The sequence below is a fragment of the Streptomyces flavofungini genome (assembly GCF_014650815.1).
Classification (GTDB): Bacteria; Actinomycetota; Actinomycetes; order Streptomycetales; family Streptomycetaceae; genus Streptomyces; species Streptomyces flavofungini.
Window position 1 is genome coordinate 57,672 of sequence record NZ_BMVR01000007.1, and the last position, 57,671, is coordinate 115,342.

Here is a 57,671-nt window from a genome sequence, read left to right on the forward strand (position 1 = left end):
GAGCCGTCGGCGTAATAGCCGTCCGTGACCCCGTGGTCGAGGTGGTAGGGGTCGATGGTGGCGAACACCGTGAGCTGGTCGGTGAGGGCCTTGCGGACGCGGGCCGTGTCGTCGAGGAGCGCGCCCTGCAGGACGCGGTTGGTGGTGATGTCCGCGAGGTTCGCGCCGGTGTGGAAGCGCGAGTCGAGGTTCACGTCGCCGTTCGTGCCGTTGCGCAGATAGGCGTCCATGGAGGCGACGTAGGTGCGCACGAGGTCGGGGCGCTGGGCGAGCACCTCGTCGTACAGCAGGACCAGGGTCTTGCTGACCTGCTGGGAGATGCCGATCTCCCAGTTGAACCAGTTGCCGTAGTAGCCCTTCGACTGATCGCCGTAGTACCGCTCGTGGAGCCACACCAGGCCGTCGACGACGCGCCGCCGCACGGTGGCGTCCCCGTACAGGCCACCGCCGTGGACGCGGGTGGCGAGGGCGATCTCGTACAGCCACCGGTAGGCGGTGTACAGGTTCGCGTCGTCGGTGCCGAGCGCCAGACCGGCGAACAGCTCGCCCGCGCCCGCGTCGTCCATCGCCTTGAGGTTCGTGCGCGCCGCCCTGTCGACGGCGGCGAGCTTCCCGGCGGTCTCCGGCCGGGCGTTGGACTCCGGTGTCCCGGCGAACACCGCCACCGTGTTGGCGCGCAGCCGCGCCACGCCCGCCGCGGCGGCGGCAGCGCTCACCGGCCCCACGGGGACCACGGACAGGAACCCGGCCGCCGAGAGGGCGGCGAGCAGACGTCTGCGGGTGATGTCCATCAGGCTTCCTCCGCCCGTGAGGTGGCGCTCCGGCGGGCGGAGTCAAGCAGATGCCCCGACCGGCAACAAGAGGGCTCGCTACGTCGCTCCGCCCTGCTGGGGTGGACGCCACCGATGCGCGGCGAACCGGGGGCCAGGGTGCTCCATTCGTGTCAGGCTGACCTCTCAGACCGTGGAACGCATGCTCGGGGGGATTTGTTGACGCCGCGTAGGTTGCTGTCGTTCGGGGACGCGCTGAAGCTCCTGGGCGGGGACCCGCCCGCTGTGGCGGCGCTCGACCGCGCCCTTGGCGGCGCGCTGAACCTGGCGACCGGGGGCCTCAGCGGCGGCGTGCTCGGCATGTTCGACGCCCGGGGGCGGGTGCTCGGCCTCGGGCGCGACGCGTGGCGCGGCCTGGGGGAGCGCCTGGGGCGTACCGACGGCCGGGTGGAACGCACCAGTGTCCTGGAAGCGGCCCACACTGTGATCGTCGTCCTTGCCTTCTTCGACGCCCTGGAGAAGGCCGAACTGCCCTTCTCCCTGGACGAGGTGGCGCTGACCGGCCGCGAGCAGCTGCTGGTGGCCGGCGGCGGGCCGCCCTCGGGCGAGGGCTTCACGCAGGACGCGGCACAGGTCGACGCTCCACGTCCCGCGCCGCACCTGCCCTACGAGAACCACATCGGTGAACTCCACGCCTGGTACGAGCACTTGGCGATGCGGACGCTGGACTTCCTGCGCGGGCTCGCCGTGTGGGAGGGGCTGGACGAGACCGCGGGCGACGCGGCCGCCCGCATCGTGCGTGCCGTGGTGCCGCGCCTCGCCGTCGAGGAGTACGAGGCGCTGTACGCGCGGCTCGCCCTCGAAGCGCCGGAATTCGGCTTCTGGTCGGGCCAGGTGGAGCACCAGGCCACGCGCGCCGAACTGCGCAGGGCACTCGCCGGTCTGGAACAGGTCCTGGCCGCGAGCGCCGCACTGGGGCAGCAGCCGGTGGACGTCGCGGGCGCCCTCTCCCGGGCGCACCAGTCGGCGCTGGGGCAGCGCATCCTCGACGCCCAGGAGGCCCCCGAGGGGATCCTGGTGCCGACCCTGGCCCAGGCCTACCTGGACCCCGACTTCCGGGTGCGGGCCGTGGACGGGCAGGGCAGCCCGGCGGACGAGGAGTGGTGGGCGCGCGCCCCGGTCCGGCAGGACCTGACCGGATATCTGGTGGGAGCACTGACGTCGGAAGGCCTTGCGGCCGCCCCGCTGCTGGTGCTCGGCCAGCCGGGCGCCGGGAAGTCCGTGCTGATGCGGATCCTCGCGGCCCGGCTGCCGGCGGCGGGATTCCTGCCGGTGCGGGTCGCGCTGCGCGACGTACGTGCGGACGACGAGATCCAGGACCAGATCGAGCAGTCGATCCGCGAGGCCACCGGAGAGCACGCCACCTGGCCCGGTCTGGTGCGCTCGGCGGGCACGGCGGTGCCGGTCGTCCTGCTCGACGGCTTCGACGAGCTGCTGCAGACCACGGGAGTGCACCAGAACGACTTCCTGGTGCGGGTGGCCCGCTTCCAGGAGCGCGAGGCCGAGCAGGGACGTCCGGTCCTGGCCGTGGTCACCAGCCGCACCGCGGTCGCCGACCGGGCGCGCTACCCGCAGGGCACCGTCGCGCTGCGCCTCGAACCCTTCCGCAAGGAGCAGATCCAGCTCTGGATCGAGCAGTGGAACCTCACCAACGCCATGAACTTCCAGGCCATGGGCCTGCCACCGCTCACCTGGGGCGCCGTCGCGCCGCACCGCGCCCTGGCCGGACAGCCCCTGCTCCTCACCATGCTCGCCCTCTACCAGGCCGCGGGGAACGACCTGCGAGGCCAGGACGAACGCCCCCTGGACGAGGCCGACCTCTACGAGGCGCTGCTCGGCTCCTTCGCCCGGCGCGAGGTGTCCAAGGACCTCCGGGTCCCCGACCACGACGTGGAGCGGCGGGTCGAGGAGGAGCTGGAACGGCTCTCGCTGGTGGCCTTCGCGATGCTGAACCGGCGGCGCCAGTGGGTGTCGACGGCCGAGCTCGACGAGGATCTGGCAGCGCTCATCGGGCGGGCGTCGACACGGTCCTCCGGGCTCCGCGCGCCGCTGGGGCGGGCCGAAGTCGCCCTCGGACGCTTCTTCTTCGTGCAGCGAGCGCAGTCGATCAGGGGCGGCCAGAAGCTGTCCACGTACGAGTTCCTGCACGCGACGTTCGGGGAGTACCTGGCGGTCCGCCTCGCGGTGCGGCTCCTGTCCGGGCTGCTCGACCACCGCCCGGTCCTCTCGATGGGCAGCGAGCCGCTCAACGACGACCTCATGTTCGCCCTGCTCTCCTTCGCGCCGCTCTCGTCGCGGCAGATGCTCCGCTTCGCCCGTGCCCGCGTCGAACGACTCCCGGAGGCGGAGCGGGCGGCCCTGGGACCCCTCGTCGTACGGGCCATGGGGGAGCGGGAGTTGCGTGCGGAGCAGCCGTACCCGACGTATCTCCCGCGCCGCATCCGCGTCGCCTCGCGGCACGGGATCTACAGCGCGAATCTGGTGGTGCTCGCCCTGCTGCTGACCGGCGGCACGACGGCCGGCGCGCTGTTTCCGTTCGGCGGGGACGTGGGCAGCGCGTGGCACCGGCATGTGCTGCTGTGGCGATCCTCCCTCAACGAGGCGGAGTGGACCGACCTCGCGGTCTCGCTGCGGGTGCGGCGCACCAGGCAGGGACGGGAGCGGGATCTCGAAGTGGCCGTTCAACTGGGTGAGGTGGGGGCGCCGGACCAGGTGGACGCCTACTGGCTCTACCGGGCCCCGTGGGAGGAGGGGCACATCGTCTGGCACCGCACGTACTGGAACGAGATCTGGCACAAGATGGATGTCTCGGCCGGGACGAACGACGGGGTCGCGCTGCAGGCGCTGCGGCCGCTGTTCGAGTCACTGGGGCCGCTGGTGACCACGTTCAGCGGCGACCGAACCCGGCTCGCCACCTCCACCGCACACGACCTGCTCCGGCTGTGGCTGATGGGCGAATCGGAGCTGGCCGCCGAGGAGATCGTGGACTCGTACCGCAGGATCGGCGCGGCGTTTCCGGTCCTCGCCTCGTCGGAGGCGGTTACCCAACGTCTCGCACCCATCCTGATCGCGCTGCTCGACCGTGACCTGCCTCGGCTCAGCCTGGAGCAGTCCCGGCTTGTCTTCAAGTGGCTGATATTCAGACACCGCATGGCGCTCGTCGCTCGGATCAGCGATCACGTCGAGACCCATTACCCCCGCTTGTACAGCAGGATCGCCCACGGCAGCAACGATTCATGAACTCTTCGGCAGCCCCCGCGGATTCACCTCCGAGGCGGGCACGGCCTCGTCCGCCAGCCCTCAGCGCCGGAGGGCCTGGCCGTAACTGCCCTCGTCGATGAGGTGCTTCAGCGCCTCGTGCACTGCCGTCACCAGGCCGTTGTCCTTCTTCGTGGTGGCGGCGATCTTGCCCTGGAGCCCGTCGCCCGCTCCCGAGAAGCTGCCGATGACCTCGGTCCTGCCGGTGCTGGCCGCATGGTGGGCGGCGACGGGGTTGGGGCCGAGATAGGCGTCGATGCGGCCCGAGCCGAGCGCGAGGTAGTAGTCGCTGGTGTTCTGGAAGTACTTGATGTGGGTGGCCGCGCGGCCCGCCTTCACGTTCTGTTTGCTCCAGTCGACGAGCAGCTTCTCCTGCGCGTGAGACCAGCGGCTGCGAAGGGAACATGCGAACAGTTGAGCACCGGACTTTCGACCCCGTCAACGGCTCCGGGCGCCGCCGAGGGCCCTGCCACACGCTGTTCACACGGCCGTAGCAGCCACCCGGTGCGGCACCGGCACGAGACCCTGGTGAACTCCGGATTAGCATGGCAGGAACCGTCGATGGACATGTTGGCCGATTCGGAGTCGGCTGGTTCCGGCGCTCGCGACGATGGGGTGCTCGTGACGAGCGGGCGACGGAGGACCAAGGTGGGACGGCAGGGGCCGACGTGACGGTGCATCGGCAGTGGGTCGAGGGCGCGACGATCCATGGCTCAGTGATTCAGGCGCGCGAGATCAACTCGCTCCACCTGGGCGCGGAGCGACCGCTCTACGCCGTGTCGGCCTTCCCGCTGACCAGACCGGCGATCTCCGACACCTGGGTGCGGCAGCAGCCCGCCCGACTGCTCGACGCCCGGTACGCCCTCGTCGACTTCACCGGCCGCCACGACGAACTGGCCCGCCTCGCCGCGTGGCGCGACGGGCCCGAGCGGGTCTCGGCGTTCCTGGTGCACGGCCCCGGCGGCCAGGGCAAGTCGCGGATCGCCGAGCAGTTCGCGCGGAGCAGCCATGTGGACGGCTGGCGCGTGTTCCAGGCGCGGCACGTGACGGCGGGCCTGCTGTCGCCCTCCGTGCCGATCGGCGGGCGGGTGGGCGACGGGGCGGGCGTCCTCATGGTCGTCGACTACGCGGAGCGCTGGCCCACGGCCGACTTGATCGAGCTGCTCCTCGACGCCGTGCGGCAGGGCGGCCGCGTCCGTGTGCTGCTCGTCGCCCGGCCGCGCGGCACCTGGTGGCAGCACCTCGTCCACCGCCTCGGCGACTTCGACATCCCGGCGTCCGACCTGGCGCTGCCCGGCCTCTCCGACGACGCCGGGGTCTCGTCGCAGACCCTGTTCCGCACCGCACGCGACTGCTTCGCCCAGGCCCTGGGCGTACGCGAGGCCCACGCCGTCGTCCCGCCGGAGGGGCTGAGCGCCGACCCCGAGTACCGCCAGGTCCTCGCCGTCCACATGGCCGCGCTCGCCGCCGTCGACGCCCACCGGCGGGGCCGGGCCGCGCCCGACGGCGCGGCGGCGGTCTCCGCGTACCTGCTGGCACGCGAGCGCGCGCACTGGGAGACGCTGCACGGCAACGCGCGCGTCCGGATCACCCCGCACGCCTTCGGGCAGGTCGTCTACACCGCGGCGATGACGAGCGCGCTCAGCTACCGCGAGGCCCTGGCCGTGCTGTCCCGCATCGGCGTCGGCTCCGGCGAGCACGCCGACCAGATCCTCAAGGACCACGCCCTGTCGTACCCGGCCGACGGGGGCGGCATCGGCGGCACCGTTCTGGAACCCCTCTATCCGGACCGCCTCGCCGAGGACTTCCTGGCGCTGAGCGTCGCCGGACACGGCATAGACGACTTCGCCCCCGACCCGTGGGCGCTGGACGCGCCCCGCCGCCTCCTCGACGGCGACGCGCTGCCGTGCCGGCGGCGCGTCCTCGCCACCCTGGTCGCCACGGCGGCGCGCTGGCCCCATGTGCGGGAAGCGCAGCTCGGGCCCCTGCTCCGGGAACGGCCGGAACTCGGGGTGGCGGCGGGTGGGGCGACTCTCGCCACGCTCAGCGAGATCGCCGGCCTGGATCCGGAGGTCCTGGAGGGGATCGAGGCCCATCTGCCCGACGGCCCCCACACCGACCTCAACTCCGGCGCCGCCGCCCTCGCCCAGCGCCTCGCCGACCACCGGCTCGGCCGCACCCAGGACCCGGAGGAACAGGCGCGGCTCCTGAACGCGCTCGCCCAGCGCCAGTCCCACGCGGGCCTGCACGACCAGGCGCTGAAGTCCGGCCGGCGGGCCATGGCGATCCGGCGCGGCATGAGCACCGCGCACACCGATGCCGCGGAGCCCTCGTTCGCCGTCGTGCTCTGCGACGTGGGCGTCTACCTGGCCAAGGACGGCCAGTTCGCGGACGCCCTCGCGGCCACCGGGCAGGCCGTCCGCCTGCTGCGCAGGCTGGGCGACGAGCAGCCCGGCAGGCACGCCGACGCGCTCGCCCTCGCGCTGTCCAACTACGCCGCGGACCTGGCGACCGAGGGCCAGTGGGCGCAGGCACTCGACATCGTGCAGGAAGCCGTGGAGATCCGACGCCGACTGGTCGTCGAGGCCGGACCTGACGTCCCCGCGGCCCAACGGGCCCCGCTCGCCGCGACGTTGGCGAACCTGGCCATCTGCCTGTCGCACGCGGGACGCAGGGAGGAGGCCCACACCGCCGCCCAGGAGGCGGTGGCGATCCAGCGCGACCTGGCCCGCACCAACCCGCACACCCACGAACCCGCCCTGGCCTCCGCGCTCGTCAACCTCAGCCGCCGCTCGACCCATGTGTCCCGGCCCGCCCAGGCGCGCGAAGCCGCCCGGGAAGCCGTGGCCGTGCTGCGCCGCCTCGCCGAGGTCAGCCCCGCCGCGTACGAGGAGGACCTCGCGGCGGCCCTGCTGAACCTCGGTGCCTGCCTCGCGCCCCTGAACCACCGGGCCGAGACCTGCCAGGTCCTCGAGGAGACGGCGGCCATCCGGCGCCGCCTCGCCAAGCGCCACCCGCGACAGTATGAACCGGCCCTGGCCGCCTCGCTGGAGAGCCTCGGCCTGGAGGCGTTCCGGGCGGGGCAGCACAGCCGGGCGCACCTCGCGTGGAGCGAGGCGATCGACCTGCGGGGAAGGTTCGCGGCGACCGGCGGGGACCGCGAAAGAGCGGACCTGGCGGGGCTGTTGTGCACCATTACCTGGATGCGCCTCGCCCAGGGCCGGGAGCTGTCCCACGCCCTGGCCACGATCGAGGAGGCCGTGGCGCTGCTGTGGCCGCTGGCGAGCAGGCCCGGTCGGCTCGGCGCGCGCCTGCCCGAGGCCGTCGACCTGCACGCGCGCACCCTCACGGCCCTGAACCGCCCGGACGAGGCCAAGGACGTACGCCGCCGCCTGATGCGCTTTCAGTCGGGCGACCTGGAACGGGGCGGTGACCCGGCCGGGACGACCCATGGTGTGGGGGACTGGAACGGGCCCTGGTGAAGCCCCGGGGGCTCAGCCCAGGCGTACGGGGTGCCGCCGCGCGTGGTCTTGCCGCTGCCGGTGGCGCGGTGCGACGAGCCAGCGCTGCGCGGGCGTACCGCGTACGACGAAAGCCTCCCAGGGCACCCCTGGCCCCTCGGCGCCGAACGCGCGGGCGGCCGGAGCGTGGCTCCGGCCGCCGGACGATCTCAGGCCGTCGTTCTCGGCCTCAACGCCCTTGCAGCGCCTTCACGTTGTCCCCGAACGTCCACCCCTTGGACCCGTCCCAGTTGATCGACCAGGTCATCAGGCCCTTCAGGGCGCCGTTGTAGTTCCGCCAGGCCTGGCTCACCAGGCCGGGCGACATGTGGCCGCCGCCCGCGCCGGGCTGGGCCGGCAGGCCCGGCACCTGCTTGTCGTAGGGGACCTTGATGGTCGTGCCCTGGATCACCAGGCCCTTGTTGAGGCAGTCGGTCTGCGCGGTGAAGCCCTGGACGGTGCCCGCGGAGTAGGAGTCGCCGGAGCAGCCGTACATGCTGCCGTTGTAGTACTGCATGTTGAGCCACCACAGGCGGCCGTTGTCCGCGTACTTCTTGACGATCGGCAGGTACGCGCCCCAGATCGACCCGTACACCACGCTGCCGCCGGTGACGTAGGCCGTCTCCGGGGCCATCGTCAGGCCGAAGTTGGGCGGCATCTTGGCGAGCACGCCGTCGATGATGCGGATGAGGTTGGACTGGGACGGCGACAGCTGGTTGATGTTGCCGCTGCCGACGAGGCCGGTCTCGATGTCGATGTCGATCCCGTCGAAGTTGTACTTCTTGAGGATCGGCACGATCGTCTCGACGAAGCGGTCCGCGACCGCGCTCGAACTCAGGTCGATCCCCGCCGTGGCGCCGCCGATGGACATCAGGATGGTGGCGCCGTTCGCCTTGGCCTGACACATCTCGGCGGGTGTCGCCACCTTCACCGTGGAGTCCATGCCGTCCTCCCACAGCACGGTGCCGTCGGAACGGATCACCGGGAAGGCGGCGTTGATGACGTTGTAGCCGTGTGCGCCGATCCGGGAGTCGGTGATCGGGGTCCAGCCGAACGGCGGGTGCACGCCGTTCGAGGCACCGTCCCAGTTCTCCCAGTACCCCTGGAGCACCTTGCCCGCGGGTTTCGACTTCACCTCGCAGGTGTCCGCCTGCGGCGCCCTGGGCGCCCTGGGCGTGTCCGGCGCCGCGGCGGCCGGCAGCTGCGCCGCGAAGGCCAGCGCGATGGCCGCTCCCAACAGACGTACCGTCCGACCGATCATGGCGTGCTCCCTCGGGGAGGCCTTGCTGCGGATGGGATGTGATGCGCCAGACGGTAAGTAGGTATAGACCTTTCGTCAATAGGTCTGGGCCAATGTGGAGTTGAAGCGGAACGCGGAGTCCGGCCGGGGTGCGCCCTCCTGGGTGGCGACCCGCCCCGCCGTGGGTGCGGCGAAGTGGCTGCCGAGCAGCACGGTGCCGGTGTCGGCCACCGAGGCGAGCAGGGCGCGCCGGGTGCGCTCGGCGAGGGCGGGGTCGATGTCCACGCAGGAGCCGATGTCGGGCCGGGCGAGCTGGACGGGGTGGTGGATGGCGTCGCCGGTGATGAGGGCGGTGCGGTCGTCGCCGCGCAGTTCGACGGCGACCTGGCCGGGGGTGTGCCCGGGGGCGGGCAGGAGGCGCAGGCCCGGTGCGACTTCGACCGGTCCCGCCGAGGTGTCCACCAGGTCGAGCAGGCCCGCGTCGCGGATGGGGTGGACGGAGTCGCGGAACATCTGGCGCCGGGGCGCTTCCATGTCCGCGGCCGCCCAGTGGTCCCACTCCGTACGGGTGCTGAGGTAGCGGGCGTTGGGGAAGGTCGGCACCCAACCGGCGCCGTCCAGGCGGGTGTTCCAGCCGACGTGGTCGGCGTGCAGATGGGTGAGGACGACCAGGTCGACGGTGTCGGGGGCGAATCCTGCGCGGGTCAGGCGGTCCAGGTAGTCGGTGTCCAGGTCGTGCCAGGCCGGGTTGGCGCGCTCCTTGCCGTTGCCGATGCCGGTGTCGACGAGCACGCGGCGGCTGCCGAGGGTGAGCGCGAAGCTGTGGCTGCTGAGGTGGAGCGTGCCCGCCTCGTCGGCGAAGTCGGGGCGCAGCCACGGGGTGTCGGCGACGACGTCCGGGGTGGCGTCGGGGAGCAGCCAGGGGCCCGTCTCGGGCGCGAGTGCCACTTCGTCGATGCGGTGGGCGGTGATGCCGCCGAGGTTCCAGGTGGCGGGGGGCTGCGGGGACATGGCAGGCCTTTCTCGTGACGGGCGGGTGCTCGCCCGGTGCTTCCCGGGCGGTCGCCGAGTGAGCGGGTGGACGGGTGAACGGGCGGGCGGGGTGCCGGGTGGGCGTGAGCCGCACCCTGTGCGACTAAACGCAATCCCTTTGCGTTAAGCGACGGTAGGCGCTACTGTCCACTAACGCAAGTCGTTAGCTTTAGCGGCGCCCGAGAGGGCTCCGTGTCACCTCCCGCCGCACACCCGGAGAAACCCATGCCCCCCGAGGCCCCCGCGCCCGAAGACCTCACCCCTCAGGAAGCCGCCCAATGGGCCCGCCGCGCCGGACTTCCCCTGGCCGACGAGCGCCTGGCGGCCGTGACCGCCACCGCGAACCACATCCAGGCCGTCGTCGCCACCCTGCGCGAGCTGGACTTCGGCGACGTTCCGCCCGCCCCCGCGTACGCCGTTGAGCCACTCGCCCGCGCGTACACCGATGAGCTGGAGGTTTCCCGTGCGACCGTATGAGCTGACCCTCGCCGACGCGGCCGCCGCGATCCGCGCGAAGGAACTGTCCCCCGTCGAACTCACCGAGTCCGTGCTGGCGCGCGCCGAGGCCGTCGAGAGCCATCTGCACGCCTTCGTGGGCGTACGCGCCGCCGAGGCGAGACGCGCGGCCGCCGAGGCCCAGGACGAGATGGCGGCCGGGCGCCACCGGGGCCCGCTGCACGGCGTCCCCCTCGGCCTCAAGGACCTCATCGACGTCAAGGGGCAGCCCACGACGGCGAGTTCGTCCGTCCGGTCCGACCACATCGCCGCCGAGGACAGCACCGTCGCCGCCCGCCTCGCGGACGCGGGCGCCGTCCTGCTCGGCAAGACCCACACCCACGAGTTCGCCTACGGCCTGACGACCCCGCAGACCCGCAACGCCTGGGACGAGGGCCGTGTCGCGGGCGGCTCCAGCGGCGGCTCGGCCGTCGCCGTCGCGGCCGGTGCGGCCACCTTCGCCATCGGCACCGACACCGGCGGCTCGATCCGCGTCCCCGCCGCCCTCAACGGCGTCGTGGGACTCAAGCCGACGTACGGCCTGGTGCCCCGGTACGGCGTGACCTCGCTGTCGTGGTCCCTCGACCACGTCGGCCCCGTCACCCGCACCGTCGAGGACGCGGCCCTCGTCCTCGCCGCCCTGACCGGCCACGACCCGCGCGACCCGGCCAGCATCGCGGCGCCCCGCGAGGCGTATCCGCCGCACGGCGAGGGCGACCTGACCGGCCTGCGCGTGGGCGTCCCGCGCAACTACTACTTCGACCGCGTCGCCCCCGACGTCGAATCCGCCGTGCGGGACGCCATCGACCGGCTGCGCGACCTCGGCGCCCGACTCGTCGACGTGGACATCCCGATGACCCGCTACGTCCAGGCGGTCCAGTGGGGTCTGATGGTCCCCGAGGCCACCGCGTACCACGAGGGGACCCTCCGCGCGACGCCCGAGCTGTACGCCCCCGACGTGCGCGTCCTGCTCGGAGCGGGCGAACTCCTGCTCGCCGGGGACTACTTGCGCGCACAGCGCGCCCGCACCCTGATGCGGCGCGCCTGGGCGCGGATGCTGGCCGAGGTCGACGTCGTCGTCGCGCCCTCCACGCCGCTGACGGCCGCGCCCGTGGGGCAGCAGTCAGTGCAGTGGGCCGACGGCTCCGTGGAGGGCGTGTGCGACAGCTATGTGCGGCTGTCCGCGCCCGCCAACATCACGGGTGTACCGGCGCTGACCGTGCCCGTGGGCCAGGGCGCGGACGGTCTGCCCGTCGGCATGCAGCTGATCGGCCGGCCGCTGGGGGAGGGGACGGTGCTGCGGGCCGGGCGCGCGTACGAGGCGACGCGGGCGGACGCGGGGCGGCTCGCGCCGGACGGGGGAGTCCTCGGGGCGGCGGCGTCCGCGCCGACTCCCGGGCTGCCCGCGCCGGTGTCCGCAGAGCCCGCGCCGCTGTCCGGAGAGCCCGCGCCGACGCCCGCCGTAGAAGCTAGAAATTAGCGTTAAGGTGGTGATATGAGTCCCAAGCCCATGGCCCGCCCCGGCGGGCGCAGTGCCCGCGTGCAGGCGTCCGTGCACGCCGCCGTCCGCGAGTTGGAGGCCGAGCGGGGCCGCGAGGCGCTGACCGTTCCGCTGGTCGCCGCGCGCGCCGGGGTCACCCCGTCGACGATCTACCGCCGCTGGGGCGACCTCCAGGAACTCCTGTCGGACGTGGCCGTGGAGCGGCTGCGGCCCGACACGGAACCCGCGGACCACGGCGCCCTGCGCGCCGACCTCACGGCCTGGGCCGAGCAGTTCCTGGACGAGATGTCGTCCACCGCGGGGCGCGCCTACATCCGGGACGCGCTCCTCGGCGACCCGGACGGCGGCAACGCGGGGCAGTGCTCCGCCTATGCCGCCGCCCAGGTCGACCTCGTCCTCGACCGTGCGCGCGAGCGCGGCGAGAACGGTGCGGGCGGCGAAGGCGGTGAGGCGGATGCTCCGGCACGCGAGGCCGTCATGGACCACGTCGTCGCTCCGATCATGTACCGCATCCTGTTCCGCCCGGAGGGCCTGTCCACGGTGTACGCGCGTGAGCTGGTGGCGCGGGCACTGGACGGGCTGCCGGACTGAACCCGGCGTTCTTCGCTCAGCAGGGGAGGGCGGACCTGCCGGTAGCACCGGTGGTGCCGTCCGCAGTGAACGTGGCGGCGGTGCCGTTGCCGCCGGGCTCACCGGGGCACACCGGGCGTACCCGGCACCAGGGCGCACAGCGGCCCCCGGCGCACGCCGAACGGTGGGTCGGGCGCCGCCTTCCGCCGGAGCCGGGCCCACCGATCGGCGTACTCCTCGCGTCCGCGGCGCGCGGGATCCGGACGCAGAAGAGGCCCTGGCCGTTGAGGTGCCCCCAACTCACCGCTCCGGATCTATCGCACCGCGGACGGCGGGGCCACCTGGCAACTGGTGTTCCGCAACTCGGTGCCGAACGCCTTCTACGACTGCGTGGCGTTCTTCGACGACCGCCACGGCCTCGCCGTGAGTGACCCTGTCGGCGGCAAGTTCCCTGAGGGCGGCGGCTCGACGTGGCGCCCGGCACCGGCCGACGGAATGCCTGCCGCGACCCCCGACGACGGTGCCTTGGCGACCGGCACGTGCATGATCGCGCACGACCGGCGCCACGCCTGGTTCGGCACGACCGGCACCCGCGGCGGAGCCGGCCACAACCCTCAGGTGTTCCATACCGCGGACGGCGGCAGGACATGGAGTGCCGCCGACACCCCGATCCCCGGCGGGTTCCGCAACAGCGTGGCCTGGGTTCCCGGCGGTGGGCACACCGCTGTCGCGGTCGGCCCCAACGGCAGCGATGTGAGCACCGACGGCGGAAGGTCCTGGACGCGGTTCGACCGAGCCCGCCTGCTGGGAGTCAACTGTCTGCCCGGAGCGGGGTGCTGGGCCGTCGGGGAGCACGGCACGGCGGCTCGACTCGTCATCCGTCACCCTTGACGGACTGTCGTGGATCCGGGTTGAGGAACTCGGCTCGGTCGCCTTCGTCTTGGTGTCGCTCTCGACAGCCGCCGAGGCCGACCGATTGGGGGAGCCGCCCTTGGCCGGACGTGCTGTCGATTCTGGATGAATCCCGTCGGTGTCCGGGGAAACATCGCGCGGGCGTGATCATCGTATCGAGTTAATGTCGACGACTTCCTTGGCATGCACGGCGAGGCGGCTATTAGTGTTCCTCGGGATCTGGACTGATTCCATCTTATTTGCCCCTCTTTCGCTCCCGTTGACCAGTGACGCCCGTATCCGCGCGTCACTGCCCTGACCAAGGAGAGCTCGCCCGATGACTGTTGACTCCCACCTGGAAGCACGACCGGAGCCGCCCCGGCAATCCAGCCTGGGAACGGCGGCTGCGCGCAACCTCGCCAACACGACCAAGTCCGCCCCGCAGATGCAGGAGATCACCTCTCGCTGGCTGCTGCGGATGCTCCCCTGGGTGGAGACCAAGGGCGGGGCCTACCGGGTGAACCGTCGTCTGAGCTACACCGTCGGCGACGGGACCGTGGAGTTCATTCAGGACGGCGGCGACGTCCGGGTGATCCCCCGTGAGCTCGGTGAACTGGCACTGCTGCGCGGCTTCGACGACGTGGAGGTGCTGACCGCCCTCGCCGATCGATGCGTCCAGCGCGACTTCCGGATCGGCGAGACGCTGGTGGAGCGCGGGACGCCGGCCGACCGGCTGTACCTGATCGCCCACGGCCGCATCAGCCAGTCCGCGGTGGGGCCTTATGGCGACGAGCTCGCTCTGGACGTACTCGCCGATGGCGACCACTTCGGAGAGACCGCGCTGCTGGACGAGGACGCCCGGTGGGAGCAGACCGCCACCGCGGAGACCTCGGGCACCCTGCTGAGCCTGTCACGCGCCGAGTTCGCGGCCGTGGTGTCCGCAGCGCCGGGCCTCCAGAGCCACGTCGAAGCGTTCACATCGCTGTCCCGTCGGCGGCAGAACCACCGCGGCGAGGCGGAGATCGCGATGTCGGCAGGCCACACCGGCGAGCATGAACTGCCCGGCGCGTTCGTCGACTACGAAGAGAAGCCGCGCGAGTACGAACTCTCGGTCGCGCAGACCATTCTGCGGATCCACACGAGGGTCGCCGACCTCTTCAACGGGCCGATGAACCAGACCAAGGAGCAGCTCAGGCTCACCATCGAGGCGCTGCGCGAGCGCCAGGAGCACGAGCTGATCAACAACCGGGAGTTCGGCCTGCTGCACAACGCCGACTTCAAGCAGCGCCTCCAGCCGCACGCCGGCCCGCCGACCCCGGACGACATGGACGAGCTGCTCTGCCGCCGGCGCGGCTCGAAGTTCTATCTGGCCCACCCCAGGGCGATCGCGGCGATCGGGCGTGAGTTCAACGCGCGCGGGCTCTGCCCGGACAACGTCGACCTCGGCGGCCAGCAGGTCCCGGCCTGGCGCGGGGTGCCGATCCTCCCCTGCAACAAGATCCCCATCACGAAGGAGAAGACCAGCTCGATCCTCTGCATGCGTACCGGCGAGGAGAACCAGGGCGTCGTCGGACTGCACCAGACCGGTCTGCCGGACGAGTACGAACCGGGTCTGTCGGTCCGCTTCATGGGCCTCGACGAGAAGGCGATCACGTCCTACCTCGTCAGCACCTACTACTCCGCCGCGATCCTCGTGCCGGACGCGGTGGGTGTGCTGGAGAACGTGCAGATCGCCAGCTGGCCCAGGTAGCGCACCCGGCCGGCACGGCAGGGCGAGACATCCCGGACCCTCCGGGACGGTCGCGCATGCCCGAGGTCCGGCCCCGGGACAACCTCCCACCCCACCAAGGAGAATTGGATGCCCTCGCCTGAGCTGACACCTCCGCAGTCGAGCCTGCCAGAGGCCGCTTCTCACTTCGGGGCGCATGTACTCACTGACGCCGCGGCCCGTGCCTGCGACATCAAGGCCGCCACCGGCGGTCCACCCTGCGCACCTTCCTTGCCCGCCCCACCTGCGATCTCCGTACCCGGCCCGGCTGCCATCGAGGCCCCGACAGCCGAGGTGCCGCCCCCGAACGCCGACCTCGAACGGATCCTGCGCGGCCCCAGCGGCCTGGGCACGGCGGGTCTGCGCCTGATCGTGCGGGAGGAGCCCCCGACGCCGCCGCCGGAGCCGTCGGCGGCCACGGCGGAAGGCAGGCCGATCCCGGGCCTCTACCACCACCCGGTGCCCGAGCCCGACCCGGTGCGGGTCGAGGAGGTCAGCCGCAGGATCAAGTCCTGGGCGGTGGACGAGGTCGCCCTGTACCCCGAGGACTGGGCGGAGGAGTTCGACGGCTTCTCCGTGGGCCGCTACATGGTCGGCTGCCATCCGGACGCGCCCACCGTCGACCACCTGATGGTTGCCACCCGCCTGATGGTGGCAGAGAACGCGGTGGACGACTGCTACTGCGAGGACCACGGGGGCTCGCCCGACGGTCTCGGCGAACGCCTGCTGCTGGCGCACACCGCCCTCGATCCCCTGTACACGACGCAGGAGTACCAGCCGCACTGGGCGAAGTCGCTGCACGAGGACGCGCCGCGGCGGGCCTACCGCTCCGCCATGGAGTACTTCGTCCAAGTGGCCAGCCCCTCCCAGACCGACCGGTTCCGGCACGACATGGCCCGGCTGCACATGGGGTACCTCGCCGAAGCCGCGTGGGCCCAGACGGACCACGTCCCCGAGGTCTGGGAGTACCTGGCGATGCGCCAGTTCAACAACTTCCGCCCCTGCCCCACCATCACCGACACCGTCGGCGGCTACGAACTGCCGATGGACCTGCACGCCCAGGCCGCCATGCAGAAGGTCATCGCACTCGCGGGGAACGCGACGACCATCGTGAACGACCTGTACTCGTACACCAAGGAACTCGACGCTCCCGGCCGGCACCTGAACCTGCCCGTCGTGATCGCCGAACGTGAGGGCCTCTCCGACCGGGACGCCTATCTGAAGTCGGTCGAGGTCCACAACGAGCTCATGCACGACTTCGAGTCCCACGCCGCCGCCCTGGCGGCCGACTGTCCCGTCCCGAGTGCGCAGCGCTTCCTGCGGGGCGTGGCCGCGTGGGTCGACGGCAACCACCACTGGCACCAGACCAACACCTATCGCTACAGCCTGCCCGACTTCTGGTAGGAAGAATGGACTCATCTGTGACCAGCACCGAATTCACCGCCACCGACGCCCCTGTGCGCATCCCCGGCCCGGCGACGCCCTACCAGGGGGACATCGCCCGCTATTGGGACGGGGAGGCCAGGCCCGTGAACCTGCGTCTCGGCGATGTCGACGGTCTCTACCACCACCACTACGGCATCGGCGACGTCGACGACACCGCCCTCGGCGATCCCCAGGACAGCGAGTACGAGAAGAAACTGATCGCCGAGCTTCACCGGCTGGAGTCGGCGCAGGCCGAAGTCCTCCTGGGACACCTCGGCGACATCGGGTCCGAGGACACGCTGGTGGACGCCGGCTGCGGCCGCGGGGGCTCGATGGTGATGGCGCACCAGCGCTTCGGATGCAAGGTCGAAGGAGTCACGTTGTCGGCCAAGCAGGCCGACTTCGCCAACCGGCGCGCCCATGAACTCCGCATCCAGGACCACGTCCGCGCCCGTGTCTGCAACATGCTCGCCACGCCCTTCGAGACCGGGCGGGCCGCGGCGTCGTGGAACAACGAGTCGAGCATGTACGTCGACCTGCAGGACCTGTTCGCCGAACACTCCCGCATCCTCAAGGTCGGCGGTCGCTATGTGACCATCACCGGCTGCTGGAACCCGCGGTACGGCCAGCCCTCGAAGTGGGTCTCCCAGATCAACGCGCACTTCGAGTGCAACATCCACTCGCGCCGTGAGTACATGCGCGCCATGGCCGACCATCGCCTCGTGCCGCAGGCCGTCGTCGACCTCACCCCCGACACCCTCCCCTACTGGGAACTGCGGGCCACGTCCTCGCTGGTCACGGGAATCGAGGACGCGTTCATCAACTCCTACAAGGACGGCTCCTTCCAGTACCTCCTCATCGCAGCCGACCGGGTCTGATCTGACCACCCGCTGACCGGGCGGGCCCGTCCCCGTCGGCCGTGCTCTGGCCAGAGCACGGCCGACGGGGACGGCGGTCGGTGGGCCGAACATGCCGCGCGCACCGAGACGTTCAGTACGGGTTGAGCACGGATTCAGCACGGGATGCCGCCGTTCGGCCGCCGCCTCGCCGTCGACGAGAACTGCAGCACCTTCGTGCCGTACCCCGTGATCGAGGGGGAGGCGCATCCCGGGCCGGCGGGGGAGGGGAGAGCGGGGCCGAACGGCTGAGTCTTATTGCACATGCATTGCAACTAGTATGGGAAGGCGGTGGGCGCGGAAAGAAAGCGCAAAATCGAACGGCGTCGGGAGAACAGTCATGGCCGCCCCTCGGATCGTGCTCGGCATCGAGTCGTCCTGTGACGAGACGGGTGCGGGCCTCGTCCGCGACGGTCGCCTGCTCGGGCACGCCGTCGCGTCGAGCATGGACGAGCACGCCCGCTTCGGCGGCGTCGTCCCCGAGATCGCCGCCCGCGCCCATGTGCACGCCCTGACCCCGGTCGTCCGCCGGGCCCTCGACACGGCGGGCCTGCGCCTGCGCGACATCGGTGCGGTCGCCGTGACGACGGGCCCCGGCCTGTCGGGCGCCCTCCAGGTCGGCCTCGCCGGGGCGAAGTCGCTCGCGTACGCCCTGGACGTACCGCTGTACGGAGTGCACCACCTCGCCGGGCACGTCGCCGCCGACACTCTGGAGCACGGCCCGCTGCCCGACCCGTGCGTCGTCCTGATCGTCTCCGGCGGCCACACCTCGCTGCTGCTCGTGCGGGACCTGGCCCGCGACCCGATCACGCACCTCGGCGACACCCTGGACGACGCCGCGGGCGAGTGCTTCGACAAGGTCGCCCGCGTCTTCGGGCTGCCCTACCCCGGCGGTCCCGCCGTCGACCGGGCGGCACGGACCGGCGCCCCGGACGCCGTGGCGTTACCGCGCCCGCTGACCGGCCCGGGCGACGACCCGTACGCCTTCTCCTTCTCCGGCCTGAAGACCGCCGCCGCGCGCTGGGCCGAGGGCCACGCGGACGGCGGCCTGCCGGTCGCCGACGGGGCCGCCGCGCTCCAGGAAGCCATCGCCGACGTCCTCACCCGCAAGGCCGTCGCCGCCTGCGCCGCGCACGGCGTCGACACGCTCGTCGTGGTCGGCGGTGTCGCCGCCAACTCCCGGGTGCGGGCCCTGGCCGAAGAGCGGTGCCGGGCGGCCGGGATCACCCTGCGCGTACCGCCGCTCGGCCTGTGCACCGACAACGGCGCGATGATCGCCGCCGTCGGGGACCTGCTGGTGCGCGCGGGCGCCGAACCGGCGCCGCTGGACGTGTCGATCGACCCGTCCGCGCCGCTGGAGTACGCGACCCTGCACCCCGCAGCGAGCACCGCGAGGAGGGCCGCCTGATGACCGGCACCGTGCACCGCGTCCCCGGCCCCGACCTGCTCACCCACCGCGACGGCATCCGGCAGGTCTACGCCACGGCCTTCGCCCAGCCGCCGTGGCACTCCCGGCCCGCGCACGCGGACGACTACCTGGAACGCCTCGCGGGCGACACCGGCCGACCCGGCTTCACGGGCGCGGTGGCCCTCGACGGCGACCAGGTGGTCGGCTTCGCCACCGCCTGGACGACCGAGACGCCGCTGCCCGCCACCCGCTCCTACCCGCACGTCAGCGCCGCCCTCGGCGCCGAGCGCACCGCCGCGTGGCTGTGCGGCGGCCTGGAGGTCGACGAACTCGCCGTCGCGCCCGGCGCACACGGCCGCGGCCTCGGCCGGGCGCTCCTCGACGAGGTGACCCGCGACGCGCCCGGCGGGCGCTGCTGGCTGCTCACGTCCGTGAAGGCCGAGGCCACCGTCCGCTTCTACGAACGGCTCGGCTGGCACCAGGCCACCCGGCCCGCGCCGAACGGATACGGCACGGCCGTCTTCCTCGGCCCGCACCACCCCGCGCGCAGCGCCGTCCTGCCGCCCGCACCGGGGGCGTAGGCCGCCGGTAGGAGCTGCCTAGGGGGCGCCGACGGCAAGTAGGGGCCGACGGCTGTGGACTTACTAGGACGTCCAAGTATATGTTCGTGAGGAAGCCCGCGGTGCAGGGAAGCCGGTGTGAATCCGGCGCGGTCCCGCCACTGTGACCGGGGAGTTCGTTCTCGCAGGCGACAACGCCACTGACGGAGAAGTCCGTTGGGAAGGCGGGAGGACGGGCGCTGATCCGGGAGTCAGGATACCGGCCGTGGGGTGTTCCGTGTTGTCCACGAGGATGGAGCAGACACGCATGGCCCCGGTGCGCACTCACGACCCCGGTGATCCGGCAATGCGAGCGGCAACCCCCGCTGTCTGACGGCCCTTCGGTCGTTCGCGTCCCCGTTCCGACCGTCACTCCGGCCTGCCCGCGCACGCCGCCGACGGCCGGTCGGTCGCGCCCGTCCCCGGATCCCACCTGACGAAAGAGCAGGCACTCATGGTCCGTGAACTGACCCACTTCATCGGCGGCAAGCACACCCCGGGAACCTCGGGCGCGCACGCCGACGTGTACGACCCGAACACCGGCGAGATACAGGCCCGCGTCCCCCTCGCGAACCGGGCCGAGACCGAGGCGGCCATCGCGGACGCGGCCGAGGCGCAGCGCGAGTGGGGCGAGTGGAACCCGCAGCGCCGCGCCCGCGTCCTGCTGCGCTTCCTGCGGATCGTCGAGGGCGAACGCGAATCGCTGGCACGGCTGCTGTCGGCCGAACACGGCAAGACCGTCGCCGACGCGCACGGCGACCTCCAGCGCGGCCTGGAGGTCGTGGAGTTCGCCGCGGGCATCCCGCACCTGCTCAAGGGCGAGTTCACCGACAACGCCGGGACCGGCATCGACGTGCACTCGCTGCGCCGCCCCATCGGCGTCACCGCGGGCATCACGCCCTTCAACTTCCCCGCGATGATCCCTCTGTGGAAGGCCGCGCCCGCCATCGCCTGCGGCAACTCCTTCATCCTCAAGCCGTCCGAACGCGACCCGTCCGTGCCGCTGCGCCTCGCCGAACTCTTCCTGGAGGCCGGCCTGCCGCCCGGCGTCCTGAACGTCGTCAACGGCGGCAAGGAAACCGTCGACACGCTCCTGGAGGACCCCCGCGTCCAGGCGCTCGGCTTCGTCGGCTCCACACCGATCGCCGCGCACATCTACGCCACCGCCGCCGCCCACGGCAAGCGCGCCCAGTGCTTCGGCGGCGCCAAGAACCACATGATCGTCATGCCGGACGCGGACCTCGACCAGGCCGTGGACGCGCTGATCGGCGCCGGCTACGGCTCGGCGGGCGAACGCTGCATGGCGATCTCCGTGGCCGTGCCGGTCGGCGAGGCCACCGCCGACGCCCTGGTGGCCCGCCTCAAGGACCGCATCGGGGCGCTGCGCATCGGCCGCTCCGACGACCCCGAGGCCGACTTCGGCCCGCTCGTCAGCCGCGACGCGCTCGACCGCGTCCGTTCCTACGTCGACCTCGGCGTCGAGGAGGGCGCCGAACTCGTCGTCGACGGCCGGGACTTCACCCTGCCCGGCCACGAGGGCGGCTTCTTCGCGGGCGCCTCGCTCTTCGACCGCGTCACCCCGGACATGCGGATCTACCAGGAGGAGATCTTCGGCCCGGTCCTCTCCGTCGTCCGCGCCGCCGACTACGAGGAGGCCCTGCGGCTGCCCTCCGAGCACCCGTACGGCAACGGCGTCGCGCTCTTCACGCGCGACGGCGACACCGCCCGCGACTTCACCCGGCGCGTCGACACCGGCATGGTCGGCGTCAACGTCCCCATCCCGGTCCCCGTCGCGTACCACACCTTCGGCGGCTGGAAGCGCTCCGGCTTCGGCGACCTCAACCAGCACGGCCCGGACGCCATCCGCTTCTACACCCGCACCAAGACCGTCACCTCGCGCTGGCCCTCCGGGGCCAAGGAAGGCGCGAGCTTCACCATCCCGACGATGCGGTGACCGCCATGACCAGCGCACTGCTCACCGACGACCAGCTCGCCATCGTCGAGACCACCCTCGACTTCGCCCAGGAGCACCTCGCCCCGCACGCCCTCGCCTGGGACCAGGAGAAGCACTTCCCCCTGGCGGTGCTGCGCAAGGCCGCGGACCTCGGACTCGGCGGGATGTACGTCGCCGAGGACGCGGGCGGCTCCGGGCTCACCCGCGCCGACGGCGTCCTCGTCTTCGAGGCCCTCGCCTCCGGCTGCCCGTCCATCGCGGGCTATCTGTCCATCCACAACATGGTCGCCTGGATGATCGACCGGTACGGCGACGAAGCCCAACGCGCCCGCTGGCTCGGCCCGTTGACGTCCATGGACTGGCTCGGCAGCTACTGCCTCACCGAGCCCGGCGCGGGCTCCGACGCGGCCGCGCTCAGCACCCGCGCCGAGCGCGACGGCGGCGATTACGTCCTCACCGGCGTCAAGCAGTTCATCTCCGGTGCGGGCGCCGCGCACGTGTACATCGTGATGGCCCGCACCGGCGACAGCGGTCCCGGCGGGGTCTCCGCGTTCGTCGTCGAGCGCGACGACCCCGGCCTGTCCTTCGGCCCGAACGAACAGAAGATGGGCTGGAACGCCCAGCCCACCCGGCAGGTGATCCTCGACGGGGTGCGGGTGCCCGCCGACCGGCTGCTCGGCGGTGAGGGCAACGGCTTCCGCATCGCCATGAACGGCCTCAACGGCGGCCGCCTCGGCATCGCCGCCTGCTCCCTCGGCGGCGCCCGCAGCGCGCTCGACCGCAGCCTCACCCACCTCGCCGACCGCGAGGCGTTCGGGGCCCGGCTCCTGGAAGCGCAGGCACTCCAGTTCAGGCTCGCCGACATGGCCACCGAGCTGGCCGCGGCCCGCGCCCTGGTCCGCGAGGCCGCCCAGGCCCTCGACGCGGGCGACCCGCAGTCGCCTCAACTGTGCGCCATGGCCAAGCGGTTCGCCACCGACACCGGCCACTCGGTCGCCGACCGCGCGCTGCAACTGCACGGCGGCTACGGCTACTTGACCGAGTACGGCATCGAGAAGCTCGTCCGCGACCTGCGCGTGCACCGCATCCTGGAAGGAACCAACGAGATCATGCGCCTGATCGTCGCCCGCGGCCTGACGGGGGCGCTGCGATGACGCCCGCCGACGGATCCACGGGACAGCCCGCCACCACGCCGCCCGCCGCCCCGGTGCCCGCCGACGCCTCCGTGCTGCTGCGCACCGAGGGCCGCGCCGCGTACATCGTCCTCAACCGGCCCCGGGCCCTGAACGCCCTCACCCACCCCATGGTCCGCCGCATCGACCAGGCCCTCGCCGCCTGGGCGAAGGACCCGGCCGTCGAGACCGTCGTGCTCACCGGCGCGGGGGAGCGCGGGCTCTGCGCGGGCGGCGACATCCGTGCCATCTACGACGACGCCCGCACCGGCGGCACCGCCTCCGCGGACTTCTGGCGCGACGAGTACCGCCTCAACGCCCGCATCGCGCGCTACCCGAAGCCCTACGTCGCCGTCATGGACGGCATCGTCATGGGCGGCGGCGTCGGCGTCTCCGCGCACGGCAGCGTCCGCGTCGTCACCGAGCGCTCCCGCATCGCCATGCCCGAGACCGGCATCGGCTTCGTGCCCGACGTCGGCGGCACCTACCTGCTCGGCCTCGCCCCCGGCGAGCTCGGCACCCATCTCGCCCTCACCGGACAGCAGTTGGGCGCCCGCGACGCACTCCTGTGCGGGCTCGCCGACCACTTCGTGCCTTCCGATTCCCTGCCGCGCCTCGTCGCGGACCTCGCGTCCGATCCGGTACGCGAGGTCCTCGCCCGGTACGTCGCCGAAGCGCCGCCCGGCGTGCTCGGCGACCAGCGCGAGTGGATCGACGCCTGCTACCCGGCGGGCAGCGTCGAGGAGATCGTCGACCGCCTGGCGGGCCACGGCGCACAGGCCGCCAAGGAGGCCGCCGAAACCCTGCACACCAAGTCGCCGACCGCCCTGAAGGTCACGCTCTCGGCGCTGCGCAGGGCCCGGCAGCTCGGCCCCCTTGAGCGGGTGCTGGAGCAGGAGTACCGGGTGTCGTGCGCGGCCCTCGGCTCCGCCGACCTGGTGGAGGGCATCCGCGCCCAGGTCGTCGACAAGGACCGCGACCCGCACTGGTCCCCGGCCCGGCTCGCCGACGTCACCGGCGACGACGTGGCCCGCTACTTCGCCCCCCTCGGCGCGCGTGAACTCGCCCTCGCCGCCGACCGCTCCCCGCAGGAGGTGCCCTGGTGAGCCCCGTCATCGCCTTCGTCGGCCTCGGTCACATGGGCGCCCCGATGGCCGCCAACCTGGTCAAGGCCGGATACCGGGTCGTCGGCCACGACTTGGTCCCCGACGCCGTGGACGCCGCCGTCGCCGCCGGGGTCGAGGCCGCCCCCTCGGCCGTGGCGGCCGCCGCCGACGCGGACATCGTGCTCACCATGCTGCCCGCGGGCCGCCACGTCCGCGCCCTCTACCAGGACGCGGGCCTGCTCGCGGCGGCCCGCCCCGGCACCCTCTTCGTCGACTGCTCCACGATCGACGTCGCCGACGCGCGAGCCGCCCACCAGGCGGCCGTGGCCGCCGGGCACCTCGCCGTGGACGCCCCCGTCTCCGGCGGCGTCATGGGCGCCGAGGCGGGCACCCTCACGTTCATGGTCGGCGGCGACGAGGCCGCGTTCGCACGGGCCGAGCCGCTGCTCGCCGCGATGGGCAAGAAGGCCGTGCACTGCGGCGCGGCGGGCGCCGGGCAGGCCGCGAAGATCTGCAACAACATGATCCTCGGCGTGTCGATGATCGCCGTCAGCGAGGCCTTCGTCCTCGGCGAGAGCCTCGGCCTGTCCCACCAGGCGCTGTACGACGTGGCATCCACGGCCTCCGGACAGTGCTGGGCACTGAGCGTCAACTGCCCCGTGCCGGGCCCGGTCCCGGGCTCGCCCGCCAACCGCGATTACCGCCCGGGCTTCGCCGCGCCCCTGATGGCCAAGGACCTCGGCCTCGCCGCGAACGCCGTGCGCGCGGGCGGCGTCGACGCCGAACTCGGGCTGCGCGCCGCCGCGTTGTACGCCGCCTTCGCCGAGGGCGCCGGAGCGGGCGAGGACTTCTCCGGGATCGTCCGCGCCATCCGAGAACGCTCCGGGCAGCAGCCCGCCGACCACCACCAGGCTGCCGACGACCAGCAGCCCCTCGACGACCAGAAGGACCAGCCGTCATGAGCACCCCAAGCAGCACCCCCACGGACCCCGGCAGCACGCCCGTGGACCCCGTCACCGCCGCGTACGAGACGATCCTCGTGGAGCGCAAGGGCCGGGTGGCTGTCCTCACCCTCAACCGCCCCAAGGCCCTGAACGCCCTGAACCTCCAGGTGATGCGGGAGGTCGTCGCCGCCGCCGAAGCCCTCGACCGGGACCCGGAGGTCGGCTGCATCGTCCTCACCGGCTCCGCGAAGGCGTTCGCCGCGGGCGCCGACATCAAGGAGATGAGCCCGCAGAACTACCTGGACATGTACCTCAGCGACTGGTTCACGGCCTGGGACCGGCTCGGCCAGGTGCGCACGCCGACGCTCGCCGCCGTCTCCGGCTACGCCCTCGGCGGCGGCTGCGAGCTGGCCATGCTCTGCGACATCCTGCTCGCCGCCGACACGGCCGTCTTCGGCCAGCCGGAGATCAAGCTGGGCGTCATCCCCGGCATCGGCGGCTCGCAGCGCCTGACCCGCGCCGTCGGCAAGGCCAAGGCCATGGAGCTGTGTCTGACCGGCCGCACGATGGACGCCGAGGAGGCCGAGCGCGCCGGACTGGTCTCCCGGGTCGTCCCCGCCACCGAACTCCTCGGCGAGGCGCTGGCCGTCGCCGAGACGGTCGCGGGCATGTCCCTGCCGGTCGCCATGATGGCCAAGGAGTCGGTCAACCGCTCCTTCGAGACGACCCTCACCGAAGGCGTCCGCTTCGAACGGCGGCTGTTCCACGCGGTGTTCGCGACGGCGGACCAGAAGGAGGGAATGACCGCCTTCACGGAGAAGCGCAAGCCGGAGTTCACCCACCGGTAGAGCGGGGACGGAACGGCGCCGCCCACCCGGCGGCGCCGCGTCCGAGGCCCGCCGCCGCTCAGCGCACGTACGCGTTGAGCGGTGACACGCCGTCGAGATCGACCTGCAGCCCGTGCAGCGCCTTGGAGTACAGGTACGTGCGCATCGGCACGTACACGGGCACCGCCGCGGCCTCCTCCATCACCCGGCGGTCGACCTTCGACCACAGCTCGCCCGCGGCGGTCAGCGACCCCGCCGAACCGGCCGCGTCGATCGCCTCGTCGACATCGGAGCTCTTCAGACGCGAGTAGTTCGTCGAGGTGGGGTAGGTGAACTCGCCGTCGAAGTACTCCGGCAGGGTCGCGGAACCGACGGGCAGACCGGCGCCGATGGGCAGGCGGAAGAGGTCGTACTTTCCGGTACCCGCCTTCCGGTAGTAGTCGGTGGTGTCGTCCTTCCGCAGCGTGACCTCGAAACCGGCCCGGTCGAGCGCGGTCTTGATCACCTGGGCCCGTTCGGCGTCCGTACCGTCGGCGTGGCCGAGGGTGAGTTTGAAGCCGGTCTCGTCCGCCTCGTTCAGGAGCGCGCGCGCCCGGGCCGGGTCGCCGCGCTCCCCGGCCCGGTACAGGTCGAAGGAGCGGGCGCCGCGGACGCCCGGCGGCAGCAGATTGTGGTGGACGGTGCCGTCCTCACCACTCGCCGCGAGGACGTCCCCGGCGGGCAGCGCCGTGGCGATGGCCTTGCGGACCTTCAGGTTCTGCACCCGGCGCGTGTTGATCTGGTACGCGTGGATGAACGCGGACGGCGCGGACAGACGTCCCGTGCCGCCGGGGTTCTTGCCCAGGCCGTCCTTGCCGAGGGAACCGGTGAACGACATGATCGCCGCACCCGAACCGGCGCCCACCGTACGGGACTTGATGTCCTCCACGGAGAGCCCGCCCTCGATGCGGTACGTGTCCGGGTAGGCGGTCCGCAACGGGTCCGAGTCCGCCTTCCACTCGGCGTTGCGCGTCAGTTCGACGTTCTTCGCACCGGTGAACGTGCCCACCTGGTACGGGCCGGTGGACGGCACCGTCGGCGAGCCCGTCGAGGTGTCCTTCACCCGGTCGGGCACCGGCGCGCCGCTGGGGCCCGCGAGCGCGACGTTGAAGTCCGGGCGGGCGCTTTCCAGATGGAAGACGATCGTGCGCGGGTCGGGTGTCTCGATGGTGCCCGGCGGCAGGGTGCGGTCGCTGCCGACGCCCGCCGTCTCCTTGACACCGAGGAGCCAGCTGCGCAGTGTTCTGTCGCCGATGGAGAACGACGGGTCGAGGGTGCGCTCGACGGCGTTCACGAAGTCCTTGGCCTCGACGGGCGTCCCGTCGTTGTACGTGAGCCCCGGCTTGAGCGTGAACGTCCAGGTCCGGCCGCCCGACGAGACCCGGCCCGCGTCGGTGGCCAGGTCGCCGACCAGCTTGACCCTGCCGTCGGGCAGCGTCTTGAGGCCCGTCAGGCTGCGGTGGACCAGGCGGGAGACGATCCGGTCGGTGCTCGACCACATCTTGCCGGGGTCGACGGTGGTGAGGTCGGAGGGCTCCAGGACGGTGACCTTGCCGCCCTTGACGGCCCCGGCGACGGCCGGTGCCGGGCCCTCGGAGTCGTCCGCCGTGCCCATGACCAGCGTCTCGGTCTTGGCCCGCGCGGCCACCCCGCTGCCCTGCGGGCCGGGCTTGGGCCGCTCCGACGTGCCGCCGGTCGACCCCTTCCCGGAGTCGTCCTTGTCACCGCCGTCGAACGGGTTCGCGACGGTGAGGGTGGCGACGAGCGCGGCGACGGCGACGGCCGCCCCGCCCGGGACCCACCAGTTGCGCCACCAGGGCCGACCCGCGGACGGCGGGCCCTGGACCTGCGGGGCGGGCCACAGCGGGGGCGCGGTGGTCGGGCGGGGCGGCGGGAGGGGGTAGGAGGTGGGGACCTGCTGGGGGACCGAGTCCACGGGATACGCGGCCGGAGGTGTGGGGGCCGGGGCGGCGGGCGCGGGTCCGAAGACGGCCTGAGCGACGGGGGCCGATGCAGGGTGCGCCGGAAGGGCGGGGGCCTGAGCGGCGGGCGTCGGCGTGGCGGGGGCCTGAGCGGCGGGTGTCGGCGTGGCGGGGGCCTGAGGTGCGGGCGTCGGCGCCGCCGTGTCGTCGGGTGCCTCCTTCGCCCGCGCCTCAAGCTCCGCCCGTGCCTGCGCGGCGTCCGGCCGGTCGGCGGGCGCCTTCGCCAGCATCCGGCCGACCAGGTCGTCCCACCCGGGCGTGAGCTCCGGGCGCCGCAGCGACGGCCGTTCCGGGGTCTCGTACACGTGGCAGTGCATCAGCGCGGCCGCTGACGGCGCGTCGAACGGCGGGGTGCCGGTGAGCATTTCGTGGACCATGCAGCCCAGCGAGTACACATCCGTGCGCCCGTCGGTCTCGCCGCGCGCGAACCGCTCCGGGGCCATGTAGTGCAGCGTGCCGATGGGGGAGTCGGAGGTGCGGGTGAGATAGCCGCCACCGGCGCTCGTGGCCGCGTCCAGGAACTTGGCGATGCCGAAGTCCAGGACCTTCACGGTGCCCTCGTCGGTGACCATCACATTGGCGGGCTTGATGTCCCGGTGCACGATGCCCGCCCGGTGTGCCACGGCGAGCGCCCGGCACACCTGCGCCGCGATGTCCGCGACCCGCTGCGGCGAAAGCCCCTTGCCCTCCCTGAGCAGCTCGGTCACCGTACGGCCGCTCACCAACGGCATCACCAGGTACGGGATGTCGCCCTCCGAGCCGTGATCGAAGACCGGCACGATGTACGAGCTGTCGAGCGCCGCCGCGGCCCGCGCCTCACGCACGAACAGCGCCAGCATCCGCTCCCGGTCCGGCGCCGACGTGTCGGTCGGAAGGCCGAGCAGTTTGACGGCCACTTCCCGGTCGAGCCGGGCGTCCCGGGCGCGCCAGACCGCCCCCATGCCGCCCGCGCCTATGCGCTCCGTGAGCGTGTACCGCCCGTCCAGGACTGCGCCACGCATCCCCTGCTCCACCCCACCCACCCCGTAGAAACACGCCCGCTGCGGGCGGCAAGGTCAATTTACCCGGGCCGTGGAGAAGTTGGAGAGGTCTTGTGCCGTCGGCGCCGTAGGTGCCGCTGTCCTGCGGCCGTTGGCGCGGCGGATCGGCTGCGCGTGGCGTGTTTTCCACACTCCGCGTTCAGGACTTGATACGTCATGCGCAAGTTATTGACGTGACTCGTTCATGAAATTTATGGTCCGTGGACCCTCACATCACCACGACGGAGAACAATGACGTACTCCCTGGTTTCGCGGCCGAACGCCGTCAGACTGTCCGCGGCGCTGCTCGCCGGAGTGCTCGTCGCCGCGGTCCCGCCGACGGCCCCCTCCCGCGCCGACGCCGCGTCCGCCACCCCCACCGACTGCCGTCAGGGCGACGGCTGGACCCTCGACAGCACCCGCGTCGACCCCAAGGACAACCACCACGCCTTCGTCGGCAACGGCTACCTGGGCCAGCGCGTGCCGCCCAACGGCGCCGGCTACACCGACACCGAGGCCAAGACCGGCTGGCCCCTGTTCACCCCGCGCTACGACGGCTCCTTCGTCTCCGGCCTGTACGCGCACAACAAGCAGACCGCCGGGAACCGGCAGGCCGTCGCCGCGCTGCCCACCTGGACCCCGCTCACCGTCAGCACCGGAGGACCGGGCTCCGACACCTTCAACTCTTCGACGGCGCCGGGCCGGATCTCCGCCTACCGGCAGAGCCTCGGCATGCACTGCGGCCTCATCCGCACCACCCTCACCTGGACCGCGGCGGACGGCCGCCGCACCGACCTCACCTACGAGGTGCTCGCCGACCGCACCAACCCGCACGTCGGCGCCGTACGCCTGAAGATGCGCCCGCACTGGAGCGGCGAGGCGACCGTCACCGACCAGGTCGACGGCCGTGGCGCGCGTCGGATGCAGCAGACCGGCGGCGGCGACCGCACCGGCGGCGAACGGCACGGGCGCCCCGGGACCACCATGGACGTCGCCTTCCGCACCGACGGCACCAAGGTCAAGGGCGCCGTCGCCTCCACCCTGCGCACCGGGCACGGTGTGCACGACGCCAGGGAGCGCCGGGCGGGCGGAGCCACGAAGCTGACGAACCGGCAGTCCCTCACCCTGCCGGTCCGCAGCGGCCGGTCCTACGAACTCACCAAGTTCGTGGGCGTCGACACCGCCCTGACCTCCCGATCCCCGCGTGCGGACGCCACCGCCGCGTCCCGGCGTGCCGCCGAGCGCGGCTGGGACGCCCTGCTGCGCTCCCACACCGCCGCCTGGGCGCGGCTGTGGCGCAGCGACATCGAAGTGGCCGGGCGCCAGCGGGAGCTCCAGACATGGGTGCGCTCCGCGCAGTACGGACTGCTGTCCAGCACCCGCGAAGGCGCGGCCAACAGCATCGCCCCGGGCGGACTGACCAGCGACAACTACGCGGGCCTCGTCTTCTGGGACGCCGAGACCTGGATGTACCCGGGGCTCCTCGCCACCCGGCCCGAGCTCGCCAAGTCCGTCGTCGACTACCGCTACCGCACCCGCGCCGGAGCCCGCGACAACGCCCGCAAGCTCGGCTACGACGGCCTCTTCTACCCCTGGAACAGCGGCAGTTCCGGCAACCTGGCCAAGGAGTGCCACAGCGTGGACCCACCGCACTGCCGCACCCAGATCCACCTCCAGTCCGACATCTCCCTGGCCACCTGGCAGTACTACCTCGCCACCAAGGACACCACGTGGCTGCGCGAGCGCGGCTGGCCCGTCATGAAGGGCATCGCCGAGTTCTGGGCGGGCCGCGTCCACCGCAACGCCGACGGCAGCTACTCCATCAAGGACACCGCCGGACCCGACGAGTACAGCAACGGCGTCGACGACGCGGTGTTCACCAACGCGGGCGCCGCCACCGCCCTGCGCCACGCCGCCCGTGCCGCCGAACTCCTCGGCAAGCGGGCCCCGGCCGAGTGGACGTCGATCGCCGACAGGATCCGCATCCCGTACGACAAGGACCGCAAGGTCTTCGAGCAGTACGACGGCTACCAGGGCAGCAAGATCAAGCAAGCCGACACGGTGCTCCTGATGTACCCGCTGGAGTGGCCCATGGCCGACGGCGCCGCGGCCGCCACGCTCGACTACTACGCGCAGCGCACCGACCCGGACGGCCCGGCCATGACGGACTCGGTGCACGCCATCGACGCCGCCGGGATCGGCGAGCCCGGCTGCTCCACGTACACCTATCTAGAACGTTCTATCAAGCCGTTCGTACGCGGCCCGTTCGCGCAGTTCTCGGAGGCGCGCGGCGACAAGGCGGGCGCCGAGGACCCCTTGGCGGGCTCACCCGCGCACGACTTCCTCACCGGCAAGGGCGGCTTCCTGCAGATCTTCACCAACGGCCTGACCGGCATGCGGATGCGGGAGGACCGGCTGCGCCTGGACCCGATGCTGCCCCCGCAGCTCGGTGACGGCGTGACCCTGCGCGGACTGACCTGGCAGGGCCGTACGTACGACGTCGAACTCGGCGCCCACCACACCACGGTGCGGCTCACGTCCGGTGCGCCGATGACCCTCGACACGCCGCAGGGCAAGCAGGTCGTCAGCGAGGGCGCCCCCGCCGTCCTCAAGACCCGCCGCCCCGACCTCGCTCCCACCGCCAACGCGGCCCGCTGCACGCCCGCCGAGGCGTCCTCGGAGGAGCCCGGCATGTACGCGGGCGCCGCGGTCGACGGCAACACGGCCACCGCCTGGGTCCCGGCCGAGAAGACCGGCACCCTGACCGCGGACCTCGGCGAGCCGGTGCGCGTCGGCAAGGTCACGCCGACGTGGAACAGCGTCAAGCCCGCGTCGTACGACATCGAGGTGTCCCTGGACGGCCACCACTGGCACGCCGTGAACGCCAAGGACACGGAGGCCACGGACAAGGCGCGGCTCGCGCGCTATGTGCGGGTGACGGTGCGTGGCGCGGCGGAGGCCAAGGAGCACCCGGGCATCACGGAGCTGACGGTGGGCTAGCCGGGGCCGCTCCCTCGTGCGGGCGCGGCGCGGCGCGCCCGCGCCGCCGCTCGTACGAGGGACACCCCGCATATCCGCAGGTCGGCGGGGCAGCCATGTCGGCGCCAAGGATCTTCGGGAGCAGACCCGGAGGCCAACGCCCAAGCGAAACAAGGTGGTTCCATGCGCCGTTCCGTCGTCCTCGTAGCCGGAGCACTCGCCGCGATGACCGCGCTCGCCACTCCGGCCGTCGCGGCCGCGCCCGCGGCGACGCCCGCGACGACTCCGGCGGCGGCGAACCCGTCACCGTCGAGCCCGCTGCCGCCCCTGCCGGTCGCCGAGTCCCTGGTCACCGAGGGCGTCAGCATCGAGGGCCCGCTGATCAACAACCTGGGGCTGCCCAAGATCGTGTGACACGGGCCGCGGCGGGTGCGCCCGGACCCCGGCGCCACGCCGGTGACGCCTCAGCCCGAGGGCTCGTCCGGCACCGGCCGGTCGGGCCCCGGCCCGTGGGCATGCGGGGCGCCGCGCCTGCCGGTCCCGGCCTCGTCCGTGTCGGGCACGTCGTCGTGGGTGTCCGGCGCGTCGCCGCTCTGTGCCGGGTCGGCGTCCGGCTCCCAGGGATCCTGCTGGTCCGTCACCTGCTGATCGGGCGGATCCCGCGGCACGGGCGGGCCGTCCTCGCCGACCGACGGGGGCTGCTGCTCGCTCACGGTCGTGCCTCCGTTCCTTCGAGGTCCTGCGGTGCCGCCGCGGCCGTCCGCACGCGTACGCACGGGATCCCGCGGCGCTGAGCGGGTACCCGGGACGACCGGAACCACGCGTGGCGTCCGGGCCGGGGGCCGGACGCCGCTCGGGAGTCACGCCCCGGCCGGGCCCCGCCGCTCCGCGGCGAGCCAGTCCAGCGCGGCCCGTGCCGTGAACTCCTCCTGGCCGCCGCGCAGCAGCAGGTCCGCCGATGTGAACGCCGGGTCGTCGGCCTGCGCGGTGACGTAGGGGATCGCGACGCACCGCATGCCCGCGGCCTTCGCGGCGAGGGCGCCCGGTGCCGCGTCCTCCAGAACCACGCAGTCGGCGGGGTCGGCGCCGAGGAGGGCGGCCGCCGCGAGGAACACGTCGGGTGCGGGCTTGCCGTGGGCGACCTCGTCCGCCGAGACGAGTGTCTTGAGGTGGGCGTCCAGGCCCGTGCCGGCGAGGATCGCCTCGATGGCGGCGCGCGAGGATCCGGACGCCACCGCCATCGGCACCCCGGCGTCGGACAGGCGCTCCACGAACTCGCGCATCTGCGGGTACGCGCGGGTGGCGGCGCGGGCCAGTTCCAGATAGCGGCGGTTCTTCTCGGCGAGCAGGTCGGCGAGCGGCGCGGTCAGGCCGTACCGCTCCCGCCAGTCGGCGAGGGTCTCACGCGTGGAGATGCCGACGTACGTCTCGTGGTCGGCCCAGGTGAAGCCGGTGACGCCGTGCGCGGCGAGGAGCTGGCGACCCGCTTCGAAATAGTTCGGCTCGCTGTCCACGAGGGTGCCGTCGAGATCGAAGATGACCGAGGTGTGGTTCAGGGCGCTCATGCACCCCAGGATGCCAAGACGGTGATCCGCCGCGCGGCAGTGGTCACCTCTCCGTGGCCGCCTGCCTGCCCACCGACTCCACCAGCGGCAGGAGCCGGTGCGGTACGCGCTCGCGCAGCGCCATCTCCGTCCGCGTGCGCACCACCCCCGGGAGCTGGATCAGGCGCTGGACGACGTCCTCCAGGTGGCCGTTGTCGCGCGCGACCACCCGGGTCAGCAGATCGCCGCCACCGGTCATCGAGAACGCCTCGATGATCTCCGGTACGGCCGCGAGCGCGTCGCCGACCTCGTCCAGGCGGCCCTGGGTGACCTCGATGTGCACGAAGGCGAGGACGGGGTGGCCGAGCGCGGCGGGGGAGAGCTTCGGTCCGGTGCCGGTGATGACGCCCTCGCGTTCGAGGCGGTCCAGGCGGGCCTGGAGGGTGCCGCGCGCGATGCCGAGGATGCGCGCGTACTCCCGCACGCTCGTGCGCGGCTGCTCCAGGAGGAGCCGCAGGATGCGGGTGTCGAGTTCGTCGACGGCCATGGTGCGGGTCTCCCGGAAGTGCTGGTCGATCACTCGTGACCGTACCAATGACCCGGCGCGCGCACCCGACGGCTGTTACGGAGCTGTTTCACTTCCGCCTACAACGAGCTGACCTCCTGGCCTGTCTACCTCAGGGAACGCGCAACACGCACGTATGGCGTGTAGGCAGACGAACGCAGATGAACGAGGAGTAGACCGCAGTGGGGGACATACACAGACGAGCAGTCGTCGCCCTGGGGATCACCGCGCTGGTGGCCCCGCTCACGGTGGCCCTGGGGAGCACCACCGCGCAGGCCGCGTCGTGCTCGGCGCAGGCCGGGCCGTACCAGAAGCAGGTCGAGAAGTTCCTCGGCCGCCCGGTGGACGGCAGGCAGTCGACCACCGACTGCAAGGCCATCAAGGCCTTCCAGACCAAGCACGGCATCAGCCCCAACGCCGGGTACGCGGGTTCCGTGACCTGGGGCGTCATGAACCTGATGAACAAGCAGAAGGCGGTGGGCAACAACCCGAACAAGGCGGGCAAGTGCCCGGTCAACAAGGGCCGCATCGCCTGCGTCGACCTCACGCTCCAGCTCAGCTGGATCCAGGACGGCAAGACCCTCAAGTACGGGCCGGTGCCCGTGCGTACCGGCCGCAACGGGCACGAGACCCGCACCGGCCTGAAGAAGGTCTACTGGCGGGACATCGACCACATATCGAGCCTGTACCACGTGCCGATGCCCTACAGCCAGTTCTTCGACGGCGGCCAGGCCTTCCACTCGGTCGGCATCAGCGTCTGGGCCCCGCCCGGCTCGCACGGCTGCGTGAACATGACCAAGAAGGACGCCACCAAGTACTGGAACATGCTGCGCAAGGGCGACGACGTCTTCGTCTACGGCCGCAAGCCCGGCACCTGAGAGCACCGCGGCGGGTGAGCCCGCAAGGGGCGTCGGTGTGGCCCGTTGGCCCGCCGACGCACCGCCCTGCGGGCCCCCGGCTGGGCCAATGGCCCTGTCGCAAGTGTCCCGGTTGAGCCACCGGGCCCCCGAATGGTGAGATGTATCCGTCGATGGCGCTGCGGGATTCCGCGGCGCCTTATTCATGTCGTTCATGTCGTTCATGTCGCGGGGTGCGTGTCAGCCATGCCGCGAGGCGTGCCGGGTCCGGGACGGACGCGCGCCGCGACCGCCGGGACCGTCGAGGGGTGGGCAAAGCTGTGCTGAGGTCGATGTTCGTGGCACCGGATCCGGGGCGGCTGCGGCTGCGCTTCGCGACCCGGGCCGTCCTCGGCATCTCCCTGGCGGTCGCCGCCTGCGGCCTGGTCGGGCACACCCTCGTCGCCGCCATCATCGCCGGCCTCGCCGCGCTGCTCGCGCTGTTCACCGTCACCGACACGACGGTGCGCGGCCAGGCCACCACCACCGCGCTGCTGCCCGCCGTGGGCTTCCCCGTGCTCGCCCTCGCCGCCGTCCTGCACGACTACCCGGTGGCGCGCGACCTGGCGTTCCTGGCCGTCATGGGCGCCGGGGTGTACGCCCGCCGGTGGGGGCCGCGCGGGCACTCGCTCGGCGTCTTCGCGTTCATGACCTTCTTCGCGGCGCAGTTCCTGCACACGGAGGTCGCGCAGCTTCCCGACCTGTACGAGGCCATCGGCATCGCCCTGCTCGCCTCGTCCACCGTCCGCTTCGGCCTGTGGTGCTACGAACGACGGCTGCCGCCCGCCACGGTGCCGGTCCTCGCCGTACGCCGGGGCCTCGCCCGCGCCACCACCCGCCAGGCCGTCCAGGCGACCCTCGGCGGCGGCGTCGCCCTCGTCATCGGCCACGCGCTGTCCGGGGACCGCTGGTACTGGGCCATCGGCGCCACCTGGTGGATCTTCGTGAACACGGTGTCGCGCGGCGAGACGCTGGTCCGCGGCTTCCGCCGGGTGCTCGGCACGCTGATCGGCATCGCCGTGGGCGTCGTCGCCGTCCTGCCGCTGCACGGCGCCGTCGTGCCGACCGCCGTGATCGTCGCCCTCTGCGTCTTCGGGATCTTCTACACGGCCGCCGTCTCGTACACCTGGATGATGCTGGCCGTCACCGTGATGGCGGGCGGCCTCTACGGCCTCCTCGGCGTCCTCGACCCGGGGCTGCTCGCCCTGCGGCTCCTGGAGACCGGCGCCGGGGCGCTCGGCGCGGTGCTCGCCGTCCTGCTCGTCCTGCCCGTCACCACCCACTCCACCACCAACGCCTGGATCGAGCGCGCCGTCCGCGCCGTGCACGCCTGCACCCGGGAAGCCGCGGCCCGCCTGTCCGGCTCGACCACGGCCGACCCGGCCCCGCACATCGCCGACCTCGAAGTGACCCTCGCCCGGGTACGGCTCTCGCTCGCCCCCCTGGTGCACCCGCTCAGCCCGCTGCGCGCCCGGCGCGGCCGCGCCCGCCAGGTCATCGCCCTGCTCGACGAGTGCGCGGACCAGGTACGCAGCCTGACGGCCATCGCCACCGACCCCGAGGCCTCCTACGACGACCGGCTCGCCGCCGCCTGCGCCCGGGTCGAGGCCGCCGTCGAGGCACTGATCGCCTCGGAGGAGGCGCTCACCGCGCCCTCCCCGCCCGCCGCCGTGAAGCACGCCGGAGCCCTCGAACCGGCCCTCGCGCATCTGCACGGCCTGGAGCGGGCGCTGATCGAGCTGGCCACACCGGTGCGGAGCTCGCCTCGTACGCCGTTGATCGGGGCCTGAGGGGTCGCGCTGTCGGCGGTGGGGGGCTGATGGCTGCGGGTGGGGGGGCTCGGCCTCGGGTGGTTGCGGGGCGTGCCCTCGGCAGGTGCGATGTCTGTCCTGCGGCTGCTCGCGGCGCGTGGCCGCCCCCCTGCCCGTTCGCGGCCCCTCGCGGGTCGCGGCCCCTGCCCCCCGGCGAGCTGCGGCGGACAGCACTCGTCGGCAACGGCGGCCGCCGATCGTCGGGGACGACGTCCGCCCGCCGATCCACCTACCTTCCACTGGTCCAGACCAACTGCTAGCGTCGCCCCGTGGGTGCCGCCCCGACGCGGTGCCCAGGGGCGAGCCGAGAGGGGCATGCAGTGGGCGGCGGGCAGACGGGGCGGGCGTACATCGGGTCCTTTACGCGAGGGGGAGGGCGGGGGATCGTCACCGCGGCGTGCGACAGCGGCACCGGCGCGCTGGCCGTGCTCGGCGTGACGGACGCCGTGCCCGATCCCTCGTACCTGGCGCTCTCGCCGGACGGCGCCACGCTCTACGCCGTGAGCGAGACCCCCGACGGCGCCGTCGCCGCCTTCCGGACGGCGGGGGACGCCGTCCGGACGGTCGGCGCGCCCGTGCCCGTGCGGGGCGCGGCCCCCACCCACCTCGCCGTCCACGACGGGCACGTCCACGCCGCCAACTACGGCTCCGGCAGCGTCACCAGCGTGCCCGTGCGCGCCGACGGAAGCCTCGCCTCCGCCCCGGCGGGCGTCCTGGAGCACAAAGGCTCGGGGCCCGACCCGGAGCGCCAGGAGGGCCCGCACGCCCACCAGGTCCTGCCCGACCCCAGTGGCCGCTGGGTGCTGAGCGTCGACCTCGGCACCGACTCGGTGCGGGTGTGCGCGCCGGGCCCGGCCGGGCTCACCCCGCGCCACGAGGTCGCGCTGCGCCCCGGCACCGGACCGCGGCACCTGGCCTTCCATCCCGGCGGCCGCGTCGCGTACGTCCTCAACGAACTCACGCCGACCCTCACCGTGTGCTCCTGGGACCCGGCCGACGGCACGCTCCACCCGCTCACCGAGACCCCCGTGCTGTCCGCCGAGCCCGACGGTGACGCGTACCCCTCAGAGGTCGTCGTCGCGCCCGACGGCCGCTTCCTGTGGACGGCGACGCGCGGTGTGGACGTCATCTCCGTGTTCGCCCTCGACGGCGAGGGCACTGGAGCCCGTCTGACGGCCTCTGTGGCGTGCGGGGGCGCCTGGCCCCGTGACCTGGCCATTGACCCCTCAGGGCGCTTTCTGTACGCCGCCAACGAGCGCTCAGGGGACGTCACGTGGTTCGCCGTGGACGCCGAGACGGGTCTGCCGCGCCGCGCGGGTGCGATCGAGGTGCCTGCGGCGAGCTGCGTCGTCTTCGGCTGAGCGCCGCGGTACCGGCCGCTCCGGCCCGCATACGTCGATGGGCCCGCCCCCGAGATTCGGGGGCGGGCCCATCGACGTCGAGTCGTGCGGGGTCGCGCTGTCGCGAACCGGGCGTCAGTGCACCGGGGCGCCGGACGGCTGCTGCGGGGTGATGCCCAGCGCCGTCGTGTACTTGGACAGGGCCAGCTTGCCGATCGCCGGGTACGCGCCGAGCGGCTCGGCGACGGCGCATCCCGCCTCCTTCGCGGCGGCGTCGAGGAGGCTCACATCGACCTCGGGGCCGATCAGGTACGGCGCGAGGGCCAGCTGGGCCGAGCCGGAGCCGCGGAGCTGCTCCGTGATCGCGGCGACCGAGCCCTCCTCGTCCAGGGCGGCGGCCATCACCGGCACCGCGAGGCGCGCCGCGAGCAGCATGCCGGTGATCCCGGCGGCCTGCACGGCCTCCTCGCCGCCGACCGTGGCCAGGACGATGCCGTCCGCCGCGGTCGCGACCGTGAAAAGACGGGCCCGGTCGGCGCGGGCCAGACCCGCCTCGGAGAGCCGCACGTGCAGGCCCTCGGCGAGCAGCGGGTGCGGACCGAGGACATCCGTCAGCTCGGCGGCGGCGCGGCTGTCCATGACGGCCTGGCGGATGCGGCGCATCAGCGCGTTGTCGGGGCCCGCGAGCAGGGGCACCACGACGGCGACGGGACCTTCGGGGCGGCGGGCGTCCTCGACGCCGGCAGCCAGCGCCTGCTCGTAGCGGGCGGTGCGCTCGGCGGCGGTGTGCGCGAGCACGGCCTGCAGCGTGGGGAACTCGGCCGACGGGCCGGCGTCGGCGTCCGTCCCGTCGACGTAGCCGATTCTGGCGTCGAGACCGGGCAGCTCGGAGCGCGCGATGGAGACGACTTCCTCGGCGATGCCGCGGGTGGCGGCGCTGGGGACGCCCGGCACGGCGAGGACGAGCGCGGGCGCGCCCTGGGGAGCCGCGACGGGCTCCGGGCGGCGGTGCCGGCCCGGCTGACGGGGGCGCGGCATTCGTACGGGCAGGCCGGATGCGGGCCCAGTGGGGGAGCTCATGGCGCCGCATGCTACTGGCTTGTGGGGTTTCCCTGTTCGGGGAGGGTGCAGGTCGGTGGTATTAGTCCGATTTGTCCTGCGAGTTGGGGAGTATGAGGCCGTATCCGGGTTTGGAGACGGCGTGAACGGGAAACGCACACGCCGCCCGATCCGTCGAACGCTCGGCCTTGTCGAACGCCCGGTCCGGACGGCCGGGTGTCACTCCTCGACGTACAACAGGTGCGGGTCGCCAGGGAGCTTGAGGGTGTCCGCCGCGAGGTCGGTGGCGATGCGGACGGCGCCGTCGAGGGGGTCGCCCGCCGCCGGTACCCGACGGGCGTGCGGAAGACGCTCCGTCAGTTGTGCCCCCAGCGGGTCCAGGAGTACGTCGCCGAGCTTCAGCAGGCCGCCGGTGAGGGCGACTTCGCAGGCCCCGTCCGGGGGGCAGGCCGCCGCCGCCGCGTCCGCGATGTGCCCGGCCGCCTCGTTGAGTACGCGCACGGCCACCGGGTCGCCGTCGGCCGCGCACCGCCCCACCTCGGGTGCGAACGCGGCGAGCACGGCGGGGCGGTCCGGGCGCGGATACAACTGCCGCGGCAGGCCCGAAAGGGGACTGCCGAACATCTCCTCCGCGCGGGCGCGCAGCGCGGCCGAGCCGCCCCGGCGCCCGTCGAAGTCCCGCATCGCCGCTTCGAGCCCGGCGCGACCGATCCACGCGCCGCTGCCGCAGTCGCCGAGCAGATGCCCCCAGCCGTCGGTCCGCCGCCACGCGGTGAGGTCCGTGCCCAGGCCGATCAGGCCGGTGCCCGCGGCGACGACGGCACCGGGCCGCTGGCCGAGCGCGCCCGCGTACGCGGTGACGGCGTCGGCGGCTAGGGCCACGCGCCGCACCCCGAACAACTCGGCGAGCGCGGCCGGCAGCCGGCCCCGCAGGTCGTCGCCGAGCGTCGCCATCCCGGCGGCGCCGACGGCCACGGCGGCGAGCCGCCCGCCGCCCACTTCGGCCAGCAACTGCCGCACCATCGGCTCCAGTTGCTCCCGCATGTGCGCGGCGTCAATGCCGCGCGGGCCCGTCCGCACCGGTTCCGCCGAGCGCACCGGACCCGGCGCGCGCAGCCCGTCCGGGACGCCGAGGACGGCGCGCAGACCCGAGCCGCCGGAGTCGACGCCGAGGACGACCGCGGGCTCGGTCACGGCAGCCGCCAGTCCACCGGCTGCGCTCCCTGCCGCTCCAGGAGGTCGTTGGCGCGGCTGAACGGGCGCGAACCGAAGAAGCCGCGGTCCGCCGACATCGGCGAGGGGTGCGAGGACTCCACCGACGGCAACTGGCCGAGCAGCGGCCGCAGATTGCGGGCGTCCCGGCCCCACAGGATCGACACCAGTGGCCGACCGCGCGCCGCGAGCGCCTTGATCGCCTGCTCGGTGACCTCCTCCCAGCCCTTGCCGCGGTGCGCGGCGGGCTTGCGCGGGGCCGTCGTGAGCGCCCTGTTGAGGAGCAGTACGCCCTGCTGGGTCCAGGGCGTGAGGTCGCCGTTGGACGGCTGGGGCAGGCCCAGGTCGCTGTTCAGTTCCCGATAGATGTTGATGAGGCTGCCGGGCAGCGGTCTGACGTCGGGCGCCACCGAGAAGGACAGGCCCACCGCGTGCCCGGGGGTGGGGTAGGGATCCTGGCCGACGATCAGGACGCGCACCTCGTCGAACGGCTGCTGGAAGGCGCGCAGCACATTCGGTCCGGAGGGCAAGTAGGTGCGTCCCGCGCCGATCTCCGCGCGCAGGAAGTCCCCCATGGAGGCGATCTGTTCGGCCACCGGCTCCAGGGCCTTGGCCCAGCCGGCTTCGACGATTTCATGCAAGGGTCGTGGTGCCACGGAGCGTCACTCTACTGCCGTACAGGCGCCGTCGATCAACCGATGGCCGAAGCTCGCCGCGGAGCCCGCCGCGGCCTGATCGGCGAGCCTGCCGCCGCCCGGTCGACGGAGCCCCGCCGCGGCCCGGATCACCCGATGACCGCCGCGCGCACGCACAGCACGTCCGGCAGGTGCGAGGCCAGCTCCTGCCAGCTCTCCCCGTCGTCCGCGGACGCGTACACCTCGCCGGTGCGGTTGCCGAAGTACAGGCCCGCCGGGTCGGCGCCGTCGGTGCACATGGCGTCCCGCAGCACCACGCCGAAGTGGTCGCCCTGCGGCAGCCCCGCGCTCAGCGGCTCCCAGCTCTTGCCCGCGTCCGCCGTGCGGTAGACCCGGCAGCGGCGGTCGGCCGGGACCCGGTCCGAGTCCGCGTTGATCGGGAAGACGTACGCCGTGTCGCCGCGGTGCGGGTGGGCGACCGCCGCGAAGCCGAAGTCGGAGGGCAGGCCCTCGCCGATGTCCGTCCAGTGGGCGCCGGAGTCGTCGCTGCGATACACGCCCCAGTGGTTCTGCAGATACAGCCGGTCCGGGTCGGCGGCGTCCTGGGTGACCTTGTGCACGCACTGGCCGAACTCCGGGTTCGGGTCCGGCAGGAACACCGCCGACACCCCGGAGTTGGACGGCCGCCAGCTCGCGCCGCCGTCCTCGGTGCGGAACACGCCCGCCGTGGACACCGCGACCGTCACGGCGGCCGGATCACGCTCGTCCGTGAGGATCGTGTGCAGGCCCTCGCCGCCGCCTCCTGGCTGCCACTGCGAGCGGGACGGATGCTCCCACAGGGGCCGCACCAGTTCGAAGGACTCGCCCCGGTCCGCGGAGCGGTACAGCGCGGCGGGCTCCGTGCCCGCGTACACCACGTCCGGCTCGGCCGCCGCCGGGTGCAGCTGCCACACCCGCTCCAGCGAGGCCCCGGTGTCCTTGGGGAACTTGACGGCGGCCTTCTTCGGCTCGGTCCACGTCCGGCCGAGGTCGTCGGAGTGGAACACCGAAGGCCCCCAGTGGGCGCTGTCGCCGCCGACGAGGAGGCGTGGTGTGGGGGTGCGGGTGTCGATCGCGATCGAGTAGATCGCCTGCGCGTTGAAGTACGGACCCTCGTCGAACCGCCAGCCACCCTGTGTGCGGCGAGCGACGAACAGACCCTTGCGGGTACCGACGGTGAGCAGGACGTCAGCCATGGCTGGCACCTTTCGGACGGCGTTGTCTCCAGGTACGGCTCAGTCTGCACCGGGGCACTGACAATGACGCCCTGGAGTGATGTCTGCCCAGGTCACAGGGTGTGGTGGCGGCCTAGCGGCGACGGCTTTGCCGACAGTCGCCCTTCAGGCGCGTACTTCCTCCGCCACCTTCGCGATCGTCTCCGGGCCCACCCGGCAGCAGCCCCCGATGAGGCGCGCCCCCGCGTCGCGCCAGGCGCCCGCCCGGCGGGGGGCGAAGCGGGCCGGGCCCTGCCAGGTGCGGGTCGTCGCGTCCCAGGACTCGCCCGAGTTGGGGTAGACCACGACCGGCTTGCCCGTGATGCGGGCGGCCAGGGGGACGGCGGTGTCCACGTCGCGGGGGTCGCAGCAGTTGACGCCCACGGCGATGACCTCGTCGGCGTCCGCCGCGAGCGCGAAGGCCTCGGTGAGGGGCTGTCCGGCGCGCGTCCGGTCGCCGGTGACGGTGAAGGAGAGCCACGCGGGCACGCCGAGGCCCCGCACCGCGCGCAGCAGGGCGCGGGCCTCGTCGAGGTCGGGGACGGTCTCCAGGGCCAGCACGTCGGGCGCGGCGTCGGACAGGACCTCCAGGCGGGGGCGGTGGAAGCGCTCCAGGTCGGCGACGCTCAGGCCGTAGCGGCCGCGGTACTCCGAGCCGTCGGCGAGCAGCGCGCCGTACGGGCCCGCGGACGCCGCCACCCACAAGGGCCGCCGCGCCGCGGTGAGCGCCGCCGCCTCGCGGGCGAGGGCGACGCTCAGGCGCAGCAGCTCGGCCGTGCTGACCGCGTCGATGCCGTGCCGTGCGAAGCCCTCGAAGGTGGCCTGGTAGCTGGCCGTGGTCACGACGTCGGCGCCCGCCTCGTAGTACGCCCGGTGCGCCGCCCGTACCGCGTCGGGCTGTTCGGCGAGCAGCCGCGCCGACCACAGGTCGTCGGACAGGTCGTGCCCGGCGGCCTCCAACTGGTTGGAGAGGCCGCCGTCGAGGACCAGCGGCCCGCGCGCAAGGGCCGTCGCCAGGGCGAGCCCGTCGTTGCCGGGGCCCGCCTGCGTACTCGCCACGTCGTTCATACTGCCGACGCTAGCCGAGGCGCGGCCAGGGGGAAGTGGCATGCGACCTGATGCCCTGCCGCGTTCGGCGTGCTGACCGGTGGTTCCGTCGTCGCGCAGACCTCCGCGGCGAACGGGCAGCGGGTGCGGAAGCGGCAGCCGGACGGGGGCTGCGCCGCGGACGGCGTCTCGCCGCGCAGCGGCTCGCGCTCGCCGCCGGACGCCGCGGCCGGGTCGGGCACGTTCACCGTGTCGAGCAGGCCGCGTGTGTAGGGGTGCAGCGGGTGTGCGTACACCTGCTCGGCGGGGCCCGACTCCACGAGTCTGCCCAGGTACATGACGCCCACGGTGTCCGCGAGATGGCGGATCACCGCGAGGTCGTGGGAGATGAACAGATACGTCAGGCCGCGCTCGCGCTGCAGCTCCCGCATGAGGTTGAGGATCTGCGCCTGCACCGACACGTCGAGCGCCGACACCGGCTCGTCCGCCACCACCAGGTCCGGTGCGAGCGTCAACGCCCGGGCCAGGCCGAGGCGTTGGCGCTGCCCGCCGGAGAACTCGTGCGGGTAGCGGTGCACGGCACCGCGCGGCAGGCCCACGGCGTCGAGGAGTTCGGCCGTCAGGCGTTCCCGCTCGGCGCGGGAGCCGACGCCCTGGATGACCAGCGGCTCGCGCAGGATCTCACCGACCCGCATGCGCGGGTCCATCGCGGCCGTCGAGTCCTGGAACATCAGCTGGATGCGGCGCCGGTGCGCGCGGCGCTCCGCGCGCGAGAGCCCGGACAGGTCCCGGCCGTCGAAGCGGACCGTGCCCGCCGTCGGCTCCTCCAGGCCCGCCACGATCCGGCCCAGCGTCGTCTTCCCGCACCCGGACTCGCCGACCATGCCGTACGTCTCGCCCCTGCGGACGCTCAGCGAGACGCCGCCGACCGCGCTCACCGTGCCCCGGCGCCGGGCGAACGGGCCGCCGGACAGTGGGAACTCCTTGACCAGTGCGTCGAGTTCGAGCAGCACTTCGCCGGGCTCGGTGGCGGTGGCGGGCGGCGGGGTCACGACCTGTTCGGCGGGCGCGTCGCCGTACGGCACGGGGTGGAAGCAGGCGAATCGGTGACCGGACGGAGGCGACGCCTTCGCCGCTTCCGCGTCCTGCCCCGCCGCTGCGGGCGCCGCGCCGACCAGCCCCCACTCGGGCTCCACCGAAGGCTCCACCGAGAGCTCCAGCTCCGGCTCCCGTTCCCGGCACTCCTGCGTGGCGAACGAACAACGCGGCGCGAACCGGCACCCCGTGGGCCGCACCGTGAGGCTCGGCGGCAGACCGGGAATGGTGTGCAGCTCGGTGCCCCGGTCCGCCGCCCGCTCCGGGAGCGCCGCGAACAGCGCCTCCGTGTAGCGGTGGCGCGGGCGCGCGAACAGGCCGCGTACGTCGGACTGTTCGGCGACCTTGCCCGCGTACATCACCGCGACGCGGTCGACGCGGTTGGCGATGACGCCGAGGTCGTGCGTGACGAGGATCATCGCCATGCCGAGGGTCTGGCGGAGGTTGTCGATGAGTTCCAGGATCTGGTGCTGCGTCGTGACGTCGAGCGCGGTCGTTGGCTCGTCGGCGATGAGGAGCTTCGGCTCGCACACCAGGGCCATCGCGATGGCCACGCGCTGGCGCATGCCGCCCGAGAGCTGGTGCGGATAGTTCTTCATGCGCTCGGCGGGCTGCGGCATGCCCACGAGCCGCAGCATCTCCTCGGCCCGCGCCCACGCCTCCTTCCTGCCGATGCCCGCCCGGTGCAGGAGCAGCGGCTCGGCCACCTGCGCGCCGATGGTCATCGTGGGATTCAGCGAGGTCAGCGGGTCCTGGAAGACCATGCCGACGGTGTTCCCGCGGACGTCCTGCAGCGTCGGCGCGGACGCGGCCGCAAGGTCCTGGCCGTCGAAGAGGATCCGGCCGCCGGTGACGGTGCCGCCGGGCGGAAGGAGCCCGAGGACGCTCAGCGCGGTCATGGTCTTGCCGCAGCCCGACTCGCCCACGATGCCCAGGGCCTCGCCCGGCACGAGGTCGAGGGAGACGCCGTCGAGGGCGTGGACGGTGCGGTCGCGCGAGGCGATGTCGACGTGCAGATCGTCGATGCTGAGCAGGGGTGCGGGCGTGCCCGGCCCGGCGTCGGTGAGTTGAAGCTCCGTCATGTCAGTGAGGTCCTTTGCTCGCGCAGCCGTACCCTTGCCGCCGCATCCGCGGTCGTGACCGCAGCCGTGTCCGGCGCGTCCGCCATGGCGGCCGTCACTTCCGCAGCCGTACTTCGAACGCGTCCCGCAGCCCGTCGCCGATGAAGTTGAACGCGGCGACGACCAGCACGATCGCGATGCCCGGCGGGAAGATCAGCCACCAGTAGCCGTTCTGCGTGTAGGTGATCCCGGCCGACAGCATCGAGCCCCAGTCGGCCGACGGCGGCGGGATGGAGAGGCCGAGGAACGCCAGGTAGCTGACGTAGAGGATGGCGTCGGCGATCTGGAAGGTGCAGTTGACGATGACGGTGCCGATCGCGTTCGGCACGATGTGCTTGAAGACGGCCCGCGCACCCCCGCCGCCCATCATCCGCATCGCCTGGACGTACTCGCGGTTGCGCAGCGACAGCGCCTCGCCGCGCACGAGCCGTGCCGGGGACAGCCAGGCGACGGCCGCGATGATGAGGATGAGGACGCCCTTGCTGGGCGTGATGATCGCGGCGACCACGACGAGCAGGAACATAGCGGGGATGGCGAGCGCCGCGTCCGTGATCCGCATCATCGCGGCGTCCACCCAGCCGCCGAAGTAGCCGGAGACGGCGCCGTACACGGTGCCGAAGAGGGTGGCCAGAAGCCCTGCCGCCAGGCCGATTTCGAGGGAGGTCCGGCCCGCGACCATGAGGCGGCCGACCATGTCGTAGCCGAGGTCGGTGGTGCCGAGCAGATGGCCGTCGGTGCCGGGGGAGAGGTTCGCCTGCGACAGGTCGGTGTGGGTCTGCTCGGTGTCGTACAGGAGCGGGCCGAGGTAGCTGAAGGCGAGCAGCAGCACCAGCAGGACGACTCCGGTCAGGGCGAGCTTGTTGCCGGTGAAGACCTGCAGGGTGCGGCGGGCCAGCGAGGGGGTGGCCTGCGCGGCCTCCTCGTGCCCCGGCACGGTGTGCGGGGCCGTCGTGGTGGTCATGCCACACTCCGAATCCGGGGGTCGAGGACGGCGTAGAGGATGTCTGTGAGGAGTGAGCCGAGGACCGTGGCGATGCCGACGACGAGCGTCACGCCGAGCAGCACGGGGAAGTCCGAGCCCTGGGCCGCGTTCCAGAACAGCAGCCCCATGCCTGGGTAGTTGAACATCGACTCGACGACGAGCGCGCCGCTGAAGAGCGTCGGCAGATACAGGCCGAGGAGTGTCGCGAGCGGGATGAGCGCGTTGCGCAGGACGTGCCGGACCAGGATGCGGCGGCTCGACTGGCCCTTGGCCATGGCGGTGCGGACGTACTCCTCGGTGAGGTTGTCGAGCACTGCCGAGCGCATGTAGCGGCTGAACATCGCCACGATGCCGAACGCCATCGTCACCACCGGGAGCACCAAACCGGTGAAGTCGCCGAGGAGTTCACCGATCGACTCGCCCTGCGGCGCCTCCGCCGGGAAGACCGGGAAGACCTGCGCGAACAGGATGATCATGATGAGGCCGAGGAAGAACACCGGCGTCGCGTACAGCAGGAAGGCGAGGCCGGTGAGTGCGTAGTCCGACGCCTTGCCGCGCCTGACCGCCTGCAGCAGACCGAGCGGCACCGCGATGACGACGGCGAGCGCGGTCGAAAGGACGGTGAGCAGCAGCGTCTTCGGCAGCCGCTGCTTGAGCAGCTCGAAGACGGGCGAGTTGAGCTTGTACGAGTCCCCGAGGTCGCCGGTGAACAGCCGCTTCAGGTACATGAAGTACTGCGTCGGCAGCGAACGGTCGTACCCCTGCTGGTGGTTGAACTGGTCGATCTGCTGCGGTGTGCCCTTCGGGCCGAGGATCGCGCGCGCGGGACCGCCCGGCAGCATGTGCAGGAGCACGAAGACGATGATCGACACCAGGAAGAGGACGACGAGCGCCTGCAGGAAGCGCTTGACCAGAAAGCCGGTCACTTGTCGGCCTCCTTCTTGTTCTTGACGAAGTACCAGTCCTGCGGCGCGAAGGTGACCGTCGGGTTCTGCTCGATGCCCCGCAGGTCGTTGCGGATCACCGAGACCTGGTACGCGGGGTTGGGCATCCACATCACCGGCAGCTGGTCGGCCAGGTACTCGCCGTACTCGTGCACGGCCTTCATGTCGGGGGAGTACTGCACGGCGCGGATGATGCGGTCGGCCTTCTTGTCGCTGTAGTTGCCGAAGTTCGCGGAGGCGCCGGTGGAGAAGAGCTGCTCGCCGCTCGGGTTGAGCGGGTAGTACCAACTGCCCGCGGTGCCGAAGAAGGACATGTCCCAGTCGCAGCCGGGGTCCTTCGCCGTGCACGGGACGGAGTTGCCGAGCACCGAGTTGAGCGGCTGCTGGCGGACCGTCAGATCGATGCCCGCCTTGGAGAGCGACGACTTGAGCTCCTGCATCATGTTCGTGGTCTCCGTGGAGCCCGACTGCGAGAGCAGCGTCAGCTCCAAGGGGTCGTTCTTCCCGATGCCCTCGCCGCACTCGTCGGCGCCGGTGCCGGGGCGTTCGCAGCGTGCGGTGCCGTCCTCGGTGCGCCAACCGTGCGACTCCAGCAGGGACGTGGCCTTCGCCACGGAGAACGGGTAGCGGTTGCGCTCCATGGCCTTCGACAGGTACTGGCTCTTCGGTGTGACCGGCACCGGGCCGAGCGTCGGGGTCGCGCTGCCCTGCCAGATGACATCGCTCATCGCCTTCTGGTCGACGAGGTGCTGCATCGCCCGGCGGATGTAGAGCTGGCGCATCAGCGGTCCGGCGTGCGTGGAGTTGAAGTTGTAGACGATGTACGTCGACGCCCAGCCCTCCCACGGATCGACGCGGTAGCCCTTGTCCTCGAACTTCCCCTTCTGCGCCATGACCGACGGCGGGATGTAGCCGTAGTCGACGCCGCCCGAACGCAGCACGTTGTACTCGGAGTCGGCGGTGGTGAAGGGCTTGAAGACCACCTTGTCCAGGTGCGGGCGCTGGGACTTCGGGCCGGTGAACTTCTCGTTCGGGACGATGGTGACCTGGCCGCTGTCGCGCCAGCCCGCCAGCTTCCAGGGCCCGTTGACCGTCTTCCACAGCGGGTCGGAGCCGTACGAGCCGAGGCTCTTCCCGTGCCGGGTGAGGCGGGCGAAGACTTCCTTCGCGCCCTTCTTCGTCCGATCGAAGTCACCGACGGGGCCGCCGTCGGTCTTCGCTCCCCAGGCGTGCTGGGGCAGCGCCCGCATCAGCGTGAGCTGGTTGGCGGTGAACCAGTCCGGGTTGTACGCCCGGCTCAGGTGCAGCCGCACGGTGTGGTCGTCGAGCGTCTCGAACCGCTTCACGTTGTCGGGCATCGTGCCGACCGAGTAGCTGCCCCAGTTCGCCTTGTTGGCCTTCAGGAGGTTGAACCAGAACTCCAGGTCGCGGGCCGTGACCGGCTTGCCGTCGGACCACTGCACGCCCTTGCGCAGCGGCACGGTCACGGTCTTGTTGCCGTCGGAGTACTTCGGCTTCAGGCCGAGCGTGCTCGGGCCGTGCGTGGTGAGGCCGCCCTTGTCCTGGTCGAGGACGGCGTCGTACACCGGCATGAACAGCAGGAACTGGATGCCCGCGTTGTACGAGCCGCCGTAGCCCGGCGGGCCGATCGGGAAGATCCAGTTGGGGGTCGCGTTGGGCGGCAGGGCCATGGTCGCGGTGCCGCCCTCGACCGGGACGCCGCCGGTCGGACCCATGTCGACGCGGCCGCCCTCGCGGGTGCAGCCCGTGAGGACCGCGAGCACGAGGCATGCGGCTGCGGCCGCCTTGAGTGAGCGCATGGTGGTGGGCCTCCAGGGACTGCCGGGACCGATCCGTACACGTGAGCGGTAGGGAGGCCCGAACGCTAGGCCTGGAGAGAAAAGCAAGTCAAGAGCTTCGTTCGGCAAAGACTCGGGAAAGTGGAGGTTTGCGGGGTGAGGAGAGGGGGCGTTGCCTGAATTGCCGCGATTGCCGGTGTGCTTGATTCGCCTTGCTTTGAGGGGCTGGTCAACTTGGTTCGACAAGACCTAGTGTTCGGTCCGAAGTCGAAGCAACTCATCGAACCTACGGGGGCGGTATGGCCGGCACAGCACACGACGAACCCGGATCGGCGCAGCACATCGTGCGGCTGGTCTCGTCGGGCGCGGCCTCCTCCAGAGCCGACCTGGTGCGGGAGCTCGGACTCGCGCCGTCCACCGTGTCGCTGCGCGTCCAGGAACTCGTCGCCGCCGGTGTCCTCACCGAGTCCGGCGAGGGCGCCTCGCGCGGCGGACGCCGTCCCCGGCTCCTGCGGGTGCGCGCCCAGGGCGGCATCGCCCTCGCCGCCGACCTCGGCAGCCACCACGCCCGGCTCGGCGCGGTCGACCTCGACGGCAGCGTCCGCGACACCGCCGACCTGCCGCACGACATCACCGCCGGACCCGAGTCGGCCGTGGACTGGCTGTGCGAACGCGTCACCGAACTCGTCGCCCGGGAGCGCGCGGCGGGCCGCACCGTACGCGCCCTCGGCGTCGCCTTCCCCGGCCCCGTACGCCCCGGCGAGGGCCGCGTCCTCAGCCCGTCCCGCATGCCCGGCTGGCACCGCTACCCGCTGCGCGAAGTCCTCGCCGACCGCCTCGGCCTGCCCGTCACCGTCGAGAACGACGCCACGATGATGGCCGTCGGTGAGCACGCCGTGGCCCGCCCCGAGCTGGACCACATGGTCGTCGTGAAGGCGGGCCGTGGCATCGGCAGCGGCGTCATCGCCTCGGGCCGCCCGCACGACGGCGCGAACGGCGCGGCCGGGGACATCAGCCACGTGCGCGTCGAGGAGGCGGGCGACCGGCCGTGCAGCTGCGGCAACATCGGCTGCCTGGAGACCGTCGCGAGCGGCGCCGCACTGATCCGTGAGCTCGCCCGCCAGGGCGTGGAGGTGGCGACCACGGGCGAGCTGCTCCGGCTCGTCGCGGACGGCGACCCGCTCGCCACCACCCTGGTGCGCACCGCGGGCCGCCACATCGGCGCCGTGCTGTCCGTCGTCGTGAACTTCTTCAACCCCCAGGCCGTGGCGCTCGGCGGCGTCCTCGCCACCGCCGAGCCGCTGGTCGCCGCCGTCCGGGGCGTGCTGTACGAACGCTGCCTGCCCGTGGTCACCGCCGACCTGGAGATCACCACCACGGTGACGGGGCCGGACGCGGGTCTGCTCGGCGCGGGCCTCACCACGCTGCGCCGCCACCTGCGGACGGGGCCCGTCACCCAGGACCCCACCACGGGCCGTGAGCCCGCCGCCCCCACCGGCAGGGAGCCGTCCGCCCCCACCAGCCGCGAACCGTCCACCCCCCAGTAGCCCTCCACTCAGGACCCCACCGCCGAAGCCCCCGCCGCCCCCACCGACCAGGAAGAGAGCGCACCCGCATGACCACCACCCCGGCCGCCCCCGCGACCGCCCGTGCCGTCACCCACCGCCGACTGCGCATCGGCATCGGCGGCATCGGCATCGAGTCCTCCACGTTCTGCCCGCACCGCTCCACCGCCGACGACTTCCGCCAGACCCGCGGCCGGGAACTCCTCGACCGCTACACCTGGACGCAGCCGGACTCCGACCTCGCGGACCTCGTCGAGTGGGTGCCGCTGCTGCACGCGACGGCGCTGCCCGGCGGCCCGGTGGAGGCCCCGTCGTATCTGACCCTCAAGGACGAACTGGTCACCCGGATCCGGCAGGCGGGTCCCTTCGACGGGCTCGTGTACGACATCCACGGTGCCATGAGCGTCGTCGGCCTCACCGACGCCGAGGCCGACCTGACCGAGGCCGTCCGCGCGGCCCTGGACTCCGTGGGCACCCCCGACGGCACCGGCCGCCCCATGATCTCCACCGCCATGGACCTGCACGGCAACGTCTCGCACCGCTTCGCCGCACCCGTCGACCTGCTCACCGCGCACCGCCTCGCCCCGCACGAGGACGCCTGGGAGACCCGTGAGCGCGCCGCCCGCAACCTGGTGCGCTGCCTGCGCGAGGGCAAGCGCCCGCACCGCGCCTGGGTGCAGGTGCCCGTGCTGCTGCCGGGCGAGAAGACCAGCACCCGCCTGGAGCCCGCCGCGTCCCTGTACGCCTCGCTCGCCGACATCGAGAAGCTGCCCGGCATCCTCGACGCCGCGATGTGGGTCGGCTACGCCTGGGCGGACGAGCCGCGCTGTCAGGCCGCGATCGTCGTCACCGGCGACGACGCCGAACGCGCCGCCGCCGAGGCCGAACAGCTCGCCCGGCGCTACTGGGAGGCCCGGCGCGACTTCGTCTTCGTCGGCCCGACCGGCAGCGCCGAGGAGTGCGTCGAGCAGGCCGTGGCCTCCACGAAGCGCCCCTTCCTCATCAGCGACTCCGGCGACAACCCGACGGCGGGCGGCGCGGGCGACCTCGCGTACATGCTCGGCAAGCTCCTGGACAACGACGCGATCCGCTCCGGCGAGGTCACCGCCGTACACCCGGGCATCACCGACCCGGCCGCCGTCGCCCGCTGCTTCGAGGCGGGCGTGGGCGCCGAGGTCGACCTGTCCGTCGGCGGCAAGGTCGACGCGAACCACGGCGGGCCGTACGACCTCACCGGCACCGTCGTGGCGCTGCAGCGCGCCACCGACCAGAAGGACCGGGCCGAGGGCGGCGCGTACGACCGGGGCGTGGACATGGCGGCGGTACGGGTGGGCGGGCTCACCCTGATCCTGGTCGAGCGGCGCAAGCCCTTCCACACGCTCGCCGACTTCACGGGCCCGGCCGAGGGCGGCCTCGGCATCGACCCGCGCACCTACGACCTGGTCGTGGTGAAGATCGGCTACCTGGAGCCGGAGCTGTACGACATGGCGGCCGACTGGCTGCTCGCGCTCACCCCGGGCGGCGTCGACCAGGACCTCAAGCGGCTCGGCCACCACCGCGTGGAGCGGCCCCTGTACCCCTTCGACGACTTGAGGGACGACGCGTACGAGGATGGCGCGGGCCCCCGCCTGACGGCGGCCCTGCTGCCGCCGCTCGCCCCGCACCGTGTCTGACGCCAGAGAGGAACCGCCCGCATGAAGCGTGCCGCCACCCTGTCCGCCCTCGTCTGCCTGCTCGCCGTCACCGCCGCCGCACCCGCGGCACCCGACGCGGGCCGCGCGCACCACCCCGCTCCCGGCAAGGGCACCCTCCTGGACTCCGTGCCGAAGAAGGGCGTCCTGCGCGTGTGCACGACCGGCGACTACCGCCCCTTCACGCACCGCGCCGCCGACGGGACGTACAGCGGCATCGACATCAAGATGGCCCACGACCTCGCCAAGTCCCTCGACGCCAAGCCGAAGTTCGTCGCCACCACGTGGAAGGAGATCGCCGACGACGTGGCGGACGGGCGCTGCGACATCGCCGCGGGCGGTGTCTCCATCACGCTGCCGCGCGCCCGCAAGGTGGCCTTCAGCGAACCGACCCGCGAGGACGGCAAGACGCCGATCGTGCGCTGCGCCGACAAGGAGCGGTTCGGCGACGGGGCGCTGGCCGACATCGACAAGCCCGGCACCGTGGTCGTCGTCAACCCCGGCGGCACCAACGAGCAGTTCGCCCGCGCGCACATCAAGCAGGCCTCGATCACCGTGCACCCGGACAACTCGACGATCTTCAAGGAGATCATCGACGGTCGCGCCGACGTGATGATGACCGACGCCAGCGAGACCCGCTACCAGGCGAAGATCCACCCCGAACTGTGCTCCCTGCACCCCGACAAGCCCTTCACCTTCGCCGAGAAGGCCTACGCCGTGCCGCGCGGGGACATCCAGTTCACGGAGTACGTCGACCAGTTCGTGCACCTCGCCACGCACGACGGGACGTACGCGGCGTACGAGTCGGAGTGGATGAAGTAATCCGGTGGAGGTGGGTGGCCGTGCCATGTACCGTGGCGCGGTCACCTGGCCGACCGGGCATCGTCCCTGGTCAGCCGCCGTCTCCCAGGGAAGAAGCAGGGCAGTGGAACACAGCGGATGGGCCGACGAACGGTACGGGGCGGTCGCGGACGTCTTCGCCCGGAACTTCGCCGAGTTCGACGAACTCGGCGCCGCCGTCACCGTGTTCGTGGACGGGCGCAAGGTCGTGGACCTGTGGGGCGGTGTCGCTGACGAAGGCACCGGCCGGGCCTGGCAGCAGGACACCGTCGTGCCCGTCTTCTCCTGCGCCAAGGGCATCGTCAGCGTCTGCGCGCACCTGCTCGCGCAGCAGGGGCGCCTCGACCTGGACGCCCCGGTGGCCACGTACTGGCCCGAGTTCGCCCGCGGCGGCAAGGAGACGATCACCCCGCGCATGGTCCTCGGCCACCGCGCCGGGCTCCCGGTCCTCGACGCCACGCCGACCTTCGCGGAGATCACCGAGTGGACCCCGGTGGTGCGCGCCATCGAGGACCAGGAACCCCTGTGGGCACCCGGCGAGACGTACGAGTACCACGCCCACGTCTTCGGCTTCCTCCTCGGCGAGGTCATCCGGCGCATCACCGGACTCACCCCGGGCGCCTGCTTCCGTGCGGCCGTCGCCGACGACCTGGGCCTGCGCACCTGGATCGGCCTGCCGGAGCGGGAACTCGGCTCCCTGGCGCGGCTCGTCGAGGCACCGGGCAGGCCGCCGATGCCCGGCCCCGAATCGATGCTCACCCGCATGGTCACGATGAACGGCGCCTTCGTCTTCCCCGGTGTCGACGTCCCGCACGGCTGGAACGACCCGGCGCTCCTCGGCGCGGAGATCCCCGGCGCGGGCGCGGTCTCCTCGGCGCGTGGCCTCGCCACGCTGTACGCCGCCGCCGCGACCGGAGTCGACGGATCCGAGCGGCTGCTGAGCCGTGACACCGTCACCGACGCGGTGCGCGAGCAGTCCGGCGGCACGTCGTGGCTCGGCTTCGACATGGGGGTCCGCTGGGGCTCGGGCTTCCTCCTCGACGCCCCGGCCTTCCGCCCCACCCTGGGGCCTCGGAGCTTCGCCAACGACGGCTCCGGCGGCCAGTTCGCCTTCGGCGACGACGAGTTCGGGGTGGGCTTCGCGTACGTGGCCAACAAGATGATCGGGCACGGCGACGCGCGCGCCAACCGCCTCGTCGCGGCCGTACGGGAGTGCCTGGGGGAGCGCTGAACCCCCCTCGGGCGGAGCGCCGCGCGGACCGGGGACGGTAAGCCCCGGCTTACCCGGACGCCCCTGCCCGCGACCGCCTTGGGGTAATCCCCGGGCCCGCCCCTGAGGCCGCGAGGGGGGCGGCGGTCCTACGGTGGCTGTGCCAGGAGCGGCAGGAGTCGGGGGACTTCCGCGACGGGGGGCTCCTGCTGAGCGGCTATCGGCCGGAGGTCCGGACATGCACCCTTCCCGCAGGCGCTGCGTACACAGCGGGACGAGCGGACAGCTCGCCACGACCAGCACCGACGACATCGACGCGCTCGTGGCGAGCCTGAAGGACCGGCCGCGCGTGGTCCTGCACTTCCACGGCGGGCTCGTCGACGACGAGTTGGGTTTCGCCACGGCCGAGCGGCTCACGCCGGTGTACGAGGAGGCGGGCGCCGAGCCCGTGTTCTTCGTGTGGAGCAGCGGCCTCCTGGAGATCCTGCAGGGCAATCTGCCGCGGATCCTCAGCGAGGGCGTCTTCCAGACCCTGCTGAGCCGCGTGACCCGCTACGCCGCCGGATTCGTCTTCCAGCGGTCCGGCCAGCGCGCCGCGGGTTCGCTCACCGCCCCGCCCGCCCGGGCCGTCGCCGCCGAACTCGCCCTGCTGCGCACCGGCCAGGAACCGTACGCCCGCCTGGCCCCGCCCGCGGCCGTGCCGCCGCTCGGCGAGGCCGACCGCGTCCTCATCACCGCCGAACTCTCGACGGACACCGAACTCGCCGACCGCAACCGGGAGATCGTGGGCTCGGTCCTGCGGTCGGCGCCCACGACGACCGCCGCGCGCGATATCGACGGGGGGCGCGCGGCGGTCGCCACACTCATGTCACCGGAAACGGTGGCCGAACTCGCCGCGGACAGCACCGACGGGGGCAACCGGCGCGCCCTGGTCACCTCCGCGCTCCTCGTGCGCAAGACGGTGCGCGTCATCGCCGCCGTCGTCGGCCGGTTCCGGCTGCGCACCGACCACGGCCTGTACCCGACCGTCGTCGAGGAGATCCTCCGCGAGTTCTACGTCGCCAACGTGGGCGCCGCCGTCTGGGACGCCATGAAGCGCCAGACGGCCGACACGTTCGCGGCGGCCGACGAGACCCGCGCGGGCCGCTACTTCCTGGACCGCTTCAGCCAGCTCCTCGCCACCGGCAGCCGCCCCAAGGTCACCGTCGTCGGCCACAGCGCGGGCGCCGTCTTCATCGGCAACCTGCTCACCGACCTCGCCCGCAGGCGCGCCGCCGCCGACGACCCGCTGCCCGCCGACTTCCGCGTCCAAGACGTCGTGCTCCTCGCCCCCGCCTGCACCGTCACCCAGCTCGCGCCGGTCGTCCGGCTGCGCAACGAACTCTTCGACCGGCTGCGGATGTTCACGATGACCGACCCGGCCGAACGCGCCGACCACCTGGTGCCGCTGCTCTACCCGAGGTCGCTGCTGTACTTCATCTCCGGCGTCCTGGAGCGCGGCCCCGCCCGGCAGTCGGCCGTCGCGCCGATCGCGGGCATGCAGCGCTGGTACACCGCCGACGGCGCCTTCGGCGGGCAGGACTCCGAGGACCTGCGGGCGTTCCTCGCGGCCGACCCGCGGCGCACCGTGTGGTCACCTGTCGACGGGGACGGGGTCCCGGGACTGCGCTCGGGCGCCCGCACGCACGGCGCCTTCGACGACGACCCTGATGTCCTGGCCAGCCTGGCGCGGATGCTCGCCGACTGACGGGCGCGGGCGAGCGCGCACACGGGGGGAGTACGGCCGGATCCCCGCGATCCGGGCCCGTGCTCACGGGTTCACAAAGGGGGAAGCCCGATGAACGACCTGCACTACGCCGTGGTCGTCGGCATCAACCGCTATCCGGCGTTCAGCGACCTGAGCGGCGCGCGCGGCGACGCGGCACGGTTCCACGACTGGCTCGTGGACGCCACCGGAGGCAACGTACCCAGAGAGAACGTCGCGCTCGTCACCGCCACCGAACGCGACGAGCGCGAGGCCGACGTGATGAGCGCCGTCCCGACCCGCGAGAACGTCAACCGCGCCCTCTACCGGACCCACTGCGCGGTCCGCGCCGCCGTCGCGGCCGGCGGCGACTGGGCCGAGACCCGCCTGTACGTGTTCCTCGCCGGGCACGGCATCGCCCCGTTCGGCGGCGACGCCGCGCTGCTGATGGCCAACGCCGCCATCGACCTCCTCGGCAACCACATCGCCGTACGCCCCTACCTCTCGTGGTACGAATCGGCGTCGCCGTTCCACGAGATCGTCTTCTTCGCCGACTGCTGCCGCACCCGCTTCGGCGGCGTCACCGCGTTCGGACCGCCCTTCACCGACACCACCGAGGCCCCCGACAAGGTCGAGTGCTTCGTCGGCTACGGCTCGGCGCTCGGCGACCCCGCCTACGAACAGCGCGTACCCGAACCCGACCAGTCGCGCGGGCACTTCACCAGCGCCCTCCTGGAGGGGTTGCGCGGGGCGGGCGGCGGCACCGTCACCGCTGAGGGCGAGGTCACCTCGGACAGCCTCGCGCGCTACGTACGCCGCCACGTCCTCGACCGCACGGCCGGGGAACTCGTACCGCAGGAGGCCCGGTTCCTGCGCGAGACCAGCACACCGATCGTCTTTGCCCAGGGGCTCGGCGGCGTCGGTTCGTACCCCGTGACCCTGCGCTTCCCGCCGGGTTTCAAGGGCGGCGTCGAGCTGCGCGGCCGGGGCTTCGACGAGCCGCGCAGGCTGGACGTCGACGGAGCGGACCACGTCGCGTCGCTGGTGCCCGGGCTCTACAAAGTCGTCGCGGACAGCCTGACCGCGCCGGAGTTCACGGACGGCGGATTCTTCGAGGTAGTGACCGGAGGTGGCAGCGTTGTCCAGTTCTGAGCAGCCGCGTTCCGCGGCGGCCGAGCGGCGCCCGGAGGTGCCGTTCGTCGTCATCCCCGACACCCCCTCGGTCCTCGTCTCCGTGACCGACGAGGCGATGAAAGAGGTCGCCCACGGCATGGGCACCATCGAGACGACGGTCACCCCCGGCATCTACCGCATCGAACAGCGCTTCGCGGGCGCCGTGGCCAGCCAGCTCGTCGAGGTCGGCACGGCCGCCTTCACCGCGCGCCTGCCGCTGCCGCGCATCCCCGCACCGGCCCCCGTGGAACGCACCGCCACCACCCAGGCCGCCCACCGCGAGGCCACCCTGCGCTGGAGCCGGGAATCGACCCACCGGCGGGGCCGGCCCAGCCTGATGGTGCTGCTGCGCAATCTGCGCCGCGGCTGGCGCTTCGACCCGTACGCCCTCCAGATCACCGCGGGCGGCGGCGCGGCCGTGGACGGCGGCGAGCCGGGCTGGCGGGCCGACCCGCAGCAGGGCTGGGCCGCCTGGAGCGGCCGGCTCGCGCCCGGGGGCTACCGGCTGCGGTTGCGCGAGCCGACCGGCGAAGGGCTGCCGCTGGCCCAGGCGCTGTGGGTGTCGGAGGGCTGGACCACCCTCGTCTTCGTCGGCAACGGGCCGTACGGGCCGCAGCCGCAGGACGCCACGGTGGAGATGGCCCCCCTCGGCACCGGCTGGCGCCCCGCCGACGAGGCCCTGAACCTCGCCCGCGAGGCCGCGCTGTCCG

General features: G+C 72.7%; 44 protein-coding genes, 1 pseudogene and 1 riboswitch (2 of these 46 cut by a window edge). Of the genes and pseudogenes, 28 read left to right on the plus strand and 17 right to left on the minus strand.

Translation table 11 applies throughout. From position 1 onward, the window contains the following. Positions 1-791, minus strand: partial view of a polysaccharide lyase family 8 super-sandwich domain-containing protein gene (locus IE274_RS19540; protein WP_190117122.1) — the 5' end (the start) only. The gene continues 1,753 nt to the left of window position 1, outside the view; only the first 791 of its 2,544 coding nucleotides appear in the window; the start codon lies at positions 789-791; its stop codon lies off the left edge, out of view. A gap of 198 nt (positions 792-989) precedes the next feature. Here IE274_RS19540 and IE274_RS19545 point away from each other — a divergent pair, with 198 nt between their 5' ends. Next, the gene (locus IE274_RS19545) at positions 990-4,070 is read left to right on the plus strand and encodes an NACHT N-terminal helical domain 7-containing protein (RefSeq protein WP_190117123.1); all 3,081 of its coding nucleotides are present in this window, start codon (positions 990-992) and stop codon (positions 4,068-4,070) included. Here IE274_RS19545 and IE274_RS19550 read toward each other — a convergent pair. Then, positions 4,065-4,463, minus strand: a pseudogene (locus tag IE274_RS19550) (type 2 periplasmic-binding domain-containing protein); the annotation flags it as partial. The gene IE274_RS19545 and the pseudogene IE274_RS19550 overlap by 6 nt on opposite strands. Before the next feature lie 293 nt (positions 4,464-4,756). On the opposite strand from IE274_RS19550, the gene IE274_RS19555 reads away from it, so the two are divergent. Then, positions 4,757-7,570 (plus strand): tetratricopeptide repeat protein, encoded by a 2,814-nt coding sequence (locus IE274_RS19555; RefSeq protein ID WP_190117124.1) that lies wholly within the window; start codon positions 4,757-4,759, stop codon positions 7,568-7,570. A gap of 208 nt (positions 7,571-7,778) precedes the next feature. Here IE274_RS19555 and IE274_RS19560 read toward each other — a convergent pair whose 3' ends face one another. Then, positions 7,779-8,849 (minus strand): chitinase, encoded by a 1,071-nt coding sequence (locus IE274_RS19560; RefSeq protein WP_190117125.1) that lies wholly within the window; start codon positions 8,847-8,849, stop codon positions 7,779-7,781. 75 nt (positions 8,850-8,924) lie between these two features. Next, positions 8,925-9,839, minus strand: coding sequence for an MBL fold metallo-hydrolase (locus tag IE274_RS19565; RefSeq protein ID WP_190117126.1), 915 nt, complete (start codon positions 9,837-9,839; stop codon positions 8,925-8,927). 246 nt (positions 9,840-10,085) lie between these two features. Here IE274_RS19565 and IE274_RS19570 point away from each other — a divergent pair, with 246 nt between their 5' ends. The 14 genes from IE274_RS19570 (at position 10,086) to IE274_RS19635 (ending at position 25,437) form a co-directional block, all read left to right on the plus strand. After that, the gene (locus IE274_RS19570) at positions 10,086-10,337 is read left to right on the plus strand and encodes a hypothetical protein (RefSeq protein ID WP_190117127.1); all 252 of its coding nucleotides are present in this window, start codon (positions 10,086-10,088) and stop codon (positions 10,335-10,337) included. Continuing rightward, a complete protein-coding gene (locus IE274_RS19575) occupies positions 10,324-11,835 on the plus strand; it encodes an amidase (RefSeq protein ID WP_190117128.1) in 1,512 nt (503 codons plus the stop codon). The genes IE274_RS19570 and IE274_RS19575 overlap by 14 nt, the downstream gene beginning before the upstream one ends. Before the next feature lie 15 nt (positions 11,836-11,850). Beyond that, on the plus strand, positions 11,851-12,447 hold the full coding sequence (locus IE274_RS19580; RefSeq protein WP_190117129.1) for a TetR/AcrR family transcriptional regulator: 597 nt from the start codon (positions 11,851-11,853) through the stop codon (positions 12,445-12,447). Between the two features lie 330 nt (positions 12,448-12,777). After that, complete coding sequence (locus tag IE274_RS19585) at positions 12,778-13,317, plus strand: WD40/YVTN/BNR-like repeat-containing protein (RefSeq protein WP_190117130.1); 540 nt, start codon at positions 12,778-12,780, stop codon at positions 13,315-13,317. 337 nt (positions 13,318-13,654) lie between these two features. Then, positions 13,655-15,067, plus strand: a complete 1,413-nt coding sequence (locus tag IE274_RS19590; protein ID WP_190117131.1) for a family 2B encapsulin nanocompartment shell protein — start codon at positions 13,655-13,657, stop codon at positions 15,065-15,067. A 108-nt stretch (positions 15,068-15,175) separates the two neighbouring features. Beyond that, positions 15,176-16,489, plus strand: a complete 1,314-nt coding sequence (locus tag IE274_RS19595) for a family 2 encapsulin nanocompartment cargo protein terpene cyclase (protein ID WP_190117132.1) — start codon at positions 15,176-15,178, stop codon at positions 16,487-16,489. Positions 16,490-16,494: 5 nt separating this feature from the next. Then, entirely contained in the window at positions 16,495-17,388 is an 894-nt protein-coding gene (locus tag IE274_RS19600; RefSeq protein WP_190117133.1) for a geranyl diphosphate 2-C-methyltransferase, read from the plus strand. A 358-nt stretch (positions 17,389-17,746) separates the two neighbouring features. Continuing rightward, complete coding sequence (tsaD, locus tag IE274_RS19605; RefSeq protein ID WP_190117134.1) at positions 17,747-18,814, plus strand: tRNA (adenosine(37)-N6)-threonylcarbamoyltransferase complex transferase subunit TsaD; 1,068 nt, start codon at positions 17,747-17,749, stop codon at positions 18,812-18,814. Then, the gene (locus IE274_RS19610) at positions 18,814-19,395 is read left to right on the plus strand and encodes a GNAT family N-acetyltransferase (protein WP_190117135.1); all 582 of its coding nucleotides are present in this window, start codon (positions 18,814-18,816) and stop codon (positions 19,393-19,395) included. Before tsaD ends, IE274_RS19610 begins: the two co-directional genes overlap by 1 nt. Before the next feature lie 82 nt (positions 19,396-19,477). Beyond that, positions 19,478-19,656, plus strand: a riboswitch (cobalamin riboswitch). 211 nt (positions 19,657-19,867) lie between these two features. Next, positions 19,868-21,367, plus strand: coding sequence for a CoA-acylating methylmalonate-semialdehyde dehydrogenase (locus IE274_RS19615; RefSeq protein ID WP_190117136.1), 1,500 nt, complete (start codon positions 19,868-19,870; stop codon positions 21,365-21,367). Between the two features lie 5 nt (positions 21,368-21,372). After that, positions 21,373-22,521 carry an acyl-CoA dehydrogenase family protein gene (locus IE274_RS19620; protein ID WP_190117137.1) on the plus strand — a complete coding sequence of 383 codons (1,149 nt, stop codon included), beginning with the start codon at positions 21,373-21,375 and terminating at the stop codon, positions 22,519-22,521. Then, positions 22,518-23,645, plus strand: a complete 1,128-nt coding sequence (locus tag IE274_RS19625; protein WP_229909661.1) for an enoyl-CoA hydratase/isomerase family protein — start codon at positions 22,518-22,520, stop codon at positions 23,643-23,645. The genes IE274_RS19620 and IE274_RS19625 overlap by 4 nt, the downstream gene beginning before the upstream one ends. After that, positions 23,642-24,607: a 3-hydroxyisobutyrate dehydrogenase gene (gene mmsB / locus IE274_RS19630; protein ID WP_190117138.1), complete on the plus strand. Its 966-nt coding sequence runs from the start codon at positions 23,642-23,644 to the stop codon at positions 24,605-24,607. Before IE274_RS19625 ends, mmsB begins: the two co-directional genes overlap by 4 nt. Then, positions 24,604-25,437 carry an enoyl-CoA hydratase gene (locus IE274_RS19635; protein WP_229909662.1) on the plus strand — a complete coding sequence of 278 codons (834 nt, stop codon included), beginning with the start codon at positions 24,604-24,606 and terminating at the stop codon, positions 25,435-25,437. Before mmsB ends, IE274_RS19635 begins: the two co-directional genes overlap by 4 nt. Positions 25,438-25,495: 58 nt before the next feature. Here IE274_RS19635 and IE274_RS19640 read toward each other — a convergent pair whose 3' ends face one another. Further along, positions 25,496-28,438 carry a protein kinase domain-containing protein gene (locus IE274_RS19640; RefSeq protein WP_190117139.1) on the minus strand — a complete coding sequence of 981 codons (2,943 nt, stop codon included), beginning with the start codon at positions 28,436-28,438 and terminating at the stop codon, positions 25,496-25,498. A 270-nt stretch (positions 28,439-28,708) separates the two neighbouring features. Between IE274_RS19640 and IE274_RS19645 the strand changes: the two genes are divergently transcribed. Together IE274_RS19645 and IE274_RS19650 are read left to right on the plus strand one after the other, a co-directional pair. After that, positions 28,709-31,456 (plus strand): discoidin domain-containing protein, encoded by a 2,748-nt coding sequence (locus IE274_RS19645; RefSeq protein ID WP_190117140.1) that lies wholly within the window; start codon positions 28,709-28,711, stop codon positions 31,454-31,456. Between the two features lie 162 nt (positions 31,457-31,618). Then, positions 31,619-31,849, plus strand: coding sequence for a hypothetical protein (locus IE274_RS19650; protein WP_190117141.1), 231 nt, complete (start codon positions 31,619-31,621; stop codon positions 31,847-31,849). 50 nt (positions 31,850-31,899) lie between these two features. Here IE274_RS19650 and IE274_RS19655 read toward each other — a convergent pair whose 3' ends face one another. From IE274_RS19655 to IE274_RS19665, 3 genes are all read right to left on the minus strand, one after another. Next, complete coding sequence (locus IE274_RS19655; protein WP_190117142.1) at positions 31,900-32,148, minus strand: hypothetical protein; 249 nt, start codon at positions 32,146-32,148, stop codon at positions 31,900-31,902. A 147-nt stretch (positions 32,149-32,295) separates the two neighbouring features. After that, positions 32,296-33,000: an HAD family hydrolase gene (locus IE274_RS19660; RefSeq protein ID WP_190117143.1), complete on the minus strand. Its 705-nt coding sequence runs from the start codon at positions 32,998-33,000 to the stop codon at positions 32,296-32,298. Positions 33,001-33,043: 43 nt separating this feature from the next. Next, positions 33,044-33,526 (minus strand): Lrp/AsnC family transcriptional regulator, encoded by a 483-nt coding sequence (locus IE274_RS19665; protein WP_190117445.1) that lies wholly within the window; start codon positions 33,524-33,526, stop codon positions 33,044-33,046. A 200-nt stretch (positions 33,527-33,726) separates the two neighbouring features. On the opposite strand from IE274_RS19665, the gene IE274_RS19670 reads away from it, so the two are divergent. The 3 genes from IE274_RS19670 (at position 33,727) to IE274_RS19680 (ending at position 37,612) form a co-directional block, all read left to right on the plus strand. Next, a complete protein-coding gene (locus IE274_RS19670) occupies positions 33,727-34,422 on the plus strand; it encodes a L,D-transpeptidase family protein (RefSeq protein ID WP_190117144.1) in 696 nt (231 codons plus the stop codon). Positions 34,423-34,721: 299 nt separating this feature from the next. Beyond that, complete coding sequence (locus tag IE274_RS19675) at positions 34,722-36,230, plus strand: FUSC family protein (RefSeq protein ID WP_190117446.1); 1,509 nt, start codon at positions 34,722-34,724, stop codon at positions 36,228-36,230. Positions 36,231-36,571: 341 nt separating this feature from the next. Further along, positions 36,572-37,612, plus strand: coding sequence for a lactonase family protein (locus IE274_RS19680; RefSeq protein WP_190117145.1), 1,041 nt, complete (start codon positions 36,572-36,574; stop codon positions 37,610-37,612). Positions 37,613-37,726: 114 nt separating this feature from the next. On the opposite strand, the gene IE274_RS19685 is transcribed toward IE274_RS19680, so the two are convergent. From IE274_RS19685 to IE274_RS19725, 9 genes are all read right to left on the minus strand, one after another. Then, a complete protein-coding gene (locus IE274_RS19685; protein ID WP_190117146.1) occupies positions 37,727-38,671 on the minus strand; it encodes a sirohydrochlorin chelatase in 945 nt (314 codons plus the stop codon). Between the two features lie 198 nt (positions 38,672-38,869). Beyond that, on the minus strand, positions 38,870-39,844 hold the full coding sequence (locus IE274_RS19690) for an N-acetylglucosamine kinase (RefSeq protein WP_190117147.1): 975 nt from the start codon (positions 39,842-39,844) through the stop codon (positions 38,870-38,872). Next, the gene (locus tag IE274_RS19695; protein WP_190117148.1) at positions 39,841-40,518 is read right to left on the minus strand and encodes a uracil-DNA glycosylase; all 678 of its coding nucleotides are present in this window, start codon (positions 40,516-40,518) and stop codon (positions 39,841-39,843) included. The genes IE274_RS19690 and IE274_RS19695 overlap by 4 nt, the downstream gene beginning before the upstream one ends. A gap of 128 nt (positions 40,519-40,646) precedes the next feature. Beyond that, positions 40,647-41,732 carry a WD40/YVTN/BNR-like repeat-containing protein gene (locus tag IE274_RS19700; RefSeq protein ID WP_190117149.1) on the minus strand — a complete coding sequence of 362 codons (1,086 nt, stop codon included), beginning with the start codon at positions 41,730-41,732 and terminating at the stop codon, positions 40,647-40,649. Positions 41,733-41,876: 144 nt separating this feature from the next. Further along, positions 41,877-42,818, minus strand: a complete 942-nt coding sequence (gene mmuM / locus IE274_RS19705) for a homocysteine S-methyltransferase (RefSeq protein ID WP_190117150.1) — start codon at positions 42,816-42,818, stop codon at positions 41,877-41,879. Further along, on the minus strand, positions 42,815-44,974 hold the full coding sequence (locus IE274_RS19710) for an ABC transporter ATP-binding protein (protein WP_190117151.1): 2,160 nt from the start codon (positions 44,972-44,974) through the stop codon (positions 42,815-42,817). The genes mmuM and IE274_RS19710 overlap by 4 nt, the downstream gene beginning before the upstream one ends. A 94-nt stretch (positions 44,975-45,068) precedes the next feature. Further along, positions 45,069-45,974: an ABC transporter permease gene (locus IE274_RS19715; RefSeq protein WP_198897908.1), complete on the minus strand. Its 906-nt coding sequence runs from the start codon at positions 45,972-45,974 to the stop codon at positions 45,069-45,071. After that, a complete protein-coding gene (locus IE274_RS19720; protein ID WP_190117152.1) occupies positions 45,971-46,921 on the minus strand; it encodes an ABC transporter permease in 951 nt (316 codons plus the stop codon). Before IE274_RS19720 ends, IE274_RS19715 begins: the two co-directional genes overlap by 4 nt. Continuing rightward, on the minus strand, positions 46,918-48,759 hold the full coding sequence (locus IE274_RS19725; RefSeq protein WP_190117153.1) for a peptide ABC transporter substrate-binding protein: 1,842 nt from the start codon (positions 48,757-48,759) through the stop codon (positions 46,918-46,920). Before IE274_RS19725 ends, IE274_RS19720 begins: the two co-directional genes overlap by 4 nt. 278 nt (positions 48,760-49,037) lie before the next feature. Here IE274_RS19725 and IE274_RS19730 point away from each other — a divergent pair, with 278 nt between their 5' ends. From IE274_RS19730 to IE274_RS19760, 7 genes are all read left to right on the plus strand, one after another. After that, positions 49,038-50,285, plus strand: a complete 1,248-nt coding sequence (locus tag IE274_RS19730) for an ROK family transcriptional regulator (RefSeq protein ID WP_190117154.1) — start codon at positions 49,038-49,040, stop codon at positions 50,283-50,285. A gap of 68 nt (positions 50,286-50,353) precedes the next feature. Further along, positions 50,354-51,976 carry a M81 family metallopeptidase gene (locus IE274_RS19735; protein WP_190117155.1) on the plus strand — a complete coding sequence of 541 codons (1,623 nt, stop codon included), beginning with the start codon at positions 50,354-50,356 and terminating at the stop codon, positions 51,974-51,976. 21 nt (positions 51,977-51,997) lie between these two features. Further along, positions 51,998-52,816 carry a transporter substrate-binding domain-containing protein gene (locus IE274_RS19740; protein ID WP_190117156.1) on the plus strand — a complete coding sequence of 273 codons (819 nt, stop codon included), beginning with the start codon at positions 51,998-52,000 and terminating at the stop codon, positions 52,814-52,816. 103 nt (positions 52,817-52,919) lie between these two features. Continuing rightward, positions 52,920-54,065: a serine hydrolase domain-containing protein gene (locus tag IE274_RS19745; RefSeq protein WP_190117157.1), complete on the plus strand. Its 1,146-nt coding sequence runs from the start codon at positions 52,920-52,922 to the stop codon at positions 54,063-54,065. A gap of 217 nt (positions 54,066-54,282) precedes the next feature. After that, positions 54,283-55,791 (plus strand): hypothetical protein, encoded by a 1,509-nt coding sequence (locus IE274_RS19750; RefSeq protein WP_190117158.1) that lies wholly within the window; start codon positions 54,283-54,285, stop codon positions 55,789-55,791. Between the two features lie 90 nt (positions 55,792-55,881). Further along, a complete protein-coding gene (locus IE274_RS19755) occupies positions 55,882-56,940 on the plus strand; it encodes a caspase family protein (protein WP_190117159.1) in 1,059 nt (352 codons plus the stop codon). Then, a protein-coding gene (locus IE274_RS19760) for a hypothetical protein (RefSeq protein WP_190117160.1) crosses the window boundary here: on the plus strand, positions 56,927-57,671 show its 5' portion. 653 nt of this gene lie beyond the right edge of the window; only the first 745 of its 1,398 coding nucleotides appear in the window; the start codon lies at positions 56,927-56,929; its stop codon lies beyond the right edge, outside the window. Before IE274_RS19755 ends, IE274_RS19760 begins: the two co-directional genes overlap by 14 nt.

What these genes read in the sequence shown, in the direction of transcription:
- IE274_RS19625 (WP_229909661.1), top strand. Translation starts at nt 22,518, where the DNA reads ATGACGCCCGCCGACGGATCCACGGGACAGCCCGCCACCACGCCGCCC.
- IE274_RS19615 (WP_190117136.1), top strand. Translation starts at nt 19,868, where the DNA reads ATGGTCCGTGAACTGACCCACTTCATCGGCGGCAAGCACACCCCGGGA.
- IE274_RS19560 (WP_190117125.1), bottom strand. Translation starts at nt 8,849, where the DNA reads ATGATCGGTCGGACGGTACGTCTGTTGGGAGCGGCCATCGCGCTGGCC.
- IE274_RS19650 (WP_190117141.1), top strand. Translation starts at nt 31,619, where the DNA reads ATGCGCCGTTCCGTCGTCCTCGTAGCCGGAGCACTCGCCGCGATGACC.
- IE274_RS19610 (WP_190117135.1), top strand. Translation starts at nt 18,814, where the DNA reads ATGACCGGCACCGTGCACCGCGTCCCCGGCCCCGACCTGCTCACCCAC.
- IE274_RS19725 (WP_190117153.1), bottom strand. Translation starts at nt 48,759, where the DNA reads ATGCGCTCACTCAAGGCGGCCGCAGCCGCATGCCTCGTGCTCGCGGTC.
- IE274_RS19730 (WP_190117154.1), top strand. Translation starts at nt 49,038, where the DNA reads ATGGCCGGCACAGCACACGACGAACCCGGATCGGCGCAGCACATCGTG.
- IE274_RS19635 (WP_229909662.1), top strand. Translation starts at nt 24,604, where the DNA reads ATGAGCACCCCAAGCAGCACCCCCACGGACCCCGGCAGCACGCCCGTG.
- IE274_RS19735 (WP_190117155.1), top strand. Translation starts at nt 50,354, where the DNA reads ATGACCACCACCCCGGCCGCCCCCGCGACCGCCCGTGCCGTCACCCAC.
- IE274_RS19645 (WP_190117140.1), top strand. Translation starts at nt 28,709, where the DNA reads ATGACGTACTCCCTGGTTTCGCGGCCGAACGCCGTCAGACTGTCCGCG.
- IE274_RS19565 (WP_190117126.1), bottom strand. Translation starts at nt 9,839, where the DNA reads ATGTCCCCGCAGCCCCCCGCCACCTGGAACCTCGGCGGCATCACCGCC.
- IE274_RS19595 (WP_190117132.1), top strand. Translation starts at nt 15,176, where the DNA reads ATGCCCTCGCCTGAGCTGACACCTCCGCAGTCGAGCCTGCCAGAGGCC.
- IE274_RS19740 (WP_190117156.1), top strand. Translation starts at nt 51,998, where the DNA reads ATGAAGCGTGCCGCCACCCTGTCCGCCCTCGTCTGCCTGCTCGCCGTC.
- IE274_RS19660 (WP_190117143.1), bottom strand. Translation starts at nt 33,000, where the DNA reads ATGAGCGCCCTGAACCACACCTCGGTCATCTTCGATCTCGACGGCACC.
- tsaD (WP_190117134.1), top strand. Translation starts at nt 17,747, where the DNA reads ATGGCCGCCCCTCGGATCGTGCTCGGCATCGAGTCGTCCTGTGACGAG.
- IE274_RS19640 (WP_190117139.1), bottom strand. Translation starts at nt 28,438, where the DNA reads ATGCGTGGCGCAGTCCTGGACGGGCGGTACACGCTCACGGAGCGCATA.
- IE274_RS19580 (WP_190117129.1), top strand. Translation starts at nt 11,851, where the DNA reads ATGAGTCCCAAGCCCATGGCCCGCCCCGGCGGGCGCAGTGCCCGCGTG.
- IE274_RS19590 (WP_190117131.1), top strand. Translation starts at nt 13,655, where the DNA reads ATGACTGTTGACTCCCACCTGGAAGCACGACCGGAGCCGCCCCGGCAA.
- IE274_RS19570 (WP_190117127.1), top strand. Translation starts at nt 10,086, where the DNA reads ATGCCCCCCGAGGCCCCCGCGCCCGAAGACCTCACCCCTCAGGAAGCC.
- IE274_RS19710 (WP_190117151.1), bottom strand. Translation starts at nt 44,974, where the DNA reads ATGACGGAGCTTCAACTCACCGACGCCGGGCCGGGCACGCCCGCACCC.
- IE274_RS19600 (WP_190117133.1), top strand. Translation starts at nt 16,495, where the DNA reads ATGGACTCATCTGTGACCAGCACCGAATTCACCGCCACCGACGCCCCT.
- IE274_RS19700 (WP_190117149.1), bottom strand. Translation starts at nt 41,732, where the DNA reads ATGGCTGACGTCCTGCTCACCGTCGGTACCCGCAAGGGTCTGTTCGTC.
- IE274_RS19750 (WP_190117158.1), top strand. Translation starts at nt 54,283, where the DNA reads ATGCACCCTTCCCGCAGGCGCTGCGTACACAGCGGGACGAGCGGACAG.
- IE274_RS19755 (WP_190117159.1), top strand. Translation starts at nt 55,882, where the DNA reads ATGAACGACCTGCACTACGCCGTGGTCGTCGGCATCAACCGCTATCCG.
- IE274_RS19665 (WP_190117445.1), bottom strand. Translation starts at nt 33,526, where the DNA reads ATGGCCGTCGACGAACTCGACACCCGCATCCTGCGGCTCCTCCTGGAG.
- IE274_RS19620 (WP_190117137.1), top strand. Translation starts at nt 21,373, where the DNA reads ATGACCAGCGCACTGCTCACCGACGACCAGCTCGCCATCGTCGAGACC.
- IE274_RS19685 (WP_190117146.1), bottom strand. Translation starts at nt 38,671, where the DNA reads ATGAGCTCCCCCACTGGGCCCGCATCCGGCCTGCCCGTACGAATGCCG.
- IE274_RS19715 (WP_198897908.1), bottom strand. Translation starts at nt 45,974, where the DNA reads ATGACCACCACGACGGCCCCGCACACCGTGCCGGGGCACGAGGAGGCC.
- mmuM (WP_190117150.1), bottom strand. Translation starts at nt 42,818, where the DNA reads ATGAACGACGTGGCGAGTACGCAGGCGGGCCCCGGCAACGACGGGCTC.